General features: G+C 71.6%; 44 protein-coding genes, 1 tRNA gene and 1 pseudogene (1 of these 46 running past the window's edge). 31 read left to right on the top strand and 15 right to left on the bottom strand.

The annotated features are described in order from the left end of the window. Positions 1-1,138, bottom strand: the 5' portion of a protein-coding gene (locus U874_RS0112010) for a cell wall metabolism sensor histidine kinase WalK (protein WP_025134783.1). The gene continues 107 nt to the left of window position 1, outside the view; only the first 1,138 of its 1,245 coding nucleotides appear in the window; its start codon is at positions 1,136-1,138; the stop codon falls past the left edge of the window. A 137-nt stretch (positions 1,139-1,275) separates the two neighbouring features. Here U874_RS0112010 and phoU point away from each other — a divergent pair, with 137 nt between their 5' ends. From phoU to rlmB, 3 genes are all read left to right on the top strand, one after another. After that, positions 1,276-1,917, top strand: a complete 642-nt coding sequence (gene phoU, locus U874_RS0112005; protein WP_025134782.1) for a phosphate signaling complex protein PhoU — start codon at positions 1,276-1,278, stop codon at positions 1,915-1,917. Between the two features lie 64 nt (positions 1,918-1,981). Beyond that, on the top strand, positions 1,982-3,436 hold the full coding sequence (cysS, locus tag U874_RS0112000) for a cysteine--tRNA ligase (RefSeq protein ID WP_025134781.1): 1,455 nt from the start codon (positions 1,982-1,984) through the stop codon (positions 3,434-3,436). Further along, positions 3,433-4,446 carry a 23S rRNA (guanosine(2251)-2'-O)-methyltransferase RlmB gene (gene rlmB, locus U874_RS0111995; RefSeq protein ID WP_025134780.1) on the top strand — a complete coding sequence of 338 codons (1,014 nt, stop codon included), beginning with the start codon at positions 3,433-3,435 and terminating at the stop codon, positions 4,444-4,446. Before cysS ends, rlmB begins: the two co-directional genes overlap by 4 nt. A gap of 55 nt (positions 4,447-4,501) precedes the next feature. Here rlmB and U874_RS15565 read toward each other — a convergent pair whose 3' ends face one another. After that, positions 4,502-4,948: an Rv3235 family protein gene (locus U874_RS15565; protein ID WP_025134779.1), complete on the bottom strand. Its 447-nt coding sequence runs from the start codon at positions 4,946-4,948 to the stop codon at positions 4,502-4,504. Between the two features lie 300 nt (positions 4,949-5,248). Between U874_RS15565 and U874_RS0111985 the strand changes: the two genes are divergently transcribed. Beyond that, complete coding sequence (locus tag U874_RS0111985) at positions 5,249-6,760, top strand: sensor histidine kinase (RefSeq protein ID WP_025134778.1); 1,512 nt, start codon at positions 5,249-5,251, stop codon at positions 6,758-6,760. A gap of 133 nt (positions 6,761-6,893) precedes the next feature. Here U874_RS0111985 and U874_RS15695 read toward each other — a convergent pair whose 3' ends face one another. Then, a complete protein-coding gene (locus U874_RS15695) occupies positions 6,894-7,358 on the bottom strand; it encodes a hypothetical protein (protein WP_025134777.1) in 465 nt (154 codons plus the stop codon). Here U874_RS15695 and U874_RS15940 point away from each other — a divergent pair. Next, positions 7,242-7,694 (top strand): hypothetical protein, encoded by a 453-nt coding sequence (locus tag U874_RS15940; protein ID WP_369802355.1) that lies wholly within the window; start codon positions 7,242-7,244, stop codon positions 7,692-7,694. The two genes, U874_RS15695 and U874_RS15940, sit on opposite strands and share 117 nt — an antisense overlap. A 1,217-nt stretch (positions 7,695-8,911) precedes the next feature. Here U874_RS15940 and U874_RS15935 read toward each other — a convergent pair. Beyond that, positions 8,912-9,178: pseudogene (locus U874_RS15935) on the bottom strand (PspC domain-containing protein); the annotation flags it as partial. A 114-nt stretch (positions 9,179-9,292) separates the two neighbouring features. On the opposite strand from U874_RS15935, the gene U874_RS14875 reads away from it, so the two are divergent. Continuing rightward, positions 9,293-10,801, top strand: a complete 1,509-nt coding sequence (locus U874_RS14875; RefSeq protein ID WP_025134775.1) for an ATP-binding protein — start codon at positions 9,293-9,295, stop codon at positions 10,799-10,801. Further along, positions 10,798-11,472 carry a response regulator transcription factor gene (locus U874_RS0111965; RefSeq protein ID WP_025134774.1) on the top strand — a complete coding sequence of 225 codons (675 nt, stop codon included), beginning with the start codon at positions 10,798-10,800 and terminating at the stop codon, positions 11,470-11,472. Before U874_RS14875 ends, U874_RS0111965 begins: the two co-directional genes overlap by 4 nt. Positions 11,473-11,491: 19 nt before the next feature. Here U874_RS0111965 and U874_RS14455 read toward each other — a convergent pair whose 3' ends face one another. After that, positions 11,492-13,111, bottom strand: a complete 1,620-nt coding sequence (locus tag U874_RS14455; RefSeq protein WP_025134773.1) for a phospholipid carrier-dependent glycosyltransferase — start codon at positions 13,109-13,111, stop codon at positions 11,492-11,494. Between the two features lie 49 nt (positions 13,112-13,160). Here U874_RS14455 and U874_RS0111955 point away from each other — a divergent pair, with 49 nt between their 5' ends. The 4 genes from U874_RS0111955 to infB all read left to right on the top strand — a co-directional run bounded on the left by U874_RS0111955 (position 13,161) and on the right by infB (position 19,311). Beyond that, positions 13,161-14,927 carry a proline--tRNA ligase gene (locus tag U874_RS0111955; RefSeq protein WP_025134772.1) on the top strand — a complete coding sequence of 589 codons (1,767 nt, stop codon included), beginning with the start codon at positions 13,161-13,163 and terminating at the stop codon, positions 14,925-14,927. A gap of 190 nt (positions 14,928-15,117) precedes the next feature. Further along, positions 15,118-16,113 carry a transcription termination factor NusA gene (nusA, locus tag U874_RS0111950; RefSeq protein WP_025134771.1) on the top strand — a complete coding sequence of 332 codons (996 nt, stop codon included), beginning with the start codon at positions 15,118-15,120 and terminating at the stop codon, positions 16,111-16,113. Between the two features lie 121 nt (positions 16,114-16,234). Then, positions 16,235-16,492: a YlxR family protein gene (locus U874_RS15205; protein ID WP_081810011.1), complete on the top strand. Its 258-nt coding sequence runs from the start codon at positions 16,235-16,237 to the stop codon at positions 16,490-16,492. Between the two features lie 74 nt (positions 16,493-16,566). Beyond that, the gene (infB, locus tag U874_RS0111945) at positions 16,567-19,311 is read left to right on the top strand and encodes a translation initiation factor IF-2 (RefSeq protein ID WP_025134770.1); all 2,745 of its coding nucleotides are present in this window, start codon (positions 16,567-16,569) and stop codon (positions 19,309-19,311) included. Positions 19,312-19,428: 117 nt separating this feature from the next. Here infB and U874_RS0111940 read toward each other — a convergent pair whose 3' ends face one another. From U874_RS0111940 to U874_RS14870, 3 genes are read right to left on the bottom strand one after another with little or no spacing between them, the layout of a single operon-like run. After that, positions 19,429-19,836, bottom strand: coding sequence for a VOC family protein (locus U874_RS0111940; protein ID WP_025134769.1), 408 nt, complete (start codon positions 19,834-19,836; stop codon positions 19,429-19,431). 10 nt (positions 19,837-19,846) lie between these two features. Then, positions 19,847-20,290: a helix-turn-helix transcriptional regulator gene (locus U874_RS0111935; RefSeq protein ID WP_025134768.1), complete on the bottom strand. Its 444-nt coding sequence runs from the start codon at positions 20,288-20,290 to the stop codon at positions 19,847-19,849. Between the two features lie 11 nt (positions 20,291-20,301). Next, a complete protein-coding gene (locus tag U874_RS14870) occupies positions 20,302-20,976 on the bottom strand; it encodes a DUF805 domain-containing protein (protein ID WP_025134766.1) in 675 nt (224 codons plus the stop codon). 96 nt (positions 20,977-21,072) lie between these two features. On the opposite strand from U874_RS14870, the gene rbfA reads away from it, so the two are divergent. Beyond that, positions 21,073-21,510 carry a 30S ribosome-binding factor RbfA gene (gene rbfA / locus U874_RS0111920; protein ID WP_025134765.1) on the top strand — a complete coding sequence of 146 codons (438 nt, stop codon included), beginning with the start codon at positions 21,073-21,075 and terminating at the stop codon, positions 21,508-21,510. Positions 21,511-21,526: 16 nt separating this feature from the next. Here rbfA and U874_RS0111915 read toward each other — a convergent pair whose 3' ends face one another. Then, positions 21,527-22,405 carry an A/G-specific adenine glycosylase gene (locus U874_RS0111915; protein ID WP_025134764.1) on the bottom strand — a complete coding sequence of 293 codons (879 nt, stop codon included), beginning with the start codon at positions 22,403-22,405 and terminating at the stop codon, positions 21,527-21,529. Between the two features lie 52 nt (positions 22,406-22,457). Further along, positions 22,458-22,913 (bottom strand): DUF2871 domain-containing protein, encoded by a 456-nt coding sequence (locus U874_RS0111910; protein ID WP_025134763.1) that lies wholly within the window; start codon positions 22,911-22,913, stop codon positions 22,458-22,460. 75 nt (positions 22,914-22,988) lie between these two features. Between U874_RS0111910 and truB the strand changes: the two genes are divergently transcribed. From truB to U874_RS0111850, 12 genes are all read left to right on the top strand, one after another. Continuing rightward, a complete protein-coding gene (gene truB / locus U874_RS0111905) occupies positions 22,989-23,954 on the top strand; it encodes a tRNA pseudouridine(55) synthase TruB (protein ID WP_025134762.1) in 966 nt (321 codons plus the stop codon). Then, a complete protein-coding gene (locus U874_RS0111900) occupies positions 23,951-24,307 on the top strand; it encodes a hypothetical protein (RefSeq protein WP_025134761.1) in 357 nt (118 codons plus the stop codon). Before truB ends, U874_RS0111900 begins: the two co-directional genes overlap by 4 nt. Before the next feature lie 206 nt (positions 24,308-24,513). Further along, entirely contained in the window at positions 24,514-24,822 is a 309-nt protein-coding gene (locus U874_RS0111895) for a WhiB family transcriptional regulator (protein ID WP_025134760.1), read from the top strand. A 70-nt stretch (positions 24,823-24,892) separates the two neighbouring features. Continuing rightward, entirely contained in the window at positions 24,893-28,030 is a 3,138-nt protein-coding gene (locus U874_RS0111890) for a glycosyltransferase family 2 protein (RefSeq protein WP_025134759.1), read from the top strand. Continuing rightward, complete coding sequence (locus U874_RS0111885) at positions 28,027-29,424, top strand: DUF5719 family protein (protein WP_025134758.1); 1,398 nt, start codon at positions 28,027-28,029, stop codon at positions 29,422-29,424. The genes U874_RS0111890 and U874_RS0111885 overlap by 4 nt, the downstream gene beginning before the upstream one ends. A gap of 26 nt (positions 29,425-29,450) precedes the next feature. Continuing rightward, positions 29,451-29,882, top strand: a complete 432-nt coding sequence (locus tag U874_RS0111880) for a metallopeptidase family protein (RefSeq protein WP_029988356.1) — start codon at positions 29,451-29,453, stop codon at positions 29,880-29,882. A 99-nt stretch (positions 29,883-29,981) separates the two neighbouring features. Beyond that, complete coding sequence (mtrA, locus tag U874_RS0111875) at positions 29,982-30,665, top strand: MtrAB system response regulator MtrA (protein ID WP_025134756.1); 684 nt, start codon at positions 29,982-29,984, stop codon at positions 30,663-30,665. Positions 30,666-30,669: 4 nt separating this feature from the next. Further along, positions 30,670-32,367: an MtrAB system histidine kinase MtrB gene (mtrB, locus tag U874_RS0111870; protein ID WP_025134755.1), complete on the top strand. Its 1,698-nt coding sequence runs from the start codon at positions 30,670-30,672 to the stop codon at positions 32,365-32,367. Further along, on the top strand, positions 32,364-34,067 hold the full coding sequence (locus tag U874_RS0111865) for an LpqB family beta-propeller domain-containing protein (protein ID WP_025134754.1): 1,704 nt from the start codon (positions 32,364-32,366) through the stop codon (positions 34,065-34,067). The genes mtrB and U874_RS0111865 overlap by 4 nt, the downstream gene beginning before the upstream one ends. 196 nt (positions 34,068-34,263) lie before the next feature. Then, positions 34,264-35,085 carry a ComF family protein gene (locus tag U874_RS14450; protein ID WP_025134753.1) on the top strand — a complete coding sequence of 274 codons (822 nt, stop codon included), beginning with the start codon at positions 34,264-34,266 and terminating at the stop codon, positions 35,083-35,085. A 65-nt stretch (positions 35,086-35,150) separates the two neighbouring features. Then, positions 35,151-35,783 (top strand): ribosome hibernation-promoting factor, HPF/YfiA family, encoded by a 633-nt coding sequence (gene hpf, locus U874_RS0111855; RefSeq protein ID WP_025134752.1) that lies wholly within the window; start codon positions 35,151-35,153, stop codon positions 35,781-35,783. Between the two features lie 206 nt (positions 35,784-35,989). After that, the gene (locus U874_RS0111850) at positions 35,990-43,411 is read left to right on the top strand and encodes a DUF5979 domain-containing protein (RefSeq protein ID WP_025134751.1); all 7,422 of its coding nucleotides are present in this window, start codon (positions 35,990-35,992) and stop codon (positions 43,409-43,411) included. 132 nt (positions 43,412-43,543) lie between these two features. Here U874_RS0111850 and U874_RS0111845 read toward each other — a convergent pair whose 3' ends face one another. The 3 genes from U874_RS0111845 to U874_RS0111835 form a co-directional block, all read right to left on the bottom strand. Further along, complete coding sequence (locus tag U874_RS0111845) at positions 43,544-44,326, bottom strand: polyprenol monophosphomannose synthase (RefSeq protein WP_051582907.1); 783 nt, start codon at positions 44,324-44,326, stop codon at positions 43,544-43,546. Positions 44,327-44,400: 74 nt separating this feature from the next. Beyond that, a complete protein-coding gene (locus tag U874_RS0111840) occupies positions 44,401-45,861 on the bottom strand; it encodes a catalase (protein WP_025134749.1) in 1,461 nt (486 codons plus the stop codon). Positions 45,862-45,906: 45 nt separating this feature from the next. Continuing rightward, positions 45,907-46,347 (bottom strand): Fur family transcriptional regulator, encoded by a 441-nt coding sequence (locus U874_RS0111835; protein WP_025134748.1) that lies wholly within the window; start codon positions 46,345-46,347, stop codon positions 45,907-45,909. Between the two features lie 157 nt (positions 46,348-46,504). Between U874_RS0111835 and secA the strand changes: the two genes are divergently transcribed. The 4 genes from secA (at position 46,505) to U874_RS0111815 (ending at position 51,419) form a co-directional block, all read left to right on the top strand. Continuing rightward, the gene (gene secA, locus U874_RS0111830; protein WP_025134747.1) at positions 46,505-49,249 is read left to right on the top strand and encodes a preprotein translocase subunit SecA; all 2,745 of its coding nucleotides are present in this window, start codon (positions 46,505-46,507) and stop codon (positions 49,247-49,249) included. A 59-nt stretch (positions 49,250-49,308) separates the two neighbouring features. Further along, complete coding sequence (locus tag U874_RS0111825; protein WP_025134746.1) at positions 49,309-50,262, top strand: thioredoxin domain-containing protein; 954 nt, start codon at positions 49,309-49,311, stop codon at positions 50,260-50,262. Positions 50,263-50,298: 36 nt separating this feature from the next. Beyond that, positions 50,299-50,371: transfer RNA gene (locus U874_RS0111820), tRNA-Thr, on the top strand. A 91-nt stretch (positions 50,372-50,462) separates the two neighbouring features. Further along, positions 50,463-51,419: a DMT family transporter gene (locus U874_RS0111815; RefSeq protein WP_025134745.1), complete on the top strand. Its 957-nt coding sequence runs from the start codon at positions 50,463-50,465 to the stop codon at positions 51,417-51,419. Here the strand turns inward: U874_RS0111815 and U874_RS0111810 are convergent. After that, entirely contained in the window at positions 51,373-51,975 is a 603-nt protein-coding gene (locus U874_RS0111810; protein WP_025134744.1) for a nitroreductase family protein, read from the bottom strand. The two genes, U874_RS0111815 and U874_RS0111810, sit on opposite strands and share 47 nt — an antisense overlap. Beyond that, complete coding sequence (gene msrB, locus U874_RS0111805; RefSeq protein WP_025134743.1) at positions 51,972-52,427, bottom strand: peptide-methionine (R)-S-oxide reductase MsrB; 456 nt, start codon at positions 52,425-52,427, stop codon at positions 51,972-51,974. The genes U874_RS0111810 and msrB overlap by 4 nt, the downstream gene beginning before the upstream one ends. 262 nt (positions 52,428-52,689) lie before the next feature. Between msrB and U874_RS14865 the strand changes: the two genes are divergently transcribed. From U874_RS14865 to U874_RS0111790, 3 genes are all read left to right on the top strand, one after another. Further along, positions 52,690-54,207 (top strand): S-layer homology domain-containing protein, encoded by a 1,518-nt coding sequence (locus U874_RS14865; RefSeq protein WP_025134742.1) that lies wholly within the window; start codon positions 52,690-52,692, stop codon positions 54,205-54,207. An 86-nt stretch (positions 54,208-54,293) separates the two neighbouring features. Beyond that, on the top strand, positions 54,294-56,690 hold the full coding sequence (locus U874_RS0111795; RefSeq protein ID WP_025134741.1) for an HtaA domain-containing protein: 2,397 nt from the start codon (positions 54,294-54,296) through the stop codon (positions 56,688-56,690). A gap of 65 nt (positions 56,691-56,755) precedes the next feature. After that, positions 56,756-57,643: an HtaA domain-containing protein gene (locus tag U874_RS0111790; protein WP_025134740.1), complete on the top strand. Its 888-nt coding sequence runs from the start codon at positions 56,756-56,758 to the stop codon at positions 57,641-57,643. The last annotated feature ends 28 nt before the right edge of the window (positions 57,644-57,671 follow it).

The following is a 57,671-nucleotide window of genomic DNA, read 5'->3' as shown; positions in this document are numbered from 1 at the left end:
TCGCGCCCTTCTCAGGATTGGCGGAGTCGTGCACGGGGAACGTGAGCGTGAAACTCGATCCCACGCCCGGCTGCGACCATACGTCGACGTCGCCGCCGTGCGCGCGCATCGAGTGCCTGGCGATGCTCAGGCCGAGGCCGGTGCCGCCGTCGCCGCGGGTGCGCGCGCCGTCGACCCGGTAGAAGCGCTCGAAGATGCGGGGGAGGTGCTCGGGGGCGATCCCCTCGCCCTGGTCGGTGACCGTCACGGTGAATCCGCTCTTGTCGGAGCGCATGCCGATCCCCACGCGGCCGCCATCGGGCGAGTGCCGGATCGCGTTCGACAGCAGGTTCGCGACGGCCGAGGCGAGCGAGGTGGGGCGCCCCATGATCGTCGCGTCGTCGGCCGAGGACTCGTCGGTGACGACGAGCTCGACGCCGTGCTGGCCGGCGAAGTCGCGGTGGGAGTCGACCTCGCCCCGCACGAGGTCGCGGAGCGACACCGGCTCGCGGTCCTCGGGCCGCAGCGCCGACTGCGCCTCCGACAGCTGGATGATGTCGCGCGAGAGCTCCCCGAGACGCCGGGACTCCTTTACGAGGCTCTTCGAGAAGTCGCGCACGAGCTCGGGGGAGTCCGCGGCCTGCTGCGTCGCCTCCGCGAGGAGCCCGATCGCGGCGATCGGGGTCTTCAGCTCGTGGCTCACGTTCGCGATGAAGTCGCGGCGCATGGCGTTCACCCGCTGTTCCTCGCCCTGGTCCTCCGCGAGGATCAGCACGAAGCGGCGCTGGAAGCGAACGATGTGGATCCGCACGGTGTCCGCGGGGTTGCTGGGATCCGGCTCGTGGGTGTCCGGGATCCCTGTCGACATGACCTGTCGCACGCGCCCGAGGAAGTCCGGATCGGCGAGCTCCGCGTCGCCGATGTGCCGCTCCTCGCGCGCCGTCGGATTCGCGTACACGGGGGCGAGTGATGAGTCGAGAATCACCGCAAACGTGTCGATCTCGTCGAGAATGGAGGTCGCCACCTCGGGGAGTTCGGGCCGCATTTCCGCGGCTCGTCGCACCCCCGCTCGGCGCGCCCCCACGATTGCTACCGTGGTACCAGCGCCGACCAGCACACCGAGTGCGGTCGAGGCGAGCACGAGCAAAGCCGGGTCCATGTCTCTCATCGTAGGGGTGGGGGTTCACCGAACCGGCAGAGTTCAACTGTTGTTCACCTCCCCGTGCGGCCCGGTTCACCGGAGCCTTTCACACTGGGAAGGGTGCCCGGAGGCGCGAAACCAAGAGAGGAAACCGCATGCGTGAGGTGTTTCAGCAAGAGCTGCGCGAGGTGCAGGACCGACTAGTCAAGATCGCCGAGCTGGTCGAGGACGCGATCGAGAACGCGACGAGCGCGTTCGGGAACTCCGACGTCGCGGTCGCCGAGCAGGTCATCGACGGCGTGGACGAGATCGAGGCGCTCGCCGCAGAGCTGGATCAGCTCGCGATCGACATCCTCGCGCGCCAGCAGCCGGTGGCCTCCGATCTCCGGCTCGTCGTCGGCGCGCTCCGCATGAGCGCCTCGCTCGAGCGGATGGCGGATCTCGCCCAGCACATCGCCCAGCTCGCACGCTACCGCTACCCGGAGAGTGCCGTTCCGAAGGGGCTCACGAAGACGTTCGTGCGCATGGCCGCGCTCGACGTGGAGATGGCGTCGAAGATCGTCGAGCTGCTGCGCACGCAGGATCCGAGCGTGATCGACGAGGTCCGCGACCTCGATGACGATCTCGACGAGTTGCACGCCAAGGTCTTCGAGAAGGTGCTGAGCGACAAGCTCGCGAACAACCCGACCGGTGTGGTCGATGCGACCCTCGCGAGCCGCTACCACGAGCGCTTCGGCGACCACGCGGTGAGCGTCGCGAAGCAGATGCAGTTCTTCCTGAGCGGCTCGCTCGACTGAGCCCGTTCCGTCCGCTGCCCGCGTCCCCGAAGGGGGCGCGGGCAGCGGACGTTAGGATTGAGGGGTGAAGCAACGCATCTATGACTCCCGCGCGCAGGCGGTCGTCGACTTCGAACCCCGCGAACCGGGACGGGTCGGCCTCTACGTCTGCGGTCCGACGGTGCAGTCCTCGCCCCACATCGGGCACCTGCGGAGCGCGCTCGTGTACGACCAGATCCGACGCTGGTTCGCGGCGACGGGGTACGACGTCACCCTGATCCGCAACGTCACCGACATCGACGACAAGGTGCTCGACAACGCCCGCATCGGCCAGGAGGCCGGCGGCAGCGAGAGCTGGTTCGCCCTCGCCTACCGGATCGAGCGCGAGTTCACGGCGGCGTACGATGCGCTCGGCGTGCAGGCTCCCACGTACGAGCCGCGCGCCACGGCCAACATCGCCGAGATGGTCGCGCTCATCGAGCGTCTCATCGAGCGCGGGCACGCGTACCCGGCCGCCGACGGCTCGGCGAGCGTCTACTTCGACACCGCGAGCTGGCCCGAGTACGGCGCGCTCACGCGGCAGCGCCGTGAGCAGATGGAGGACGCCGCCGACTCGGAACCCGTGGGCAAGCGGGATCCCCGTGACTTCGCGCTGTGGAAGGCGACGAAGGCCTCCGAGCCCGAGACGGCGTCCTGGCCGTCCCCCTGGGGCCGCGGTCGCCCGGGCTGGCACATCGAGTGCTCGGCGATGGCGCAGCGCTACCTCGGCGAGGAGTTCGACATCCACGGAGGCGGTCTCGACCTCCGCTTCCCGCACCACGAGAACGAGCTCGCGCAGTCGACGGCCGCCGGCCACGGTTTCGCCCGCTACTGGGTGCACAACGGGCTCGTGAACACGGGCGGACAGAAGATGTCGAAGTCGCTCGGCAACTCGCTCTTCGCGGCCGATCTGCTGGCCGCCGCTCGACCGATCGTGCTGCGCTACTACCTGGGCGCCGCGCACTACCGCTCGGTGCTCGACTACTCGGAGAGCTCGCTCGCCGAGGCCGAGGCCGCGTTCTCGCGGATCGAGGGCTTCCTCGAGCGCGCCGAGGCCGCGGGGATCGAGGCGGCTCCGGCCGCGGAAACCTCGAGCCTCGCCGATCGCGTCACCGTGTTGCCCGCCGAGTTCGTCGCCGCCCTGCTCGACGACTTCGCCGTGCCGCAGGCGCTCGCCGTGCTGCACGGCAGCGTCCGCGCCGGGAACACGGCGCTCGACGCCGCCGACCCGGCAGCGGCCGAGCGCCTCACCGAAACGCTCGCTATGCTCGACGTGCTCGGCCTGAATCCGCGCGATCCGCTCTGGGCGGGATCCGGATCCGGGACCGATGCGCGCGGCGATCGCGCGCTCGACACCCTCGTCGCCGCGTTCATCGCGCAGCGCGCCGACGCCCGTGCCGCCCGCGACTTCGCGGCGAGCGACGCCATCCGCGACACCCTGCAGAACGCGGGCATCGCCCTTGAAGACACCCCAACTGGAACCCGCTGGAGCCTGACATGAGTAACAAGAAGAGCCGCACCGGCGCCGTCCGCAAGAAGGGCCTCGGCAAGGCCGTCGGTTCCGGTGGGCAGGGTCGCCAGGCCCTCGAGGGGCGCGGCCCCACCCCCAAGGCGGAGGACCGCGAGTACCACGCCGCTTTCAAGGCGAAGAAGTCGCGCGAGCGCTACGCCGCTGCGAAGGAGCGCCACGCCGCGCGCACCGGGCAGACGCTCGATCGCGGCCGCAGCGCGGGCGGACCCCGCAAGAAGGACGAGTCCGAGCTCGTCACCGGCCGCAACGCGGTGCTCGAGGCGCTGCGCGCGAAGATCCCCGCGTCGACGCTGTACATCGCGGCGCGCGTCGAGATGGACGACCGCATGCGCGAGATCCTCCGCCTCGCGACGAACCGCAACGTCCCCGTGCTCGAGGTCATGCGCCCCGAGATGGACCGCATGACCGAGCGCGATACCGTGCACCAGGGCGTCGTGCTCAAGGTGCCGCCCATGGCGTACGCGCACCCCATGGAGATGCTCGACGAGATCATCGACCGCGACGAGACGCCGCTGATCGTCGCGCTCGACGGTGTGACCGATCCCCGCAACCTCGGCGCGATCATCCGCTCCGTCGGCGCGTTCGGCGGCCAGGGCGTCATCGTGCCCCAGCGCCGTTCGGCCGGGCTGAACTCGGCCGCGTGGAAGACCTCGGCGGGCGCCGCGGCGCGGATCCCCGTCGCGATGGCCTCGAACCTCACGCAGACGCTCAAGGAGTACAAGAAGCAGGGCATCTTCGTCGTCGGTCTCGACGGCGACGGGGACGTCATGCTGCCTGGGCTCGAGCTCGCGGATCGCCCGATGGTGATCGTCATCGGCTCCGAGGGCAAGGGGCTCTCGCGCCTCGTCACCGAGACGTGCGACGCGATCGTCTCGATCCCGATCCACGCGGTCACCGAGTCGCTGAACGCCGGAATCGCGGCGAGCGTGGCGCTGTACGAGGTCTCCCGCCTGCGCGGCAGCGCGACGCCCGAGGCCTGATCCCGGTCCGTTCGGCACGGCCCCCGGCGCACGCCGGGGGCACGGGTGACGCGGCTCACAGCACGGTGAGGTGCGTCACCCGCCAAGCGCCCCGGCGCACTTCGAAGCGGAGTGCGACGGCGTGCGTGCGCCCGGGGGCGTGGAGCACCACCGCGGCCTCCACCACTCCGGGGCGCGGCGCGCTCGCGTGCGGCGGCCCGGGCACGGGCACCACGCGTCGCTCGTCCCGGTAGAGCGTGCGCCGCTCCGTGCGCAGTGCGCGCCGCGCGGCGAGCTCCTGCGCAACCTCTTCCGTGATCGCCCCGGCGAGCTGGCCGATCGCGCGGCTGCCGTCGAGCACCTCGGCCGCGCACAGTGCGAGGCGCTGGATCGCGGCCGCGGGGAGCGGCGGGTCCTCGCGGACCGCGTCGCGGAGCGGGCGCGGTGGCGCCAGGGGCTCCGGTCGCGGTTGCGACTCCGGCCGCTGCGCCGTCGGCTGCGGCGGCTCCGTTCGCGGCCCCATTCGCGGCCCAGCTGGCTGCGGCGGGGGAACCAGCCGGAGGCGGGGCGGGAGCGGTGCGCGGGCAGCACCGAGGGATGGCGTCATGCGGGGTCCTTTCGAGGGTCCCGGATCTGCTGCGCTGCGCGATTTCCCCCGGTGTCGCCCGTGCGGCCGGGAGAGCGGTGCGCGGGCCTCGATGCCCGCGCAGCCCACCTTAGGAAGCGGGTCCTACCGGGCGTCAACGGCGTTTGCGCACTGTGCGTTCGGGGCGCCCATCCGCGTCGTCGCCTCCCCGCGGTGCCCGTGCTCTACGCTGGTGACGTGGCCACTCTCCGGAACCTTGCAACGAAGTACTCCTCCATCAGCGAAGAGGAGATCGAGTGGCTTGAGCTGCTCACCCTCGACCTGCAACTGCTCGCCGATCTCGCGCTGAGCGACGTGGTGCTCTGGGTGCCGACGGAGAACGGCGACTACCTCGCGGCGGCGCACAGCCGCCCAGCCGGCTCGGTGACGCTGTTCTACCGCGACGTGATCGGCGACTTCCTCCGCCCCGACTGGCGCGGGATCGTCGACCAGGCGATCGAGACGGGGGAGCGCGCGGCCTCGACCTCGCCGGCCTGGTACGAGGAGAACCCGATGCGCCTCACGGCGTACTCGGTGAGCCGCCGCGACGCCCAGGGCGCCGTGCACGGGCCCTTCGCCGTGATCACGGTGCACACGAGCGTCGCGGATACGCAGCCCGCCTCCCGCATCGGCGCAGCGTTCCGCGAGGTCGCGGGCGACCTGCTCGACATGATCCAGGAGGGGCTCTTCCCGGCGCCAGGCAACACCCGCGGCGGGGAGCAGGGATCCCCCCGCGCCTCCGACGGCCTCGTGCGGATCAACCTCGACGGCGAGGCCACGTTCGCGAGCCCGAACACGCAGACCACCTTCACCACGCTCGGCTACCGCGATGAGATCGAGGGCGAGAACTTCGCCGAGGTGATCGCCGAGGTCGTGAAGGGGCAGTTCGACACGAACGAGTCCCTGCCGCTCATCGCGCAGGGAAAGATCGCGAAGCGCGTCGAGATCGATGCGCGCGGCCGCACGGTGACGCTCCGCTCGATCCCCGTGATCCGCGACGGGAAGCGCGTCGGCGGTGTCGTGCTCACGCGCGACGTCACGGAGCTCCGCCAGCAGGCGCAGGAGCTCATCACGAAGGACGCGACGATCCGCGAGATCCACCACCGCGTGAAGAACAACTTGCAGACCGTGGCCTCGCTGCTGCGCGTGCAGGCCCGCCGCGCGCGCAGCGAGGAGGCGAAGCAGGTGCTCGGCCAGGCCATGCGCCGCGTCGCGGCGATCGCGGTCGTGCACGACACGCTCTCGACGGGGCTCTCGCAGATCGTCGACTTCGACGAGGTGTTCGATCGGGTCGTGGGGCTCGCCGCCGAGGTGGCAAGCCTGCACGGCACGACGGTGCACCCGCACAAGGAGGGCGCCTTCGGCGAGCTCCCCTCGGAGTACGCGACGCCGCTCGCGCTCGCGCTCACGGAGATCGTCACGAACGCGGTGGAGCACGGGCTCGCGGGCCGCGAGGGATCGGTGTTCGTGCGCGCCGACCGCACGGAGGAGCGCCTCGCCGTCGAGGTCGTCGACACGGGCACGGGGCTTCCCGGCGGCACCGTCGGCGACGGGCTCGGCACGCAGATCGTGCGCACCCTCGTCGAGGGCGAGCTCGGCGGCAGCATCGTCTGGGCACCCGATGAGGGGGGCGGCACGAAGGTCTCGATCGAGGTTCCGCTCCACTGGATCTCGACGCAGACCCGCGAGATCCCGCGCATCCGGTCCTAGCTGGCCCGCCCCGCGCTGCGCCCCGCGCCGCAGCAAATCGCTTCGACTTTGCTCCGGTATCGGGGGCGAATACCGGAGCAAAGTCGAAGCGATTTGGGTGGGCTGTCGGGTGCCCGTGCGGGGGCGGGTGCCGCTAGCGGCGCCGGTTCCTGATCAGCACGGCCGCGCCGACACCGAGCAGTAGCACGCCGAGCCCGATCGTGGTCGCTGCGATCCAGGTCGCCGCATCGAAGCCGTCCGTGCCGAGCATGCGCTGCGCGATGTAGCCGCAGAAGGCGAGCACGAGCGCGCCCCACACGATCGGGCCGGTGCGCGGCGCCGGCTTGCGGCGCGGTGCGGGAGCTGGTGCCGGAGCTGCCGCGGCAGGGTGGGCCTGCTGGGCCTGCTGGGCCTGCTGGGCCTGCTGGGCCGGCTGCTCCGGCTGCTCCGGCTGCTCCGGCTGCGGGAACTCCGGCGCGGGATCCTGCTGCGCGGGATCCGGCTGCGCGGCGCCCGGCTGCGCGGCGCCCGGCTGCGTGGCGCCCGGCTGCGCGGGATCCTGCGCCGCGCCCTCGCCCGGCAGGGGAGCCGCTCCGGCGGCGTTCTCGTGGGCGTTCATCGTGCCACCTCCGTGGTCAGACCGTCCAGCGCGTCGATCAGCGCCTCGCGGGAGGATTCCAGTTCACGTGCCGCGCGATCGCTCAGACCCGGCTCGCTCAGCTTCCAATCGATGCGATCGATCTCCGATTCGATGCGGGTGCGCTCCCGGTCCTCGGCCTCCAGTCGCGACCGCTCATCGGCGTTCGCCTGGTCGCGCTCCGACCCGGCCGAACCCGACTGCTCGTTCGCACGGGGCGCGCGCTCGGCGCTGGCCTCCCGGACGCCGTCGACCTCGACCCGGCCCGCAAGCATTGTGACCGTGACGACCGTGGCTTCGGCGGCCGCCGCGTCGTAGGCGTCGCTCCCGCGCGGCGGGAGGTTGGCCGAGATGTTCCGGAGCAGGAACGGTCCGCCCGAGCTGCGGGGCTCGTCGCCGAGCTCGGTGACCGCGCCCGCGAGCAGGCGCACCTGCACGACGACGGGAGCGTGATCGGGGAGCTCGATCTCGGCGTTGCCCGCGAGCTGCCACACCTCGAGCGTCTCCGCGCGGGGCTCGCGGTCGTCGAGCGACGTGAGATCGATCTGGCTCGTGCCCGCGATGAGCACGGTGCCCGGCGCCTCGGTTCCGGCCACGTGCATCGTGCCGAACGGCTGGAAGCGCGTGCCCCACGGAAGCACGACCGTGATGAGGAGGGCGGCGACGCCGCACGTCGCGAGGAAACCGATCCAGCCCGTGTGCCGTCCGCGGATCCCGGCGATGATGATCGACACCGCGAGCACGGCGACCGCGACCGTGAGCCCGCCGATCATGGCTGTGGTGGGCGACACCGACAGCACGGTGAGGGCCCAGGCGGCGCTCACGCCGCCGGCGAGGAGCGCGAGCGCGAGCGTGATCACCGACTGCGCGACGCCCATGCGGTGCGCGTCGTGGTGCTCGGCGTACCGTGCGCTCCACTCGTCGGCCTGGCGGCCCACCTCTTCGCTCCAGCGGGTGGCCTGCGCGGATGCGCGCTGGCCCCACTCGGACGCGCTCTCGGAGGCGCGCTGCGCGGCCTGCTCGGTGCGATCGGCGAAGGCTCGTGCCTGCGCCGTGAAGTCGGCGGCCGCCGCACTGCCTGCGGCACCCGCGGAGTTCGCCGCCCCGCGCGCCGCATCGCCAGCAGCGGAGGCTGCCCCCGCCGCGGCATCCGCCGCAGCCTGCGCGGCTCCGGCTGCCTCGGCGGCCGCCGCACCCGCTGCGGAACCTGCCGCGGCACCCGCAGCGGCCTCGCGCTCAGCGGCGGATCGCCCGCGCCGAAGCAGCACGGCGCGCAGCCAGAAGGCGCCACCGACAATGATCGCGATCCAGCACAGCCACGCGAGGGTGCCGCGCAGCCACTCGGGAATGCCGATCGCGCCCCACACGCCCCAGCCCCACACGCTGAAGGGCGACGCCCCGGGGGAGAAGATCGAGAAGAACGCCGGGATCAGGACGAGCGTGGCGAAGACGATCGCCGCCGTCACGACCCCGGCGTGCGCTCGCCCCCGGAAGATGTCTTCCACGTGGATGCGGCCGGTGAAGTCAGGGAGGAGGAGCCAGCCGAGCAGGTAGAGCAGGATCCCGGGCCCGCCGAGCACGGCGAGGACGATGAAGATGCCGCGCACGATGAGCGGGTCGATCCCGGCCCGCGCGGCGATGCCACCGGCGACGCCCGCGAACCAGCGGTCGTTGCCGCGGACGATGCCGAGGCCGCGGATCCAGGCGAAGAAGCCGCTCCCGAAGGGGGCGCCGCCGGGCGTCCCTGCGGGCTGGCCCGAGGGCTGGCCACCGGGCTGATCGGAGGAGGGGATATCATTCATGGCTCCAGTCTGGGCGACCGCGGGACCCCGGGGCTATGGGGGTTCCCCCTGACCCGACCCTGAAATGCGGGGCCGGAAGTCCCCGATCCCGGCTCGTGCTGCTTGGATGGGAGCATGACCAGGACCCCGCTCGTGCGCGCGACCGACGATCGCCTGCTCGCCGGCGTGTGCGGCGGACTCGCGGCGCACCTCGGCGTGCCCACGGCGGTGGTGCGCGCCGTGATGGTGGGCCTTGCGCTCATGGGCGGCGCGGGCGTGCTCTTCTACGGGTGGCTCTGGGCGACGGTGCCCCGCGCGGGCGAGACGACGGGGGTGCTGCCGCTGCGCAGCGCGCTCACGCGACCGGCCGGGGAAGCGGGAGCGGCTGACCCGGTGCGGACCGCGGTGGCGCCCGCAGCCCCGACCGCTGCTCCCGAGGCACGCGCCGCTCTCCCCGTGGTCCCCGCTCCCGCTGTGGCAGCCGTGGCGCCCGTGGCGCCCGTGGCCCCCGTGGCCCCTGTGACACCCGCGGTACCGACGGCACCCGCGGCGCCCGGAGCGTCTCCGCCCCGTTCGAAGTCCGCGGATTCGAAGTCCGCGGACTCGAGTTCGGCAATCGTGCATCCCGCGGCCCCGGGCCCGAGCGAGGGGACCGCGCGGGATCGGGGTGCGCGCTGGCCGATCGCCGAGCTGCTCCTCGGCGCCTGCCTCCTCGTGACCGGCATCGGCTTCGTACTCGTGCGGCTCGGCGTACGCATCAACCTCGAGTTGCTGCTCCCCGCCATGGCGGTCCTCGTCGGCGTCGGCCTCACCTGGTGGCAGATCGCCGACCGCAACCGACCGGACCGCAACCAGGTGCCCCGCGTGCTTGGCGCCCTCGCGCTCGTCGCGGCCGGCGTGCTCATGTTCTTCATCACCGCCCGCGAACCCAACGCGTGGACGGTCATCACGGCGGCGTTCGCGGTGCTCGCGGGGGTCGCGCTCGCCATCTCGCCCTGGCTGCTGCGCCTCAACCGCGAACTCATGGCCGAGCGCGCGGCGCGCGCCCGAGAGGCTGAGCGCTCCGATATCGCGGCGCACCTCCACGACTCCGTGCTCCAGACGCTCGCGCTGATCCAGCAGCGCTCGGCCCCCGGCAGCGAGGTGGCCCGGATCGCCCGCGGGCAGGAGCGCGAGCTGCGGGAATGGCTGTTCCGCACCGCCGACGGGGCTCCGCCGCGCGAGCGCGAGGCCGCGGCCGAGGAGCTGCGCACGCACGCGGCCGCACTGGAGGCGCACCACCCGGTCCGCTTCGAGGTGGTCGAGGTGGGCGCCGCCGGGATCGCCCCCGAAGCGATCGTCGCCGCCGCGCGCGAGGCGATGCTGAACGCCGCGCGGCACGCGGGCGGCGACGTGACCGTCTACCTCGAGTCGAACGGCGAGCGGGTCTCGATCGACGTCACCGATCGCGGCCCGGGCCTCGACCCGAGTGCGCTCCCCGCCGACCGCATGGGCGTGCGCGAGTCGATCCTCGGCCGGATGGAGCGCGCCGGCGGCACGGCGCGGATCGTGCCCGGCCCGGGCGGCGGGACCTCGGTGCGCTTGTCGATGCTCCGCGCCGCGCCGGAGGAGAATGGACCCGTGACCCAGGAGGACGAACGATGAGTGCTGCGACGCCCGAAGCGATCCGCGTCGTGATCGTCGACGACCACCAGATCTTCCGCACCGGTCTCCGCGCGGAGCTCGGGCCGGAGCTGCACGTGGTCGGAGAGGCGGCCACCGTCGACGAGGCGGTCGCCGTGATCGCCGAGACGTTGCCCGAGGTCGTGCTCCTCGACGTGCACCTCCCCGGCGGCGACGGAGGCGGCGGCGCTGAGGTGCTGCGCCGGATCGCGGAGCTCCCGGGGAGCGCGGAGACGCGCGTGCTCGCGCTCAGCGTGTCCGATGCGGCCGACGACGTGGTGAGCGTGATCCGTGCGGGCGCGCGGGGCTACCTCACGAAGACCGCCTCTGGCGCAGAGGTGACCTCGGCGGTCGCGCGGGTGAACGGCGGCGACGCGGTGTTCTCGCCGCGACTCGCGGGCTTCGTGCTCGACGCGTTCGGCGCGGGCGGGGGAGAGACCGCGGCGGCCGATGACGAGCTCGACCGGCTCACCGCCCGCGAGCAGGAGGTCATGCGGATGATCGCGCGCGGCTACGCCTACAAGGAGGTCGCCGCGGAGCTGTTCCTCTCGGTGAAGACGGTCGAGACGCACGTCTCGAAGGTGCTGCGGAAGCTCCAGCTCTCGAATCGGCACGAGCTCACCGCCTGGGCGCTCGCGCGCCGACTGCTCTGAGGCGGCCAGCTCCGGCCGCTCAGTCCCAGCCGGGGAGCCAGAGGTGCGCTCGCCAGAACCCCTCCGGCACGGGCATCCCGGACCACAGGGGGAAGAAGAACACCCCGAGCGCCACGGCAAGCGCGAGGAAGACCGCGGCGGCGCCGCGGCGGCCCAGGAGCTCGGCCGCATCGAGGGGCCGGAGACCGAGTCCCTGCGCGCCAGGGCCGCCCGGCAGCTCGGCCGCGCGCCCGAGCGCCCCGACGCGGCACAGCACCCCGAGCACGAGCGCGAGGGCGAGCGCGGAGAACGGCGTGAGGACGACGGCGTAGAACTGGAACACCGCGGAGCGGCTGACGGTGGCCACCCAGGGGAGCCAGCCCGAGAGATACCCCGTGACGACGAACGCGGCGGCCGTGGCGAACGGCAGGGGGAGCGCGGTAGCGATCCCGCCCCCGAAACCCGGGGCCGCGCCGGCTCCGGACCCGCCTCCCGGGACCGCGTGCCGCGCGGCCGGGCCGCTCGCGCCGCGCAGCGCGCGCACGATCAGCCAGACGAGCACGCCGAGAGCGATCACCCCGCCCCAGGTCACAAGCGGGTTCGGGAGCGGGGAGACGGCCGCGACGCAATCCGCGGCAGCGCACTCGATGCCCGAGCGCTGCTCGTACATCGCGGTGGGGCGCAGCGCGAGCGGCCAGCTGAGCGGGTGCGACTGGTACGGGTGCGGTGCGCTCAGTGTGCTGTGCCACCCGAGCATCTCGCGGTGGTAGGCGAGGAGCGAGACCGGCCACGGCACGCCGGCCTCCCGGGCCCACCCGCCCGGCGCGATGATCCAGCCCGCCCAGCTCGCCAGATAGACGAGCGCCGCCGTGGGGAGCGCGAGGGCCGCGCTCGCCGCAGCCTGCCCGACCGCGCGCAGCACGGCGCGGGGGTCCCGCCGCCGGAGCCGCGCGAGCAGATCCCGCACCGTGACGAGGATGAGGAAGCACGCGAGGGGGTAGAGCCCGGACCACTTGATGGCCGCGGCAGCGCCGAACGCCGCCGCGGCGGCAAGGAGCCAGGGGCGCCCCCACCACACGGGAAGCGGCCGATCCGGTGCGCAGCGCTCCGCGCGCGCGGCGAGCGCGAGCTGATCCCGCCAGACGAACAGGGCGCCGAGCGCGATCGCGGTGGCGAGGAACCCGTCGAGCAGGCCGACGCGACTGAGCACGACGTGCACCCCGTCGACCGCGAGGAGCAGCCCCGCGGTGCACGCCACGACCATGCTGCGCGACATGAGCCACCCGAGTCGCATGACGATCCCCACCGTCGCGACGCCCGAGAGCGCGGCGGCGCTGCGCCAGCCCCAGCCGCTCTCGGGGCCGAACACCAGGATCCCGAGACCGATGAGCCACTTCCCGAGCGGCGGGTGCACCGCGTTCGACGCCTCGGCGCCGAAGGCGGTCGCGCGTGCGCCCGCCATGGAGGGGTCGTCGTCCGGCCAGACCGTGGGGAAGCCGTGGGCGAGCTGGCTGATCGCGTCGCGCACGTAGTAGATCTCGTCGAAGACGAGCGTGCCCGGTCGGCCGAGCGCCCAGAAGCGCAGGAGCGCCGCGAGGGCGAGCACGGCGAGCACGGCGAGCACGGCGAGCGGAGCCGCCCACCTCGTCCACGCACGCATGGCCCCAGCCTAGGCGGTCATCACCGCGGGAGAGGGCTACGATGGTGGGGTGATCACACGGCTCAGCAACTACTTCCTGAAGACTCTCCGCGAGGACCCCGCGGACGCCGAGGTCGCCAGCCACAAGCTGCTGGTGCGGGCGGGCTACATCCGGCGCCAGTCGCCGGGCGTCTTCGGGTGGCTGCCACTCGGCCTCCGCGTGAAGGGCAAGCTCGAGCAGATCATCCGCGAGGAGATGGCCGCGGCTGGCGCGCACGAGGTGCACTTCCCCGCGCTGCTGCCCCGCGAACCCTACGAGGCCACGGGCCGCTGGGACGAGTACGGCGAGACGATGTTCCGCCTGCAGGATCGGCACGGCGCCGACCACCTGCTCGCTCCCACGCACGAGGAGGCCTTCACGCTCATGGTGAAGGACATCGTGTCGTCCTACAAGGACCTGCCCCTGCAGCTCTTCCAGATCCAGGACAAGTACCGCGACGAGGCGCGGCCCCGCGCCGGCCTGCTCCGCGGCCGCGAGTTCACGATGAAGGACGCGTACTCCTTCGACGTGACGGACGAGGGCCTCGCCGAGAGCTACCAGAAGCAGCGCGACGCCTACGAGCGCATCTTCTCGCGGCTCGGGCTCGAGTACGTCATCGTGTCGGCCGACGCGGGGGCCATGGGCGGCTCGCGCAGTGAGGAGTTCCTGCTCCCCACGCCGATCGGTGAGGACACCTTCGTGCGCTCGGCCGGCGGTTACGCGGCCAACGTCGAGGCGTACGAGACGCCGATCCCCGAGGCGATCGACTTCACGGACGCGCCCGCGGCCGCCGTGTTTGACTCCCCGGACACCCCCACGATCGAGACGCTCGTGGCGCACGCGAACGCGGTGATCCCGCGCGCGGACGGCCGACCCTGGACGGCCGCGGACACGCTCAAGAACGTCGTCCTGGCCATCACCCCCGTCGGGGGCGAGCGCGAGCTCGTGGTGGTCGGCATGCCCGGCGATCGCGACGCCGACATGAAGCGCGCCGAGGTCGTCTTCGGTGGCGCCGACGTCGAGCCCGCGACGGCGGCCGACTTCGAGAAGCACCCGGGCCTCGTGCGCGGCTACATCGGACCCGTGCTCGACGGCCAGGCCGTGCTCGGCACCGAGGGCACGACCGGCGTGCGCTACCTCCTCGACCCCCGCGTCGTCTCCGGCACGGAGTGGATCACGGGGGCGAACGTCGCCGAGCAGCACGTCGCCCACCTCGTCATGGGGCGCGACTTCGGCGCCGACGGCGTCGCGGACATCGCTTCCGTGCGCGACGGGGATCCCGCACCCGACGGCTCCGGGCCGATCGAGACGGCGCGCGGCATGGAGATCGGCCACGTGTTCCAGCTCGGCCGCAAGTACGCCGAGGCACTCGGGCTGAAGGTGCTCGACGAGAACGGCAAGCTCGTCACCGTGACCATGGGCTCCTACGGCATCGGAGTGACCCGCATCATGGCGATCCTCGCCGAGCTGCACCACGACGATCGCGGCCTCATCTGGCCCGAGGCGATCGCGCCGTTCGACGTGCACCTCGTGGCCACCGGGCGCGACGCCGCGGTCTTCGAGATCGCGGAGACGCTCGCCGCCTCGCTCGAGACCGCCGGCGCCGACGTGCTCTTCGACGACCGCCCCAAGGTCTCGCCCGGAGTGAAGTTCGGCGACGCCGAGCTGCTCGGCGTGCCCCGCGTCGTCGTGGTGGGCCGCGACGCCGCCGAGGGCTTCGCCGAGGTGTGGAACCGCGCCGACGGCACGAAGGAGAAGGTCGCGATCGTCGACATCCCCGCCCTCTTCGCCGCCTAGACCCGCGAGCGCGGCTCCTGCCGGGGCCCCGCGAGCCGTTGCGGCCGCAGTCACGTGCCACCTGTTCCCGACGCTCCCGCGCCGGGAACAGGTGGCACTTGTCATGCCGCTGGAGTAATCTAGTCTCTTCCGCCTCCGGGTTCGCCCGGCGGCGACAGCTGAATAGACAGTTCAATACAAGGAGGCCACAGTGAAGATCGAGCTGGTAACGCTGCGACAGATCGAACGTGAGAAGGAGATTCCGTTCGACGAGCTCGTCGAGATCATCGAGCAGGCCATCCAGTCCGCGTACCTGCGTCACGCGGAGAACCAGAACATCCCGGTGCCGCGCGAGTCCGATGTGCGCGTGACGCTGGATCGCAAGACCGGCCAGATCTCGGTGCTCGTCCCCGAGCTCGACGACGCCGGCGAGAAGATCGGCGAGGCCTACATCACGACCGACGAGTTCGGTCGGGTCGCATCGAGTGCCGCCAAGCAGGTCATCAACCAGCGGCTGCGTGACCTGAGCGATGATGCCGTGCTCGGCACGTTCAAGGACCGCGAAGGCCAGGTCGTCTCGGGCGTCGTGCAGCAGGGGCCCAATCCGCGCATGGTCCACGTCGACCTCGGCGAGCTCGAGGCGATCCTGCCTCCCGAGGAGCAGGTGCCGGGTGAGAAGTACCCGCACGGTATGCGCATCCGCGTATACGTCACGAGCGTCTCCAAGGGCACGAAGGGCCCTCAGGTCGTCGTGTCGCGTACCCACCCCGGTCTCGTGCGCAAGCTCTTCGAGCGGGAGGTGCCTGAGCTCGCCGAGGGGCTCGTCGAGATCGTCTCGCTCGCCCGCGAGGCCGGCCACCGCTCGAAGGTCGCCGTGCGCGCCAAGCAGGCGGGCATCAACGCCAAGGGCACGTGCATCGGCGAGATGGGCGGCCGTGTGCGCGCCGTCATGAGCGAGCTCGGCGAGGAGAAGATCGACATCGTCGACTACTCGCCCGAGCTCCCGAAGTTCGTGGCCAACGCGCTCTCGCCGGCAAAGGTGACCGATGTGTTCATGCTGAACGAGTCGCTCAAGCAGGTGCGCGCCCTGGTGCCCGATTTCCAGCTCTCGCTCGCGATCGGCAAGGAGGGCCAGAACGCCCGCCTCGCCGCGAAGCTGACGGGCGCGAAGATCGACATCCAGCCCGACTCGATCATGAACGACTAGCTCGGTCGGTCCGGCCGGCCCGGTGCTCCGTGGCCGGCCGCTCCGGCGCCGTCGGCCTGCCGGCTCCGCCCACGGCGGACGGCACGCCGTCGGCGAGAGGAACAGACAGGAAGCTGGTAAGATGGATGCGGTTCGGACCTGTGTGGCGTGTCGGAAACGCGCTCCACGCGAGGAACTGCTGCGGGTCGTAGTGCGCGACGGTCGACTGTGTGTCGATGATCGTGCGGTGCTCCCGGGGCGAGGAGCGTGGGTGCATCCCACGGTCCAGTGTCTGGATCAAGCTGTGAAGCGCGGGGCCTTTCCCCGCGCGCTGCGAGTATCGGGCAAGCCCGATACCGGCCCCTTAGAGAACAGGCTGAAAACACTCATGGACATCTAATGAGCGGCTCACGATGAGACCCGTCCAGTAATTTTGGTTCTCGCCTGTCTGGCGTGAACCCAGACAGGAGAAAAGTGGCAAACCCACGCGTACACGAGATCGCTGCGGAGATCGGTGTCGATAGCAAGGTCGTTCTGGCCAAGCTGAAGGAGATGGGCGAGTTCGTCAAGGCGTCCTCGTCCAGCGTCGCGCCCCCCGTGGCGCGCAAGGTCAAGGCAGCGCTCGCGGCCGACGGTGTCGGCGGCACGCCCGCCGAGGCGCCCGCGACCCCTGCGGCCCCCAAGCGTCCGGCCGCGCAGAAGCCCGGCCCGAGGCCCGGCCCGAAGCCGGCTGCACCCCAGGCTGCCGAGCCCGAGCCCGCTCCGGCGGCGCCCGCGGCTCCCGCAGCTCCGGCCGCCGAGAAGCCCGCGACCGCTGAGAAGCCCGGCGCACCGAAGCCCGCTGCGGCGAAGCCCGGCGCGGCCAAGCCCGGCGCTGCGAAGCCCGGTGCCCCCGCCGCGAAGCCCGGCAGCAAGCCCGGCGCTCCGAAGCCCGGTGGCCCGCGTCCCGGCAACAACCCCTTCGCGTCGAGCCAGGGCATGGGCATTCCGCGCCCGCCGCGCCCCGGCAACAACCCCTTCGCGCCGAACCAGGGCATGAGCCGTCCCGGCGGCGGCGCCGGTCGGCCGAACCCCGGCAACATCCCCCGGCCCGCTCCGCGCCCCCAGGGCGCGGGTGCCGGCGCCGGTCGTCCCGGCGGCGCCGGCCGTCCGGGCGGCGGCGGTCGTCCCGGCGGCTTCACCCGCCCCGGTGGCGGCGGCGGCGCGGGTGCTCCCGGCACCGGCTTCGGCGGCCCCCGTCCCGGCGGCGGCTTCGCCGGCCGCGGTCGTGGCGGTCGTGGTGCCGGCACCGCTGGCGCGTTCGGTCGTGGCGGCTCCAAGAGCAAGGCACGCAAGTCGAAGCGGGCGAAGCGGGCAGAATTCGAGATGCGCGAGGCGCCGTCGCTCGGCGGCGTGAGCGTTCCTCGGGGCGACGGGTCGACTCCGATCCGTCTGCGCCGCGGCGCGTCGCTCTCGGACTTCGCTGACAAGATCAACACGAGCGCGTCGAACCTCGTGACCGTGCTGTTCCACCTCGGTGAGATGGCGACGGCGACGGAGTCGCTCGACGAGGCGACGTTCCAGATCCTCGGCGAGGAGCTGGGCTACAAGATCCAGGTCGTCTCGCCCGAGGACGAGGACCGCGAGCTCCTCGAGGGCTTCGACATCGACATCGAGTCGGAGCTCGAGGAAGAGGGCGACGACGTCCTGCAGCCGCGTCCCCCGGTGGTCACGGTCATGGGTCACGTCGACCACGGCAAGACCCGACTGCTCGACGCGATCCGCAAGGCGAACGTCGGTGGCGGCGAGGCCGGTGGCATCACGCAGCACATTGGTGCGTACCAGGTGCACACCGAGCACGACGGCATCGAGCGCGCGCTCACCTTCATCGATACCCCGGGTCACGAGGCGTTCACCGCCATGCGTGCCCGTGGTGCGCAGGTCACCGACATCGCGATCCTCGTGGTCGCGGCGGACGACGGCATCATGCCCCAGACGATCGAGGCGCTCAACCACGCCCAGTCGGCGAACGTGCCGATCGTGGTCGCGGTGAACAAGATCGATAAGGAAGACGCGAACCCGGAGAAGGTGCGCCAGCAGCTCACCGAGTTCGGCCTCGTCTCCGAGGAGTGGGGCGGCGACGTCATGTTCGTCGACGTCTCCGCGAAGAACAACATCGGTATCACCGAGCTGCTCGACGCGGTGCTCCTCACCGCCGACGCCGGTCTCGACCTGCGCGCGAACCCGGACAAGGACGCGCGCGGTGTGGCCATCGAGGCGAAGCTCGACAAGGGTCGCGGCTCGGTTGCCACCGTGCTCATCCAGTCGGGTACGCTCCGCGTCGGCGATGCGATCGTCGCGGGCACGGCCTATGGCCGCGTGCGCGCCATGAGCGACGAGAACGGCGAACCGGTCGCCGAGGCACTGCCCTCGCGTCCCGTGCAGGTGCAGGGTCTCTCGAGCGTCCCGCGCGCCGGTGACAACTTCATCGTCACGCCCGAGGACCGCACGGCCCGCCAGATCGCTGAGAAGCGTGAGGCCGCCGAGCGCAACGCGCAGCTGGCCAAGGCCCGCAAGCGCATCAGCCTCGAGGAGTTCACGAAGGCGCTGGAGGATGGCAAGGTCGAGTCGCTCAACCTCATCATCAAGGGCGACGTGTCGGGTGCCGTTGAGGCGCTCGAGGAATCGCTCATGAAGATCGAGGTGGACGATTCGGTCCAGCTCCGGATCCTGCACCGCGGCGTCGGCGCGATCACCGAGTCGGACGTGGATCTCGCCACGATCGACAACGCGATCGTCATCGGCTTCAACGTGCGCCCCGATGTCAAGGCTCGCGAGCGCGCTGCGCGCGAGGGCATCGACATCCGCTTCTACAACGTCATCTACAACGCACTCGACGACATTGAGGCATCGCTCAAGGGCATGCTCAAGCCCGAGTACGAGGAGAAGCAGTCGGGTGTCGCGGAGATCCGCGAGGTGTTCCGTTCCTCCAAGTTCGGCAACATCGCCGGTGTCATCGTGCGCTCCGGCACGATCACGCGAAACGCGAAGGCTCGTGTCATCCGCGAGGGCGTCGTCATCGCCGATGGCCTGGCCATCGAATCGCTGCGCCGCTTCAAGGACGACGTCACCGAGGTGAAGGTGGACTTCGAGGCCGGTATCGGCCTCGGCAAGTACAACGACATCCAGATCGGCGACGAGATCGAGACCACCGAGATGGTCGAGAAGCCCCGCGACTAGTCGCAGGACCTCACCGGGAAGGGCCCGGGCAGCGCACGCTGCCCGGGCCCTTCCCCGTTTCGCCGCCGCGGGGACGCGCGGCGAACCGCCCGACTGCGGCTGGTGCGACGGAGCGGCTCAGCGCTGCTGCACGCGGACGGTGTTGCCCGCGGGATCGCGGAACGCGAAGTCGCGGGTGCCCCAGTCCTGGTCCATGGGCTCCTGGAGGATCTCGGTGCCCGCGGCCTCCACCCGGGCGAAGAGTGCCTCCAACTCGTCCGTTGCGAAGACGATCGAGGCGTACGAGCCCTTCGCGATCAGCTCGGCGATGACCCGGCGCTCCTCGTCGGTGAGGCCCGGATCGACGGCGGGCGGGCCGAGCACGATCGAGGTGTCGGGCTGGCCGGCCGGCCCGACCGTGAGCCAGCGCATGTCGCCGTAGCCGACATCGTTGCGCAGCTCGAAGCCGAGCACATCCCGGTAGAAGGTGAGCGACGCCTCGGCGTCGGTGTGGGGCAGGAACGTGACGTGAATGGTGATGTTCATGCCGGTCACGTTACTCCGCGGTGGCGCCGGGGACTTCTCGATTCCTGACCGGTTTCGTGGCGCGCAGCGTGACGATTCCGGGCAGACCCGTGAGCGGGCCGCCCTCGCGCCGATACCGCCCTGGGGAGACCCCGACGAGCTCCGTGAAGCGGGTGGTGAAGGTGCCGAGCGAGCCGTAGCCGACGGCGAAGCACACCTCGGTGGCGCTGAGGTCCCCGCGCCGCAGCAGCGTCATCGCCCGCTCGATCCGGCGCGTCATGAGATAGCTGTACGGCGACTCGCCGTACGCCGCCGTGAACTCGCGGCTGAGGTGGCCCGCCGACATCCCCACTCCGCGGCCCAGCTCAGCGACGTTGAGGGGCTCCGCGTAGTCGCGATCGATGCGATCGCGCACCTGCCTCAGGAGGCGCAGCGCCCGCAGGTGCCGCTCGTCCGCCGCAGAGTGGGTGGGCATGCGCGCGTTGGTCAGCGGCCCGAGGCGGGGCCGGTCGGGCTGGCGAAGGATCCCTGCGAAGCCGCGTCAAAGCGCCGCCCCTCGGGGCGCGAGCGCATGAGCATCAGGACGAGCAGCACCAGGTCACCCGCGGGGGCGAACGTCAGGAACCAGAGCGGACCCGGGAAGTTCGCGTCGTGGAGGCGCCGCCACATGCTCGCAATGGAGGGGAGGGCGAGGCCCAGCGTCGCGAGGATCCCGAGCGCGATCCATGCGCCGGCAGCCGGCCGCCCCGCGGATTCGGGGAGACTCAGCACGATCGCGGTGCCGAGTACCCACCCGAGCATCAGCATCGCGAGGAAGAGCCGAGCGAACCAGTACTCGCTGAGCGACGCGCGCCCGTCGAAACGGACGTAGCCGCGGAAGAACCGGGCGATCGCCTGCCCGAGCGTCGCGCCGTAGAGCGGGCGGCTCAGGTCGTGCGGATCAGTTGCGCCGTCGAAGGGCTCGCCGGGGCCCGGCGCGGGCGCCCAGTTCGCTGCGACCTGGGGTGCTGCGTACTGGGGTGCTGCGACCTGCGGTGCTGCGTACTGCGGTGCTGCGACCTGCGGTGCCGCGTACTGGGGTGCCGCGTACTGGGGTGCCGCGACCTGCGGTGCCGCTGGCTGCTCCTCAGCCGGGTGGGGGTCTGGGGCGGTGTCGTTCACAGTGCAACTTCCGTTGGGGAGGGGCGGTGGCCTCCACGCTACCGCGCGGGCGCGAGCCTCAGGGCCTCCCGCGGCACCCACAGCTAGTATTGGGGTATGAGTAATCCACGTGCGGGGAAGGTAGCGGAGCGGATCCAGCAGATCATCGCTCGTCGCCTGGAGAAGGGGCTGCGCGATCCGCGGCTCGGTTTTGTGACCATCACGGACGTCCGCGTGACGGGCGATCTGCAGCAGGCGAGCGTGTTCTACACGGTCTACGGCGACGAGCAGGAGCAGGCCGACACGGCCGCCGCGCTGAAGGCGGCCACGGGCATGCTGCGCAGCGAGGTGGGCAAGCAGCTCGGCACGCGCCTCACGCCGACGCTCGAGTTCATCCACGACGAGCTGCCCGAGAGCGCGCAGCACCTGAGCGATCTGCTCGCCGAGGCGAAGCGCCGCGACGACGAGTCCGCCGCACTCGCGGCGAACGCGAGCTTCGCCGGCGAGGCCGATCCCTACTCGAAGCCCCGCGACGCCGAGGACGACGAGCAGTAGTCGAGCCCGCAGCGCGCTAGGGGAGCCGCAGCTCGCCGCCCGGCGCGTGCTCCTGCACGAGGCCATCGGCGAGGAGCGTGCGCACGGCCCGCTCGGCCTGCTCGGGGTCGGCGCTCGCGGTGTCCAACGCATCCGCGCGCGGAACCGGGGCGCTCGTCGCGCGCAGCAGCGCGAGCACCCGGCCGCGCGCCTGGCGGTCGCTGCCCTCGAAGCGCGCCTGCTTGGGCCGCTTCTCCGGGGCGTTGTCGGGGTAGCCGGCGCCGCGCCACTCGCACAGCGCGGCGATGGGGCAGGCGTCGCAGCGGGGAGCGCGGGCGGTGCAGACGATGGCGCCGAGCTCCATGGCGGCGGCGTTGAACGTCGCGGCAGCGGCCTGATCCTCGGGGAGGAGAGCGGCCATGTCGTCGAGGTCGCGCGCGGCCGGCATCCCTGCAGCGGCCCGTCCGTGCACCGCGCGGGCGATCACCCGCCGCGTGTTCGTATCGACGACGGGGTGGCGCTCGCCGAACGCGAAGACCGACACCGCGCGCGCCGTGTACGGGCCGATCCCGGTCAGCGCGAGGAGGGCATCGACGTCGGCGGGGACCGCGTCCCCGTGCAGTTCGGCGATCTCGACGGCGGCGCGGTGCAGCCACAGGGCGCGCCGCGGGTAGCCCAGCCGATCCCACGCGCGCACCGCCTCGCCCGGCTCCGCGGCCGCGAGCGCGGATGGCGTGGGCCAGCGTTCGAGCCAAGCGGTCCAGCGCGGCAGCACCCGATCCACCTGGGTCTGCTGCAGCATGAACTCGGAGACGAGGATCGCCCAGGGCGAGACGCCGGGCTCGCGCCACGGCAGCTCCCGCGCGGCCTGCGCGTACCAGGCGTTCACGGCCTGCGCGATCTCCCCGGTGCTCATCCGGACCAGTCTACGGTCGGATGCGCACCGGGGAGACCGTGCGGGGGAGCACTCAGGCCGCGGGAGCCTCGACGCGGCGCGCCTCCGCTCCGCGCACCGCGGCGCGCAGCGCGATGAAGAGCGCGATGATCCCGCCCGTGATCGCGATGTGGCCGAGCCCCGCGATCCCGGAGATCATCGCGGAGGACTCGATCCCGAGCACCGTCATCGAGCCGTGCACGATCAGCATGGCCGAGGTGAGGATGACCCCCGAGTGGTAGAGACCGAGGAACCAGCCGTACGCGCGCTTCGAGGCTGAGAACGTGAACACGCGCTCGAGGCCGAGCAGGATGAGGAACGGGAAGAATCCCAGGGAGAGCAGGTGGGTGTGCGCGAGGCCGAGCTGGGTGAAGGCGCCCTCGGGGAACTCGTTGAGTTTCGTGAACTCGCGGAAGAAGAGCCCGGAGGCGACGCCGAGCCCGGCGTAGACGAACGCGGAGACGAGGAGGTGCTGGAGCGGTTTCTTCATGTTTCCAGCCTCGCCCCTGCGCGTCGCGCGGGCATCAGCCGAAATGATGACTTCGCCTGGCAGTAGGCTGGAGGGGTGAGTGCTCCTTCCGTTTCGTTGCCCGCGCACGGCGGGATTCTCCTGCTCGACAAGTCCGAGGGGTGGACGAGCCACGACGCGGTCGCGAAGTCGCGGCGCGCGTTCGGCACGCGGAAGGTGGGGCACGCGGGCACGCTCGACCCGATGGCGACGGGCCTGCTCGTGCTCGGCGCCGGCCCGGCGACGCGGCTGCTCACCCACCTCGTCGGCCTCGACAAGACGTACACCACGACCATCCGGCTCGGGATCGCGACCGTCACCGATGACCGCGAGGGCGAGACGACGGCGGTCGCGGATGCGGCGGCCGTCGCCGAGGTGCTGCGCGATCCCGAGCGGATTGCGGCAGCCGTGCGCGAGCTGACGGGCGACATCATGCAGTCGCCGAGCGCGGTGAGCGCGATCAAGGTCGACGGGCAGCGCGCCTACGACCGGGTGCGCGCGGGCGAGGCGGTCGAGCTGAAGCAGCGCCCCGTGACGATCCACGCGTTCGAGGCGGGAGCGCCGCGCGCTGCGCAGAGCGATGACGGCGCCGCCGTGATCGACCTCGACGCGACGGTGCGCTGCTCCACGGGCACCTACATCCGCGCGCTCGCGCGCGACCTGGGGGCTGCGCTCGGCATCGGCGGGCACCTCACGGCGCTGCGGCGCACCTCGGTGGGGCCGTTCGAGGTGGCGGATGCCGGCACGATCGAGCAGCTCGTCTCGGGGGAGCGTGCAGAGCTCCTCGCGCCCGCCGACGTCGCCACGCGGCTCTTCCCCGAACTGCCGCTCGACGCGCAGCAGACGCTCGATCTCGGCCACGGCAAGCGCGTCGATGTCGGCGAGGCGCACGATGCCCCGCTCGCGGCAGCCATCGCGCCGGACGGGCGGCTCATCGGGCTCGTCTCGGTGAAGCGCGGGGTCACCCGCGTCGTCACGAACTTCCCCACGCCGGACGCCGACGCGGCGGGGGGTGCGGCATGATCCTCGGATACGCGATCGCGGTCATCGCCGTCGCGCTCGCCGGAGCAGTCCTCTGCCTTGTCGAAGCGCTGCGGAAACGCGGACCCAACGACTTCACCATGGGGGCGACCCTCGTCGTCGCCCTGCTGCTCCTCGTGCAGATCATCATCTCGATCGCGGCCCCGTTCTCGGGGAACACGGCGGCGGGCGATCCGCTCGAGTTCTGGATGTACCTGATCGTGGCGTTCCTGCTGCCGCTCGGCGCGGGCTTCTGGGCGCTCGTCGATCGCACGCGCTGGGCCAATCTCGTGCTCGCGGTGGTGCACCTCTCGGCCGCGGTGATGACGTACCGCATGCTGGTCATCTGGGGCTAGCGCCTCCCGCACCCGGAGCGCGGGAGGCGCCGGGAACACGCCCGGATCGGTCGCAAGTGTGACACGGCCGCGTGTTGGTGAACTTCAAGCTGGGCTTGAGGGTTTACACTTTTCGGCTTGACTTGGGCGAATCACAACGGTGTAATTAATGCATTGTCGCGACGTTCCCGTCGCGACACGCGGCACAGGCAGGAAAGGAGCGATAGGTGAACGAGACACCGCAGACTCCGGTTCCGGGCAATTGGTTCGTCGATCCCGTCTTCCTCGGCGTGCCCGGGGTGCGCGAGGAGGACGAGGCCCTCGCCTGGCAGAGCGACGCGCTCTGCGCGCAAACCGATCCCGAGGCCTTCTTCCCGGAAAAGGGCGGATCCACCCGCGAGGCGAAGCGCATCTGCGAGAGCTGCGAGGTGCGCTCCGAGTGCCTCGACTACGCGCTGCAGAACGATGAGCGCTTCGGCATCTGGGGCGGGCTCTCCGAGCGCGAGCGCCGTCGGCTTCGGCGCGAGGCGATCTAGCAGCCGGATGCCGGGGCACGCGGTGAGGTTCCCCTCATCGATCAGGCGTGCGGCCTAGACTGGGCGCGATATGCGCACCAGAGTAACGGCCATCCTCGTCGCCCAGCAGGGCGGCGAGTGGCTCGACCAGACCATTGCCGGCATCGCGGCTCAATCGGTCGCGCCCGCGGCCATCATCGCCGTGAACAACGGCGGCTCCGACGCGGTGGGCGCACAGCTCATGGCGAGCGGCGCCGAGCGCGTGATCGGGCTCGGCTCCCGCGTGGCGTTCGGCCAAGCCGTCGCGCACGGCGCGCAGGCCGCCGAGGCGGTCGACGACGACGAGGTGAGCGAGTGGTTCTGGCTGCTCAGCGAGGACTCGTGCCCCGAGCCCGAGGCGCTCGACCACATCCTCAGCGCCGTGCAGCGCGCGCCCTCGGTCGCGGTCGCCGGGCCGAAGCTCGTCGACTGGGACCGCCCCGAGCGCATCATCGAGCTCGGGCAGAGCCTCACCCGCTTCGGCGCCCGCTGGACCCTGCGCCGCCAGGAGCTCGACCAGCAGCAGTACGACCACCTGCAGGACGTGCTCGGCGTCGGCCCCGTCGGCATGCTCGTGCGCCGCGACGTCTGGGAGCAGCTCGGCGGCTTCGATCCCGCACTGCCCGTCTACGATGACGGCCTCGACTTCTGCGTGCGCGCCCGGCTCGCGGGCCACCGCGTCGAGGTCGCCCCGGAATCGCGCGTCCGCTTCGCACAGAGCGGCGTCGCCGGCCCGCGGATCGACCGCCGCCGCTCCGTGCTCCGCCAGGCGCACCGCCAGGCCCGCACGGCGCACCTGCACCGCAGGATCGCCTATGCGCGTGCGCCGTTCGCGTTCTTCGCCTGGCTCGGCCTGCCGATCCTCGCCGTGCTCCGGGTGCTCTGGTCGCTCATCCGCGAGCAACCGGGCAACATGCTCGGGGAGTTCGTCTCCGCGCTCAGCGTGTTCTTCCGGCCTCACGCGATCATCGCATCGCGCCGCAGGATCCGCGCGCACAACACTGCGGGCTGGGCGGCGATCCGGCCGCTGCGCATCGACCCGAAGAGCGTGCGCACCGCCCGCATGATCGACCGCGAGGCGATCCTCGCGAGCTCGGGGCTGCAGCGCCGGGAACTGCACTTCATCTCCTCGGGCGGCCTCGCCGTGCTCGCGGCGGCGATCGTCGCGACCGTCGCGCTCACCTGGTGGGCCTTCCCGCACACGAGTCTCGCCGGGGGCGGGCTCGCCCCGCTGAGCTCCCTCGATCAGCTGTGGTGGAACACACGCGCGCTCGACGGCGTCCCCGCGGACCCCTTCGCGTGGGTGCTCGCGCTGCTCGGCACGCTCACGTTCTGGAACCCCTCGCACGCGATCGTGCTGCTCATCATCGCCGCGATCCCGCTCACGGCGCTCGGCGCCTGGATCTGGGCGGCGCAGCTCACCGAGTCGAAGGCGGGCCGCGCGCTCACGGCGCTCGGCTTCGCGCTCAGCCCGGTGCTGCTCGGCTCGCTCGACTCCGGCCGGCTCCCCACCCTCGTCCTCACGGTCACACTGCCCTGGCTGCTGCTCGCGGCGACGCGCTGCCGCGAGTCGTGGAGCTGGGCGGGCACGGCATCGCTCCTCGCGGGCGTCGCGCTCGCCGCGGCCCCCGTGCTCATCCCCGCCGCGCTCGTGCTGCTCGTGGTCGGCCTGTTCACCACGCTCCGCGGCGCAGCCCGGGTGCTCACGACGGCGCTCGTGCCGCTCGTGCTGTTCGCGCCGAAGATCGTCACGAGCATCGCCGACGGTCGGCCGCTCGACCTCCTGCTCGACCCCGGCATCGTGTCCCCGTTCACGCCCGGCTCGACGTGGCACCTGCTCCTCGGATTCCCCGAGTTCGGCCTGGCGGGCTGGGGCGGGATCCTCGAGACGATCGGCCTCGGCGGCCCGCCCGCCACGCTGCTCGTCGGCGTGCTCATGCTCCCGATCGCGCTCCTCGCGCTGCTCGGACTGTTTACGGGACGCGTCGCGGTCACGCTGTTCAGCTCGCTGCTCGGCGGGCTCGGCATGCTCACCGCGATCGCCGCGGCGCAGCTCGAGCTCTCGGTCGTGGGCGACACGAGCGTGGCGATCTGGACTGGATCCGGGCTCGCGGTCTACTGGCTCGCGGTGCTGAGCCTCGCAGCGGTCGGCGCCTCGACTCTCCGCAAGGGCGCCGTGCCCGTGGTGGCCGTCGCGCTCGTCGCGGCCATCGTCGCGGTCGTGCCGGTGAGCGCCCAGCTGTTCCTCGGCCGAGTGCCCTTCGGCCCCGCCGTGACGCAGATGCCCGCACTCGTGCAGGCCGCGGGCGAGAGCCAGCCCGGGGTGCGCACCCTCGTGGTCACCGCGGAGGCCTCGCACGCCGTGCGCGCGCAGATGGTCACCGGGGCCGGTGTCCGCCTTGACCGGGTGCGCAGCGCGGATCAGACCCCGGAGCTCACCGATGCCGACCGTGAGACGGCCGAGCTCGTCGGCGGGCTCGCGAGCGTGGGCGGCCAGGACCTCACCGAGCCGCTGCGGGACGCGGGCGTCGGCTTCGTGCTGCTGCCCGGCTCCGGAAGCGACGTCGAGCGCGCCGAACTGCAGCGCCTCTTCGACCAGCACCCGGCGCTCGTGAGCGCCGGGCAGACGGCGCAGGGCCTGCTCTGGCGCGTCGCGGAGCCCGAGGCGACCGAGGCCGAGGCCCCGGGCGACGCCGCCCAGCACCTGGGCGGCACCTCGCTCACCGGGCGGACGATCTGGGCCGTGCAGCTCGTCGTCCTCCTCGGCGTGCTGCTCCTCGCCCTGCCCACGGGCGAGGTGACGTACCGGCCCGAGCGGCGGAAGCGCCCGAAGCGGAGCAAGCGCGGCGCGGCGCAGGTGGTTCCGGCCGCACCCGCGGCGACGGCGACGGCCGAGGTGGAGGCGGCGGAGTCCGCTCCCGCGGCCCCGGACACTCGCACCGCGGATGCACCCGCGGATGCGGCTGCGGCTGAGCCCGCGGATGTGGCTGCGGCTGAGCCCGCGGCTGAGGCTGCACCCGAGCCCGCGCCGGAGCCCGCGCCGGAGCCTGAGCTGGAGCTGGAGCCGGAGCTCGACCCGGAGCCTGAGCTCGAATCTGCGGCCGAGCCCGAGCCCGAGCCCGAAGCGGAGGGCAGCCCCGAGCCCGAGGCCGACCCCGATACCGAACAGCAGGACGGAACCGCACGATGAACGATCGCTCACGCATGCTGCGCGGCGGGGCCCGTGCGGTGACCGGCCTCCTCGTGGTGGCCGCCGCAGCCTCGGCCGTCGTGCTCCTCGGCGGCACCGCCCTTCCCGAGGTGTCGCGCGCGCCCCAGCCCATCGTGGTCGATACCACGCAGAACACTACCCGCTCGCTCGTCTGTGCCGGCTCCTTCTCGGTGCTCGGTGCGGATCAGGCCCGGCCCGGCGCGGCCATTCCCACCGGCGTCGCCGCGGTGACGGTGTCGGGTGCGGCGACCGGGACCACGAACCTGCAGCGTAGCGAGGGCGGCGAGGGCCTCCCCGGCGTCATCGCGGCACCGGTGGAGACGCCGCTCGCCGCGGCGCAGATCCAGGCGGTCACTGGCGAGCAGCTGCGCGGCGCCACGGCGAGCGCGTGCGCGGAACCCCTGAACGAGCAGTGGCTCGTCGGCGGCGCGAGCAACCTCGGCGTCTCGACCACGCTCAGTCTGGGGAACCCCGGCGGCGTGCCCGCGACTGCCGAGATCACGGTGTACGACGAGAACGGGGTCGTCGACGCCGTGCAGACCGCCGGTGTGCTCGTCGCCCCCGGCACCGAGCAGACCATCTCGCTGAACGGCTACGCGCCCGATCGCGAGCGCTTCGCGGTGCGCGTCACGAGTACCGGCGCCCCCGTGACGGCGAGCCTCGGCGTGGCCCACCGCTACGGCCTCGAGGCCTTCGCGGTGTCGTCCGTGGGGCGTCAGGTCGAGGCGGCGACGCACCTCGTGGTGCCCGGCGTCGCCAACGCGAGCGACCACGAGCGCGGCCCGAACGACTCCGGCGAGGGCGACGACTACCCGGTCCTCGTGCGCGCTCTGGCTCCGGGCGGGGTCGCGACGACGGTGCGCGTGCGGGCGATCGACGCGAAGGGCGGCAGCACCGAGCTCGGCGAGATCGCCCTTGAGCCGAATGCCGTCGGCGAGCTCAGCGTGCCCGTGTGGCCGCAGGGCGCGAACGCGGTCGTGCTCAACTCGGACGCTCCGGTCGTCGCCGGTGTGCTCGGCTCGGCGACGAGCGGCAAGGAGCACGACTACGAGTGGTTCGAGCCGGCCCCCGAGGCCGCAGCGGACACGCCGATCGCGGCGCCGATCGTGTCGGGCGGATCGCTCGTCCTCGTCAACACGGGGGAGGAGCCGGCGACGGTGCAGATCACCTCGGCGAGCGGCGCGAGCAAGGCACGCACGGCGACGGTCCCCGCGGGGGCCGCGGTCGTCTCCGCGGCGCCGGCCGACGCGGTGCTCGAGACCTCGGCGCCGATCCACGCCGGCGTGCGCTACCTGCAGGGCGGCGACATCGCCGGGTACCCGGTGCTCGCGCCGGACCCGCGCGAGGGCGAGCTCACGGTCTACACCCGCTGAGCCCGGCGGGGCCTAGACTGGGAGCCATGTCCGGTCGTCAGCGTTCCCCGCGGAGCAGGGTCTCCCGCAGGCACGGGCGACGGCCGATCCGCTCCGCGCTCGTCGGGCCGAACCTGCCCGATGCGTCGGGACGGATCCCCCGCTTCGAGGCCGACGCCCGCGGGGCCGTGCAGCTGCTCCAGGCGCACTTCCCGGAGGAGCTCGACGGCGTGCGCATCGGCTTCCAGACGGCGCCGACGGGCCGGGGCGAGAGCCGGAACCCGCTGCTCTACGCGATCGACCGCTCGGCGCGCACGATCATGCTCTTCCGGATGCCCATCCAGCGTGCTCGCGGGCTTCATGTGAACGACGACGAGCACCGCCGCTACTTCGTGGAGCACTGCGTCCACCTCGCCGTGTGCGAGTACCTGGGGCGCGAGCCGTGGGAAGTGCTGCCCGGTCGCTTCGACCACTTCTGAGCTGGCCCGGGCCGCGCGGCTGCGCGACTCCGGCCCGATTGCGGCGCTCCGTGACCGGTTCACGACGCATTCCACGGCGCGTGCGGTCATAATGGGACCATGAGTGCGCGCATCTTGGTGGTAGACGACGACCGGGCGCTTGCCGAAATGCTGGGCATGGTGCTGCAGGGCGAGGGCTTCGAGACGGAGTTCTCGGTCGACGGAGCCGAGGCAGTCGAGCAGTTCCGCGAGATGCGCCCCGATCTCGTGCTGCTCGACGTCATGCTCCCCGGCCTCGACGGCATCGAGGTCGCCGAGAAGATCCGTGCCGAATCGGGCACCCCGATCATCATGCTGACGGCGCGCACCGACACCCGCGACGTCGTGCGCGGCCTCGAAGCGGGCGCCGACGATTACGTGGTGAAGCCGTTCAACCCGGTCGAGCTCATCGCCCGCATCCGCGCCCGGCTCCGCGAGCCGCAGCAGGAAGCGACCGAGACGCTGAAGATCGGCGACCTCACGATCGACGTGGCGGCGCACGAGGTGCGGCGCGGCTCTCAGGCGATCCCGCTCACGCCCCTCGAGTTCGACCTCCTCGCGATCCTCGCGCGGAAGCCGCAGCAGGTGTTCACGCGCGAGGTGCTGCTCGAGAAGGTGTGGGGCTACCAGTACAAGGCAGACACGCGACTCGTGAACGTCCACGTGCAGCGCCTCCGCGCGAAGATCGAGCAGGATCCGGACCACCCCACGATCGTCACCACGGTGCGCGGCGTGGGCTACCGCGCCGGCTCCGCCGCGGAGTAGCGAGGTGGCTTCCCGCCGCTCGCGGCTCGGGATCGCGCTCCGCCGCCTGCACCTCCGCTGGGTGCGCGCCACGGAGCCCGTGCTCGGCGGCTTCCGCGCGAGGTGGCGGCGATCCCTCATGGTGCGCACCATGACGATCACGGGCCTGGTGACGGGGTTCATGGTGCTCATCGCCGGCGTCTTCATCCTCACGAGTATCAGCGGGGACCTGTACTCCTCGCGGAAGGACCAAGCGCTGCAGGACTCGGCGCGCGCGACGCTCGCGGCGCAGCGCCTCATCGACGCCTCCGACGCATCCGACCGCGGCGGCCTGTCCCTGCTCGCCGCGTCCGTGCGGCGCACGGTCCAGGATGCGTCGTCGAGCCAGCTCGTCTACCTGCGCCGGGAGCCGGGGCAGGCCCCCAACTCGGACGCGCCGCCCGCGACGACCTCGAAGAACCTGCTCCTCGACGCCGTGAGCCCCGAACTCTCCGAGGCGGTCGCCTCCGGCGCTGAACCCCAGTACTTCCAGGCGGTGACGTTCGCCGAGGAGGACGGATCGAGCGCCCCGGGCATTCTCGTCGCCTCGCGGCTGTCCTTCCCCGCGGGGGCGGGCACCTACGACCTCTTCATCGGCTACAACCTCGGGGACACGCAGAACACGCTGAGCTTCGTGCAGCGCACGCTCCTGATCACGGCGGCCGCGATGATGGCATTCATCGGCATCCTGGTCTGGATCATGTCCCGCATCGTCTTCCGGCCGCTCCGCGCCGCGGCGGACACGAGCCGCCGGCTCGCCGCGGGCGAGAGCGACGCCCGCATGCCGCTCCAGAACGATGAGCACTTCGACGTGCTCTCCGAGGGCTTCAACGACATGGCGGACACGCTCCAGGCCCGCATCCAGGAGCTCGACGAACTCTCCGAGATGCAGCAGCGCTTCGTCTCCGACGTCTCGCACGAGCTCCGCACCCCGCTCACCACGATCCGACTCGCGAGCCAGGTGATCCAGGGAAGCTCCGACGGGCTGGAACCGGGGCAGCAGCGCGCCGTCGAGGTGCTCGGAACCCAGGTGGAGCGCTTCGAGCTGCTGCTGGGCGACCTGCTCGAGATCTCGCGCTACGACGCCGGTCGCGTGACGCTCGAGACCGAGCCGACGAACCTCGTCGCGCTCGTCGGCGAGGTGGTGGACGGGCTGCAGACGCTCGCGGCGCAGCACATCGAGGTGCGCGCGCTCGGCGGCTACGCGCCGATCGAGGTCGACCCGCGGCGCATCCGCCGGATCGTCTCGAACCTCGTCGGCAACGCGATCGAGCACGGCGAGGAGCACGCGATCCTCGTGACGATCGATTCGAACGCCTCGGCGATCGCGATCTCGGTGCGCGACTGGGGGATCGGCATGACCGCCGCGGACACCGAGCACGTCTTCGACCGCTTCTGGCGCGCGGACCCGTCGCGGAAGCGCACGCTCGGCGGCACCGGGCTCGGACTGGCGATCGCGCAGGAGGACGCCGCCGTGCACGGCGGGATCCTGGAGGCGTGGTCGAGCCCGGGAGCGGGATCGAACTTCCGGCTCACGCTGCCGCGCGGCGAGCACGTGACGAGCTTCGTCTCACCCCTGCCGCTCGTGCCCGAGGGGGCCACGACCGACGGCGGCGATGTGCGCTCGACGGGCGGCTGGCTGCGCCGGCCGGGCCGCAGGATCAGGAAGGAGAAGCGCCGATGAGTATCAGACCGAACGGCCGCGGCGCCCGTGCCGCGCGCTCGCGAACGCTCCGCGCGGTGCTCGTGACCGCGACGGCGGCGCTCCTCGCGGGCTGCGTGTCGATCCCGAACGCCGGCCCGGTCCAGGTGGGGCTCACGGACCTCAAGCAGGCGGACCAGGTCTACCAGTACAAGCCGCCCGGGCCGATCGCCGGGGCGAGCCAGGAGGACCTCGTGCGCGGCTTCGTGCTCGCGGCGACTTCCTCGGCCGACGAGTACGCGACGGCGCGGGAGTTCCTCACGACGGGCTACGCGAACCAGTGGGATCCCAACTCGGGGGTGCTGATCGACGAGGGCAGCCGGCCGTACCGCGCCGATGGTGATACGACGGGCGTGCTCTCCCTCGCGGTGTCCGCGAAGGTCGACGCCGCGGGCGAGATGCTGCCCGTCGCCCCGGGGCCGAGCATGGAGATGCGCTTCGAGTTCGAGCGGGTGGGCGCCGAGTGGCGCATCTCGTCCGCGCCGAACGGCATCATCCTCGACGCCACGATGTTCTCCACCATCTGGTCGCCGCACCAGCTCTACTTCATCGGGGCGGGGAACCTGCTCGTGCCCGAGACGCGCTGGTTCCTCACGCGCAGCTCACTCGCGACGGAGATCGTCGGCGCGCTGCTCGAGGGGCCGAGCGAGGGCATGCGCGAGGTGGTGCGCAGCGGCTTCCCCTCGGGCACGGCGCTCGCGAAGAGCTCCGTTCCGGTGGTGGAGGGGTCGGCGCGCATCGACCTCACGAGCCACCTGCTCGAGGCGCAGCCCGTCGCGCTCGCGGAGCTGCGCCAGCAGCTGAAGTCGAGCCTCCAGTCGGTGCCGGGCGTGACGGGCTTCGAACTGCTCGTCGACGGCACGCCGCTCCGCGCAAACGTCGGCGACGAGGCGAACGCCCCGCGCATGGTGAGCGTGCCGAGCACACCGGCCGTGATGATCGACGACGAGTTCGGTTCCCTCGTCGCGGGCGAGCTCCGCGCGGTGCCGCCGTTCGGATCGCTCATCCATGAGCTCGACCCCGACGCCGTGTCGCTCGCGCTCGACGAGCGCGCCGCGGCGGTGCGGCACCCGGGCGGCGTGAGTCGCGTGGACGAGAACGGCAGCGTCCTCATCGACGCGCGGCCGAAGCTCCTGGAGCCGAGCTTCGATCCGCTCGGCTACATCTGGACCGCCTCGGCCGAGCACCCGGAACAGCTGATCGCGACGGGTCCCGCGGGGGAGTCGATCGCCGTCGCGGCGCCGTGGCTCGCCGGTCGCACTCCGACCGCGGTGCGCGTCTCCCCGGACGGGAGCCGGGTCGCCGCGCTCGTGTCCGACGGGGACGAGAGCGCCGTGCTCATGTCCGGGATCGTGCGCGATGAGACGGGAGCCCCGCTGCGCACCGTGCCCGAGGCGGACACGAAACTGTGGGTTTCGGGGACGCCGCTCGACCTCGACTGGGTGGGCCAGCTGCGCTTCGCCGCGCTGACCCGGGTCGGCACAGCGGGCAAGGTGACGCTCGGCGGGCTCGGCTCCTTCGGCTCGGAGCAGACGTCGGTGCAGGGTGGGATTCGTCTGAGCGGCGGCGGTGGGAAGAACTACCTGCGCGTGCTGAGCTCGGGCGGTGAGCTGTTCGCCCCGCAGGGGAGTGGCTGGCAGGAGATCGACGAGGACGTGTCGATCCTCGCGAAACGGGGCTGAGGCCGGGCTGCAACCGGGGCTGAAACGGGGCCGTCGCGCCGAGCCCCGCTCACCGGGGCCGTATTCCCCGGCGGGCGGGGCATCGCTCCACAAAACGGGATCGGCCAGGCCAGCGGGCTCCGGGCCGGGGCAAACTGCGGGAATGAGCCCTCGCACCCGCCCTCGTACCCGCCCTCGCACCAGGAGCCCCGCCCCCATGACCCGGTGCGCGCCCGCGCCCGGCCGCGTGCCCAGACGTGCGCTCCTCCTCACGTGCTGGCGTGCGCTCCTCCGCTCGCTGCGCGGCCCGATCGTCGAACTCCTGCGCGATCTCCGCGCGCTACTCTGGCCGACGGCCTGCGTGCACTGCGGCGCGCCGGATCGCGACTGCTGCGCCCACTGCCTCGCGCGCATCCGGGCACCCGCCCCGCTCCTCCGCGCGGAGCTCGGGGTGCCTGTGTTCGCCCGCGCTCCCTACGACGGCGCGCTCCGCGCCCTCCTGCTCGCGTGCAAGCACGGCGGCCGCGCGAGCGCCGCGAGCGAGCTCGGCCGGGCGCTCCGGGCGCCGCTTCGCGCAGCGCTCGCCACCGCGGGCGAGCCGCGCCCGCTCATCGTCGCGGCGCCATCGAGCGCTGTGCAGCTGCGGCAGCGCGGCTTTCGACCGGTCGAGCTGTTCGTCGCGCACGCGCAGCGCGGAGCCGCGCGCCGGGGCGAGCCGTGCGGGGAGCCCCTCCGTGCGCTCCGCGCTGCGTGGGGGAGACGCGGGCAGATCGGGCTCGCGCCCCGCGCACGCGCGGCGAACGCGCGGCTCCTCCGGGTGCGGCCCGGGGCGCGGCATCGCTTGCGGGGTCGCGAGGTCGTGCTCGTCGACGACGTCCTCACGACCGGGGCGACGCTCCGCGCGGCGCGGGACGCCGTCGAGTCGGCGGGTGCCCGGGTGGTCGCGGCGGCCGTGCTCTGCCTCGTCGAAACCCGGGCTGAACCCGCGCTGGGAAGCCGGGCGGCGGAGGGGTGGAAACCGCCGTCGCGAGTGGAGTAGAGTTCGACAAAGGCGTAGCGGTGCGCCGCACTGGCCCACCCGCCTGAGTCACCTGGGAGGTCACCATGGACGTGAACATCCGCGGCAAGAATGTTGGGATCACCGACCGATTCGAGCAGTATGTCGAGTCGAAGGCTGAGAAGGTGGCCGGGCTGCTGCCCAAGGCGCAGTCGTTCGAGGTGCGGGTTGCCCGCCAGAGCGATCGGAGCCCCCAGCACGGTGACCAGGTCGAGATCACGCTGATCGGTCCGGGACCGGTGATCCGTGCCGAGTCGGCCGGCGCCGACAAGTACACGGCATTCGATATGGCCTACGGGCGCGTGCTCGAGCGCATTCGGCGGATGAAGGATCGGCGCCACGACCGCCGAGGAAAGGGCCGCACCTCGCTGGGGGATGCCGCCGCGAACGACTTCGGCATGATCGACGTCACCCCGGCGCCCCTCGAGGTGCTCGAGTCGGTGGCGATGGGCGAGGCGCCCGCCACGGCCGAGGCCGGCGAGGAGCAGTACTCGCCCGTGGTGATCCGCAGCAAGGAGTTCCCGGCTGAGCGGCTCTCGGTCGAGGACGCCGTCGATCAGATGGAGCTCGTCGGACACGATTTCTTCCTGTTCGTCGAGCACGGCTCGGGCCGCCCCAGCGTCGTGTACCGGCGCAAGGGCTGGAACTACGGTGTGATCAGTTTGGCTGAGGCCTCGTAGCGCGAACAGTGCCGCCCGCGGGCGGGAACTACGGCCCCGGAAATGTATTCCATTTCCGGGGCCGTGGTGTTTTCCACTGTTCTGCTTGTGTATAAAACTGGTGACTTCTGTGAATTCTTGATACTTTGCTGTGAGTTCAACCTGCTGCGTGGGGGCGTGTCTCCGTGGGCGGTGCAGCGGGCCGACCCCATTCCGGGAGGTCAGAAGTGCGCAAGGAATTCACACGTCGGGGTGCTCGTCGCGGCAGAGGGGCGCTTTCGGCGCTGCTCGTCGGCGCACTCATCGCAGGCCTCGGCGCACTCGGCGTCCCGGCCGCGGTCGCCGCCCCTCCCGTCACCTTCGCGCTCTCGACCGTCGACCTCGCGACGGGTGCGCCCGTGACGCACGTCGAATCCGGCAAGGACTTCACCTACGTCGCGAGCGTCGGCTGTCCGGACCCGAACGGGTGCGGGCCGGCGAGCCTGAGCCTCACCTTCCCGTCGCCCGTCGAGTTCGTCGCCGACGCCTTCAACCCGCCGACGGGCGCGCGCGTCGAGAGCGTCGAGCCCGGTGCCGACGACAGCACGGTCGTGACCCTCCGCTGGGACGCGCTTGACGGCACGGCCGTGGCCTTCCTCCCCGCGCGGATCGCCGCCATGGTGCCCGCGCACCTCGACGGCAGCCAGCTGACGTCCACCGGAACGCTCACCGCGGGCGCACCCGGTGACGAGACCGTCTCAGAGGGCGCCGTCACCGTGACCCTGAACGCCTACGAGCACCCCGGGCTCGAGCAGGAGGCGCAGGCGTGGAGCGCCTCGACCATCACCGAGGGGAGCACCGGCGCCACCGCCGAGGTGACGAGCACCGTGCGCGGCACGGCCGCGGCGAACGCGCCGAGCACGCTCGTCTTCCGCGTGCCGGGGGGTCAGGCCCTCCCGGGCAGCACGCTCGCGGCCGCGCAGGCCTTCGATCTCACGGGGCTGCGGATCGACCGCAACCCGAGCGGCGCGGAGGTCGTGTTCACCCTCGCCGACGGCGGCACGAGCAGCGCGACGATCGCCGCGGGCGCGCTCGAGATCGCGGTCCCGGCCGACGCGGTCGGGTACGAGCTCCGCGTGCTCGGCCTGCCCGGGCTCGAGAACCCCTCCGCAGCGGAGCGCACGGTCGTCGTCACCGCAGACGCGCGCCTGCGCGCGACCGACCGCGACGGCAACCGCATCGTGCTCGACGGCACGAACTCCCGCCAGGTGCGCATCACGGCCGACGTGAGCAACGAGGTCGCCCGGCCGACGCCCGGCACCGATCCCGCCGTATCGAAAGCCACCCGCGCCGACATCCGGGTCGACGCCGTACTCCCCACGATCAGCCACGACCTCACCTGGCTCACCGATTCCGGCGAGTCGACGAGCGTGTACGGTTCCGGCGAGGCCTCCACCGTGACGCTGCGCGCATCGAACTCGGGGATCCCGGGTCTGCGCGACCTCATGCTCACGATGCCGCACCTGAACAGCCGGTACTTCGACTACCAGGAGCTCTCGGCGCCGCCGCGGCTGCGGCTGCCCGCCGGCGCGACCGGCGCGACGATCCAGTACCTCTACGGCAACGCGCAGACCCCCGGCGCGGTGCAGCAGGTCACGCCGGGCGCAGCGGGCGCCTGGGTCAACGCGCCCGGGCCCGAGGCGGGCGCACCGGTGCCTGACGAGGACAGCCCCGCGCTCGGCCAGGTGAGCGGCATCGTCGTCGTCTTCACCGCGGCGGACGGCTCGGTCATCGCCGGCGAGTGCGCTGTCTCCGAGGACTGCGCCGGCGGCGTCGAACTGCGCGGCACGCTGCGCACGGCGCTGCGCAGCACGGGCGCCGAGATCATTCCGCCCGCGACGGGCAGCGGCGAGACGACGGTGGGCGCCATCGCCCAGGTCGTCGCGAAGGCGGCAACGGGCGCGACGCTCACGCAGACGACGGCGCAGGCCACGCTCCGGCTCGTGAAGCCGCAGATCACGGTGAAGCTCGGCAAGCGCTTCGGCCGCGAGGACGGCAGCGACCAGACGGTGTACCCGCTCACGGGCATCGCGCACGCCGGCGACCACTACGACCCTGAGAAGGATCCGCAGGACTTCGCGGACCATCCCCTCCGCTTCGTCGCCTCGACGGTCGCGAAGGAGGGCGCGAGCGAGGGCACGGGCGCGCGCGAGCTGCGGATCTCAGACCCGCAGCAGGCTCCGAAGCTCAACACGCTGAAGAACAGCCCGTTCAACACGATCCGGGTCACGGCGCTCTCCGCGGATCCCGCGGTCTGCACGACCGGCTCCGACGCCGACGAGCGACCCGTGCCGAGCACGACGGAGCAGTGGGTGTGGGTGGTCGACCGCGCGGACGAGCCGCAGACGATCACGAAGGTGCCGTTCGAGGCGTCGATCGACCCCGCGCTGATCGTTGGCATTGAGATCCTCATTGCGCCGCGCGACGCGGAGTTCTTCCCCACCGACGTCCGCTGCGCGAGCGCGCCCGGCTCGACTGTGAAGTTCCGCGACACGCAGATGGTCGGCGGTGCGAAGGTGTCGCCCGAGACGATCGGTGCTCCCGAGACGCCGGGACTGCTCTCGGTCGGCAACGTGGCCCGCGTGGGCACCGGCCCGAACGGTGACACGGCGGATGGCGCCGATTCCCTCTTCCTCGTTGACCTGCTCCGCGCCGCGATGTACAAGCACTACACCTCGGGCGCTGCGCGATCCGGCATCGCGGGGCAGGAACCCCGCACCTCCTTCGTGCTCTCCGGCGTGCCCGCGGCCTCCGACTCGGTGCGCTCCGTGCTGACCGACCGCGGCGGCGCGCACGAGTCGCTCGACGTGTTCGAGCTCACGGGCGTCCGCGGCGCTCGGGTCGGCCCGGACCAGAAACTCGTGGTCCGCTTCGTCGACGGCGCTGGCGCCCCCATCGGGCCCGAGGGCGTGGTCGAGGCGAGCACCGAGCTGAAGCTCGAGAACGGCTCGACACGCCAGCTCACGGACGAGGAGATCGCCGACTCGCAGAGCACGGGCTACCTCGACTTCCAGCGGATCGAGCGCGAGATCGACTGGGATCGCGACTGGACCGACGGCGAGATGGCCCGCGTGGGCGGCGTCGAGATCAGCGTCGTCCGAGCCGACGGGACCGAGGCGCTGCAGCGCTTCGGCGCCTTCTCCGCCGTGCTCGACATGAAGCTCCGCACGAACTTCCTGAACGATCCCGGCACGCGCGTGACGGGGTCGAACGCGGGAACGAAGTACCGCAACGTCGCCTCGATCGTCTCGGTCAACCTCGCGGGCGACCGCTCCGACGTGCTCACGAGCTCGGTGCCGTTCGGCGTCTTCGAGGCGAGCGAGCTGTTCATCGACACCGCCGTCACCTGGCGCGGTCTGAACCAGGCGGGCACGCCCGCCGACGGCTACCTCGTCGCGCAGTACCAGACGCCCTCGCGCATCACGCTCGACGCGCAGAACCGCACGGCGCTCGGCGCGGAGGGCGTGGACGCCTGGAAGCAGTGGGAGCAGCCGGGCACGATCGGCGTCGGGCTCGCGAAGCTCGGCACCGGGATCGGCGGTGCGGCCCCGAGCCCTGCGCCCGGCCTGGACGAGTGCGTCGCCGAGCGCGATCGCAACCCCTTCGCGATCAACGACTTTGCGGGGATCCACGGCATGACGTGGCCCATCGAGAACGCGGCGCAGACGAAGCCGGGCGAGGATCCGCCGCGCATCGCCGCGCGCATCACCTACACCTTCGCCTCCGGCGCGGACGAGGTCGTGGAGGCCCCGGTCGACGCCGACATCGCGGACCTCAACCCGAGCACCGCCCGCTGGGGCGACGTCGTCGGCGTCTCCGTGGAGTGGGCCGAGAACGGCAAGTTCGTCGGCGTCCACCGGAAGAGCGGCGGCACGGCCGGCCGCGTGAGCTTCGACCTCACGCTGCGCGACGCGCTGCGCACCGGCTTCAACTACCAGTACGTCGCGGGCGTCCCCCAGTGCCTCTCCGGCGCGACCCCGAGCAACGAGGTGCCGATCGACGGCGCGCTGCAGCTCGAGGGGCAGACGGTCGACCAGATGGCGCAGGCCGCCCCCGTCGTGAGCGGGAGCTTCGACGGCATGGTCGGGCGCATGGCGACCGCCGACGAACTCGGCGCGAACCCCGACTGGCGCTTCGCCGAGATCATGGTGGACGTGGAGAAGAGCTCCGTCGAGGTCGGCGTCGCCGCACCCGCCGGGGCGATCTACCGCGACATCGCGCAGTCGCCCACACCGTTGAAGCGCTGGACCGTGTCGATCACGAACACGGGCAACCTCGACGTGAGCGCGCTGCGGCTCGCGACGGATAGCGCGCTCCTCGGTGGGCAGTGGCCGGACGGCGATCCCGCCGACTTCGCGCCCGCCCGCGGTTCCATGTTCGACGCGTTCGACGCGACGGGCGCGAGCCTCCGGCTCCCGAGCGGGGCAACGGGCGCCGAGGTTTGGGTCCGTTCCGAGGACGGCAGCTGGGGCCAGGCGATGGTCACCGCGCAGAACCGGATCGAGCTGCCGACGAGCGGCGCCGGGCCGCGCGAGTGGGGTGAGGTGACGGGCTTCCGAGTCCAGTTCACGGGCGACGACGGCCAGCGCAAGCGGATCATCCGCGGTGCCCAGGGGTCGCTCCTCATCGACTCCGTGCTGCGCACCCACCTGCGGAGCGATCCGAGCGAGCTCGCGCCCGCGACGGATCTGCCGCAGGCCGCGCAGCGCTGGGAGTCGAGCCTCACGGCCGCCGGCGTCTCCTTCATCGGCGGTTTCGACGCACCCCGCTCGCAGGTGCACGACGCGAACGGCGCGGCGACGATCCTGCCCGGCGCGCCCGCGCCCCGGGTCAAGAAGTACACGAGCTACGATGCGGACCGGAACACCGGCACCACGGCCACCAACGCGAACCCGGGCAGCTGGGTCAACTTCACGGTCGTGCTCGAGAACCGATCGACCGCGACGAGCAACCTCTCCGGGATCTCGGCCGTCGACACGCTGCCCGCGGAGCTCGCCTACAACGCCGTCAACGACGGCGCGCGGTGGAGCGCTCTCGTCTACCGCCTCGGCGAGCAGCCCGTGGATGCGACGAGCGAGCTGCAGTTCGCGCTCGACACCTCGGGCGCCACGCAGGTGATGCGGTGGACGGCGCCGGCGGACTGGGAGCTGCGCCCGGGCGAGCGGATCGTGATCCGCGTGCCGCTGCAGCTCGGCGACGGTGTCGAGGCCGGCTCGACCGCGCGGAACACCGCGCGGATCGTGGGCTCCGGGATCCCCGGTGCGACGCCCGTCTCGATCTGCGCCGACGAGGCGTCGACCGCGGGCGACTGCTCGGCCGAGGCCTACGCCACGACACTCCGGAATGACTCCGTGCGCGCCGAGTCGTACATCGACGCGACCGCAGGAGGCTGGGACACGATCGACCGGATGGGCTGCGACGCCAGCTCCATCTCCGACTGGAGTGACGGCACCTGGGTGCGCAACCCCTGCATCGCGAAGACGACGGTGGGGAGCACGCTCACCTACCGGCTCAAGCTCATCAACTCGGGCAACATGGACCTGAGCGAGCTGCGCTTCGTCGACAAGCTCCCGGCCGCCGACGACCGGGGCGCGGTGCTCGACAGCACGCGCGGCTCCGCCTGGAACGCAGGCTACATCCCCGGCTCCGCGCGGCTGCTCACGGGCACCGAGGCCGAGGCGCTGGGCGCCCGGGGCGACGGCTCGCTGAACGGCGGGGGCTTCCGCTTCACCGCGGACGCCGCGAGTGCCGGCGATGCGGACAACGCGCCCTGCCGCCTGGTCCGCGACGCCTACTCCGGCGCCGACACCCTGGACTGCGCGCACCCGGGGGTGCAGTGGAGCGCGAGCGACTCCGCGAGCACCCGGGCGTTCGGCGGTGACATCGCGTTCGCCGCGGACAAGCTGCGCGGCGGCGACTTCGTGATCGTCGAGTTCCAGGCCCGGGCTCCTGAGGAGCGGCCCGCCGAGTCGAGCGGCACCCCGCTCATGGGGTGGAACTCCGTGGCGACCACCGCCCGGCCCACGCCCGTGAGCTACTGGCTCCCCGCGAGCGAGTCGCCCCGCTCGGGCGCCCGCTGGGAGGACACCGCGATGACGCTGTCCCTGAGCCTGGCCGAGGGGCCCGTGACGGACTGGCACTTCACGGCGCGCGAGTACGTCGCGACCGTGAGCTGCTCGGTGCCGGGGCGGGATCCCGCAACGCCGCTCGTGCGCGAGGTCACGTTCCCGGGAATCACGTCCGTCCCCGGCACGATTCCCGTGACCGTGGAGGATCTGCCCGTGGGCGGAATCTGCTCCGTGAGCGACGTGCGCTACGACCCCGTTCCCGCGACCGCCGCCGGCCAGTACGGCTCGGCCGCGGCGAGCCCCGCCCCCACGGGCTTCGCGTACGCCGCGGAGCCGGCCGACGGGATCGAGCTGGCGCTCGAGCCCGCGGGGAACGTGCTCGCCATCACGAACAGCTTCACGGAGGCCACCGTCGAAGTCGGTGTCGACGTGACCGGATCCGCCGCGAGCTACCTGCCCGCGGACGCGCGCTTCGACGTGGCGCTCAGCTGCTCCTTCGGTGGCGAAACTCGCGACCTCGGCAGCTTCGCGCTGGCGCCCGGCGAGCGTCAGCTCGTGGGCGGCCTCCCGGTGGGTGCGAACTGCACGGCGACGGAGACCGAGCACCGCGGCGCCGCCACGGTGACCGCGACCGTCGACGGCGCGCCCGCCGAGGTATCGGCCGCGCGCTCGGTCGGGCTCGCGACGATCGAGGCGGGGGCCCACACGGCGTACTTCCTCAACGAGTTCGCGGCGGGCGGTGCGCTCACGATCCTGAAGACCGTGGACGCGCCGGACGCGAGCACGGCGATTGGCGACGTCGGCTTCGGGATCTCCTGCACCCTCGGCGGGCACGAGATCGCGCTCGGCGAGCAGGCGAGCCTCGGCTTCAGCTTCGCCACGGGTCAGCGCGAAGCCTCGGGTAGCCTCACGGGCCTCCCGGCGGGCGCGGAGTGCACCGTGACGGAGCACGAGGCGGGTGGTGCGAACATCGCCGCTCCCGACCGCACCGTAACGGTGCTGCCGGACGCCGAGGTGATCGTCGAGATGCGCAACACGTTCTCGCCCGCCGCGCTGGAGCTCGAGAAGCGCGTCACGGGCGCGGGTGCCGGTGAATCCCGCGTTCCCGGGGCCTTCGACCTCCGGGCCAGCTGCACGCGCGAGCTGACGATCGCGGGCGAGACGCGCACCGTGACCGACCACGACGCGCTCGCACGGGTCGTGCCGGGCGAACCGACCTCGATCGCGAACCTCCCCGAGGGGAGCCGCTGCGCCGTGACCGAGCCCGATACCGCGGGCGCCGAGCGCACGACGGTCGAGCTCACCACGGCGGGGCTCACCGATGAGGACCCCGCGGACGACGCGGTGCTCGTCGCGCTGCGCGGCCCGGATGCGGCGGGCGCCGCCCAGGCCACCGCCGTGCGGGTCACGAACGAGTACGCGAAGACGGGCGGGCTGACGACCACGGGTGCGAGCGGCGGGCTGCTCGGTGGAGCGGCCGTGCTCCTCCTGCTCGGCACGGCGCTGCTCCTCGTGCGCCGGCGCCGGCAGACCCGGGCGTAGCGCGGGGAACGGCTGAGCGGCTGCGGTCGCCGGGAAACCGGCGGCCGCAGCCGCCTTGCGTTGCTGCCGTGCCGTCGCTCTACCGTGCTGCCGCGCTTCGGCGCTTCCGCCCTGCGGCTCAGGGCTCAGGGCTCAGGCGTTCGGGGTCTCCGTGCGGCGTGCCCGCCGGGCCCGCCGCTCCTCGGCGCGCAGTCGCCAGCCCCAGCGCAGCACGTTGCGGAGCGCCTCCCCGACGATCGCGGGGCTCATCTTGGAGGTGCCGGCGGTGCGCTCCACGAAGGTGATCGGCACCTCGCGGATGGGGCAGCCCAGCCGCTCGAGCGCCCAGGCGGTCTCCACCTGGAACGCGTAGCCCTGCGAGTCGAGCCGGTCGACGTCGAGCCGCTCGAGCCACGCGGTGTCGAGCACGCGGAACCCGCTCGTGAGGTCGTGCAGTCGGGAGCGCAGCGCGGTGCGGGCGACGGCCGTGCCGGTCCGGGAGATCGCGCGCCGCGCCCACGGCCAGTTCACGATCCGCCCGCCGCGGATCCAGCGCGTGCCGATCACGAGCCCGGCGCCCCCGCGCGCCGCCGCGAGGAGCTTCAGCAGCTCGGCAGGGAGGTGGGAGCCGTCGGAGTCCATCTCCGCGACGAAGCGGTACCCCCGCTCGCGCGCGATCCGGAACCCGAGCGCGTAGGCCGTGCCGAGACCCTGCTTGCCGTCGCGATGCCGCACGGTCACCCGCGGGTCGACCGCGAGCTCGGCCGCGAGCCGGCCGGTGCCGTCGGGGCTCCCGTCGTCGATGATCAGGATGTTCGCGGTGGGCAGGTGCGCGAGGATCCCGGCGACCGTCGCGGGGAGCGTCGCGCGCTCGTTGTAGGTCGGGAGGATGACGAGCAGCTCGCGGGCGGCGGGGGAGCGTTCCGGAGAGGTCATGCTGCTCATCCTGGCAGAAACGACCGTGGGAGGCCGCCCAGACGGGCGACCTCCCACGAATCAGTGAGCTGCGGTTACGCGGCGACGCGATCCCGCAGGATCTGGCCGAGCTCGGCGTCCACGTTCGTCCAGTACTGGAAGAAGCGCTCGCGGATCGCGGGCACGGTGATGGCCTGGCCCTGGCCCGTCAGCACGTCCTGGAAACGCGCCTTCGACTCGGCCGAGAACACGTCGCGGTAGAGCGTGCCTGCCTGGCCGAAGTCGTCGTCCTCGGAGCGGAGCGTGTACGCGCTGCGCACGAGCTCGCCGTCCGACTCCCAGCTGCCCTCGACGCCCGCGAGCGGATCGGCCTGGGGGCCGCCGGCCGCGCCGTACGAGTTCGGCGTGTAGGTGCGGTGCTGCGCGCTGTTGAAGTGGTAGCGCATGTTGCCCTCGTGCATGTAGTTGTTCACCTCGGCCGCGTGGGGCTGGTTCACGGGGAGCTCGTTGAAGTTCGTGCCGATCCGGTAGCGGTGCGCATCCGCGTAGGAGAAGACGCGCGCCATGAGCATCTTGTCGGGCGAGATCCCGGTGCCGGGCACCTGGTTGCCGGGCGAGAACGCGGCCTGCTCGATCTGCGCGAAGAAGTTCTCCGGGTTGCGGTTCAGCGTGAACGTACCGACCTTGATTCGCGGGTAGTCCGCCTTCGACCAGGTCTTGGTGAGGTCGAACGGGTTGAAGCGGTAGGTCTTCGCCTCCTCGTACGGCATGATCTGCACGTACACGTCCCACGACGGGAACTCCTCGCGCGCGATCGCGTCGAAGAGGTCGCGGCGGTAGTAGTCCGCGTCGCTGCCGGCGATGCGCTCGGCCTCCTCGGCGGACATGTGCTCGACGCCCTGCTGGGAGATGAAGTGGTACTTCACCCAGAAGCGCTCGCCCTCAGCGTTGACCCACTGGTAGGTGTGCGAGCCGTAGCCGTTGAGGTGGCGCCAGCTCTTCGAGAGGCCGCGGTCGCCCATGAGGTAGGTGACCTGGTGGGCCGACTCGGGCGAGAGGGTCCAGAAGTCCCACTGCATGTCCGCGTCGCGCAGGCCCGAGTCGCCGAGGCGCTTCTGCGAGTGGATGAAGTCGGGGAACTTGATCCCGTCGCGGATGAAGAAGGTGGGGGTGTTGTTGCCCACGATGTCGAGGTTGCCCTCGGTCGTGTAGAAGCGGAGCGAGAAGCCGCGCACATCGCGCCAGGTGTCGGGGGAGCCCTGCTCGCCGGCGACCGAGGAGAAGCGGATCAGGGTCTCGGACTTCGCGCCCGGCTGGAAGACCGCCGCGCGGGTGTACTTCGAGACGTCCTCCGTGACGACGAACTCGCCGAAGGCGCCGCCGCCCTTGGCGTGCGGGTTGCGCTCCGGCACGCGCTCGCGGTTGAACGAGGCGAGCTTCTCGACCAGGTAGCGGTCGTGCAGCACCGTGGGGCCGTCGGCCCCGACGGTCAGCGAGAACTCGTCGCTCGCGACCGGCGTGCCCGTCTGGGTGGTAGTGGGCTTGATGTCAGACATAGCGCCTCTTTCTTCGGATGGATGGTGGGGTGGAAAGCTGGGGGCTCAGGCGGAGCGCGCGGCGGAGCAGGCGGCGCACCGGCCGCGGAACACGACCTCCGCAACCTCGACCGTGAAACCGAGCGCATCGACCGGCGCGAGACAGGGAGCGGAGCCGACGACGCACGGGACGTCCTCGATCGCGCCGCACTCGCTGCAGATGAGGTGGTGGTGGTTGTCGCCGACGCGCGCCTCGTAGCGGGCCGGGCCGCCGTCGGGCGTGATCCGGCGCACGAGATCTGCCTCGGTCAGTGCGCTCAGGACGCCGTAGACGGCCTGGAGCGAGGTGCCGGGGAGGGTCTCGCGCAGCTGCTCGTACACGGCACTCGCCTCCATGTGGCCGCCAGCCGACAGCATGTCGAGCACGGAGCGGCGCGAGGCGGTGGAGCGCAGACCCGCCGCGCTCAGTCGCTCGGCGACGGAGGGGTGCGGGGAGACGGCGGCCATGACCCCAGCCTACACCTTCTTTTGAGTCATTCAAAAGAGCCCATTCCCAGCGCCTCGACTCCCCGCGTTGCTAAGCTGAGGCGTTGTCACAATTTGGCAACGACGGTGGCTCCGCACGGCGGGTCGGCAAGCCGTGCAAACTTACAGGAGAGACAACGTGGCGACAGTTCTCGAAAAGCTCCTTCGCGTCGGCGAGGGTCGCACTCTGAAGAAGCTCGAGCGGCAGGCCAAGCTGGTGGCCGAGCTGGAAGACTCCTTCGCAGAGCTCAGCGACGAGGAGCTGCGCGGCGAGACTGAGGAGTTCCGCGGACGCCTGGCCAAGGGCGAGACGCTCGACGACCTGCTGCCCGAGGCGTTCGCCGCGGTGCGCGAGGCGGCGAAGCGGACCATTGGCCTCCGCCCCTTCGACGTGCAGGTCATGGGCGGCGCGAACCTCCACCTCGGCAACATCTCCGAGATGAAGACCGGTGAGGGCAAGACCCTCGTTGCGACGATGCCCGCGTACCTGAACGCCCTCGCGGGCAAGGGCGTGCACGTCGTCACGGTCAACGACTACCTCGCGAGCTACCAGTCGGAGCTCATGGGCCGCGTCTTCCGCGCGCTCGGCATGACCACCGGCTGCATCGTCGCCGGGCAGGACCCCACGGTGCGCCGCGCTCAGTACAACGCGGACATCACCTACGGCACGAACAACGAGTTCGGCTTCGACTACCTGCGCGACAACATGGCCTCCTCCGCCGAGGAGCGCGTGCAGCGCGACCACTTCTTCGCGATCATCGACGAGGTCGACTCGATCCTCATCGACGAGGCGCGCACCCCGCTCATCATCTCGGGCCCCGCCTCGGGCGAGGCGAACCGTTGGTTCGCCGAGTTCGCGCGCATCGCCCGCAAGCTGAAGCCCGGCGTCGACTACGAGGTCGACGAGAAGAAGCGCACCATCGGCGTGCTCGAGCCCGGCATCGAGAAGGTCGAGGACCACCTCGGCATCACGAACCTCTACGAGTCGGTGAACACGCCGCTGATCTCGTTCCTCAACAACTCGATCAAGGCCAACGCGCTCTTCACCCGCGACAAGGACTACGTCGTGCTGAACGGCGAGGTGCTCATCGTCGACGAGCACACGGGCCGTATCCTCGCGGGCCGCCGCTACAACGAGGGCATGCACCAGGCGATCGAGGCCAAGGAAGGCGTGCAGGTCAAGGCCGAGAACCAGATGCTCGCGACCGTCACGCTGCAGAACTACTTCCGCCTCTACGAGAAGCTTTCGGGCATGACCGGTACGGCCGAGACCGAGGCCGGCGAGTTCATGTCGACCTACCAGCTCGGCGTCGTGCCCATTCCCACGAACAAGCCGATGCAGCGCAAGGACCAGCCCGACCTCGTCTACAAGAACGAGGAGGCGAAGTTCGCGCAGGTGGTCATCGACATCGCCGAGCGCTACGAGAAGGGCCAGCCCGTGCTCGTCGGCACCACGAGCGTGGAGAAGAGCGAATACCTCTCGCGGCTCCTCGCGAAGGCCGGCGTGCGACACGAGGTGCTCAACGCGAAGAACCACGCGCGCGAGGCCGCGATCATCGCGCAGGCGGGCCGCCTCGGCGCCGTGACCGTCGCGACGAACATGGCCGGCCGCGGCACCGACATCATGCTCGGCGGCAACGCCGAGTTCCTCGCCGTCCAGGAGATGGCGTCGCGCGGGCTCTCCACCGAGGAGGATCCGGACGCGTACGAGGCCGCGTGGGACGACGTGTTCGCCGCCGTGAAGGAGGCCGTCTCCGAGGAGGCCGCGAAGGTCCACGAGGTGGGCGGGCTCTACGTGCTCGGCACGGAGCGCCACGAGTCGCGCCGCATCGACAACCAGCTGCGCGGCCGCTCGGGCCGTCAGGGCGATCCCGGCGAGAGCCGCTTCTACCTCTCCCTCGCGGACGACCTCATGCGCCTGTTCAACTCGGGCGCGGCCGCTGCGCTCATGAACCGCGACAGCTTCCCCGACGATCTCGCGATCGAGTCGAAGGTCGTCTCGCGCGCCATCCAGAGCGCGCAGAGCCAGGTCGAGCAGCGCAACGCGGAGATCCGCAAGAACGTGCTGAAGTACGACGATGTGCTGGATCGCCAGCGCAAGGCCATTTACGGCGACCGCCAGCAGATCCTCGACGGCGAAGAGATCGAGGGCCGCATCGACGCGTTCCGCGAGCAGACGATCGATGCGATCCTCGCTTCGCACGGGACCGACGGCGAGTGGGACTTCGACGCGCTGTGGAGCGACCTGCGCCAGGTGTACCCCGTGGGCATCACGGTCGACGAACTCCTCGCCGAGACGGGCGGCGCGCGCGTCGACCAGGCGTTCCTGCGCCGAGAGATCCTCTCCGACGCCATCGTGGCGTACGAGAACCGCGAGGCGAGCCTCGGCAGCGAGGCGATGCGCGAGCTCGAGCGCCGCGTGGTGCTCGCCACGATCGACCGCCGCTGGCGCGACCACCTCTACGAGATGGAGTACCTCAAGGAAGGCATCGGCCTGCGCGCGATGGCGCAGCGCGACCCCCTCGTCGAGTACCAGCGTGAGGGCTACAACATGTTCGAGGGCATGATGGGGCAGATCAAGGAAGAGTCCATGGGGCTGCTCTACAACCTCGAGGTCAAGGTGCGCGACGAGGTCGACGCGCAGGGCCACGTCCATCTCGAGGGCGGCGGACTCGACCAGCAGACCGGTCCGGACCAGTCGAAGCTCTCGTACAGCGCCCCCGACGAGGACGGCGCTCCCGCGGTGAGCGGTGCAACCGAGCCCGGGCAGCCGGCCGGGGGAGCGGCGGGCGGCGCCACGCAGCGCGGCGCGTTCGGGCAGCAGGTGCCTGCGGATGGCGCGGCGTCGAACCGCGCCGCACGCCGCGCGAACAAGAAGAAGTAGGGCGTCCCGCCCCCAGCAAGCCGTGATCCGCGCCCGCGGACCGACCGGGAGAAATACTGATGTCTAGCGAGACCAACAATCGGCCAACGAAGAATGAGCGCCGCGCTCAGGCGCGCGAGCAGGCGCGCCTCGCGCGCGAGCAGGAGAAGAAGCGGGAGAAGCGCAACCGCCTGTTCCTGCAGGGCGGGATCGTGCTCGGCGTCCTCGCCATCCTCGGCATCGTCGCGCTCGTGCTCACGCAGACCATGAAGCCCGCGGGCCCCGGCCCGGAGAACATGGCCTCCGGCGCTGCGGTCTTCACGAAGGACCTGAAGGTACTCAAGACGCCGGCGCTCGAGTCCGGCGCGGAGCGCGAGGCCCGCGAGGTCAACCGCGACGAGCTGCCCCTCGACGTGACCGTTTACGCCGACTACATGTGCCCCGCGTGCGGCGCGTTCGAGCAGCAGTACGGCACCATGCTCGAGAACTACGCCGGTGCGGGCGACATCGAGCTCGGCATCTACCCGCTGAACTTCCTCGACAGCATGTCGAACGGGTCGAAGTACTCGACGCGCGCGGCGAACCTGTTCAGCTGCGTCGTCGAGGAGCAGCCCGACGTAGCCTTCCAGCTCCACACGCGCCTCCTGAGCGCCGAGGTGCAGCCGAAGGAGCAGACGACCGGCCTCACCGACGACCAGCTCCTCGAGCAGGCCGAGGCGGCCGGCGCCGAGCTCACGACCGAGCTGCGCCAGTGCGTGAAGGACGTGCGCTTCGGCAACTTCATCTCGAGCAACTACAAGGCCGCGAGCGAGACCGGGATCCTCGGCCTCGCGAAGGGCGCGCAGATGCTGAGCGCGGACGGCGTGACCCCGCAGCCCGCCGACGGCCCGCAGCGCCTCGTCTCGACCCCCACCGTGATCGTGAACGGTCAGCAGTGGAACCAGGCGCGCGACGGCGACCTCGAGTCCTACCTCCTGAAGGTCAAGGGCGAGTTCGAGCAGAAGCAGGACGCGGACGCGAAGAAGTCCGAGTAGACTGCACCGGGGCGGTCCAGCTGGACCGCCCCTCTTGCCGCCTTAGCTCATCTGGTAGAGCAGCGCCCTTGTAAAGCGCAGGTGATCGGTTCGAGTCCGATAGGCGGCTCTGTACGCGTGTACCGTGCCAACCGCGCCAACCGCGCCAACCGCGCCAACCGCGCCAACCGCGCCCCCACGGGCGGAGTAGGGTGGGGCGAGTGACTCGCACTCGCTCGTTCCCCGTCTGGGCCGCTCTCGTTGGATCCGGCCTCGCCGGCATGCTCGTCGCCCTGCAATCGCGCATCAACGGCGGCCTGAGCGTCCGCCTGGGCAACGGCTACGTCACGGCCGCGGTCTCCTTTGGGATCGGGCTGCTCATCATGTGCGTCGTGCTCGCGGTCTCCCGGCGCGGCCGCTCGGGCATCGGCCGCATCCGCGCAGAGGTGCGCGCGGCGCGGCTCCCCTCCTGGGTGCTGCTCGGCGGCACGGGCGGCGCGCTCTTCGTGCTGAGCCAGGGGCTCGTCACTCCGCTCATGGGGCTCACGCTCTTCACTGTCGGCATCGTCGCGGGTCAGGTGCTCGGCGGTCTCGCGATGGACCGGCTCGGACTCGGGCCGGGCGGGCGCATCGACCCGACGCCGCCGCGGGTGGCGGGCACCGTCCTCGCGGTCATCGCGGTGGTGCTCTCCGCGGGCCTCGGCGGCACGGGGGAGCACGGCCCGGTGTGGCTGATCCTCATCCCCGTCTTCGTCGGGGCGGGCATGGCTGCCCAGTCGATGCTCAACGGCCTCGTGCGCGCCGCGGCGCAGAGCGCGGTCACCGCGACGTTCGTGAACTTCGTCGTCGGCACCGTGCTGCTCGGCACCGCCGCCGCGATCTCCGTCGCCGTGTCGGGCTGGCCGAGCGATTGGCCGAGCGAGCCGTACTTCTACATCGGCGGCTTCGTCGGCACGATCTTCATCGCGGTCGCGGCGATGCTCGTGCGCACGGCGGGGGTGCTGCTGCTGAGCATGTCGAACGTGGCCGGCCAGCTCATCGCCGCCGTCGCCTTCGAGCTCGGCGCGCCGCTCGCCGGCGGCCTCACTCAGGGGATGATCGCCGGCACCGCGGTGGCGCTCCTCGCCGTGGTTATCGCGGCGCTTCCGTGGCGGGGCTCGGGGGCTCGAGCCCGCTGAGGTGCCGGGCGAGCTCGAGCGGCTTTCGTGGCTTCTGCGGTTTCGCTGGCCGGTCTGGACGGCTGCGATCGGGCACCCCGCCCACGTACAGCCAGCCGAGTAGGTACTCCTCGGCGGCGAGGCCGTGCGCCTCGTGGACGGGCGCCGAGCGCGTGTGCTCACCGCTGCGCCAGAACGTGCCCCAGCCCGCTTCCCAGAGGAGGAGGCCGAGCCCGTGGGCGACGCCGCTCGCCACCGCCTCCTGCTCCCAGAGCGGCACCTTCCCGCTCCGGCGCGGGGAGACGACGAGCGCGATCACGAGCGGAGCGCGCGTCGCCTTCGCCCGGTACTTCTCGCGCTTGCCGCCCGCGGCGTCGCCCAGCGCGTCGCCGAGCCGGAGCCGGGCGTCGCCGCGAAGTTCGATCACGCGCCACGGGCGGAGGCCCGAGTGATCCGCGACGCTCACGAGCGCGCCGAGGAGCTCGGCCAGCTCCGCCGAATCGGGGGCTGCGTCGGTCACGCGGGAGTGCGAGCGCCGCTGCGCGAACGCCGCCCGGACGGGCGCGGGCTCGGTCATGCCTCGGGCGCGGGCTCGGCGGTGGGCTCGCCGCCCGGCTCGAAGGTGAGCGCGAGCGAGTTCATGCAGTAGCGGTCGCCCGTCGGCGTGCCGAACCCGTCCGGGAAGACGTGGCCGAGATGCGAGCCGCACTCCGCGCACCGCACCTCGGTGCGGGTCATGCCGAGGCTGTGATCCTCGAGCAGCTCGACCGCGCCGGGGCGGACGCTCTCGTAGAAGCTTGGCCAGCCGCAGCCGGAATCGAACTTCGTCCCCGCGACGAAGAGCTCGTTCCCGCAGCCGCGGCATCGGTAGAGCCCGTCGCGCTCCTCGTCGAGGAGCTCCCCGGTCCCGGCGCGCTCGGTCGCCGCTCGGCGCAGAATCGCGTACTCCTCCGCGCCGAGCCGCTCGCGCCACTCGCTGTCGGAGAGCTGGATCGGGTACGCGGCGGAATCGATGGGCTTGCTGCTCATGAGGGGTCTCCGTTCCTCGGTTCGGGATCAGTGTACGACCGCCGCCCGATGCCGCGCTCAGCGAGGGCCGCATCCGATGCGCGGGCGCGCGCATCTCATCCGAACGGATGATGCGGGAGAGCGCGCTGCGCTCCGACTTGCATCATCGGATGATATTCGTCAGACTAATGGGTGGTGCTGAGGTGAGGTGAGCCTCAGTTCGATCAGATGTGGCCGCCACGGACCGTGCTGGCCGTCCGAAGAGAACAGGAGTGCGCTCGCAATGACTGCACAGAACGGCTGGCGAAAGCGGGTTTCCGCGGTGCTGGCGACCGGAACCGCCGCGCTTCTCGTGGCCAGCGGCGCGTTGATGGTGCCGGCAGCGGCGAACGCTGTCGAGGGCGACGCTCCGGCGCCCGTGGTCACTGTCTCGAAAGACACTGGCCTGAACCCGGACGGCGAGACCATCACCGTGAGCGGTTCGGGCTTCGTGCCCACGGATGAGACGAAGGGCACCCGCCCGCCGCTCCTGGGGAAGTTCACCGGCGTGTACGTCGCATTCGGCTACTACCCCGATGTGTGGCAGCCGAGCACGGGCGTGGCGAGCGGCGCACGGAAGAACTTCGATGTGAAGTGGGCGGTCCACGCCGATGACATGGCGACGGTTGGCGGCGCCGCGAACGGTGCCATCGAGATGAGCGCCGACGGCAGCTTCACCACCACTCTCGCCGTGAGCGAGCAGGACCTCACGGCGCTCGCAGAGGGCAACTACGGCATCTACACCTACCCTGGCGGCGGCGCGAAGTACGCTCCCTACGAGATCTTCACGCCGGTCACGTTCAGTGACGGCACCGAGGTCGTTCCCGCGCAGGTGACCGGGACGGTCGCTGCCGCGACGAAGACCGGCCTCACGGTGAACGTCGCCGCAAGCGATCTTCCCGCGGACATTTCGGACCTCTACGGAGCCCTGATCGTGAAGGACTCGGAGTCCACTCTGACGGGCATGGACAGCGCGTTCCCCGCGTTCGCTCTCCCCTTCCCGAAGGTCACCAACGGCTCGAGCAGCTTCGTGCTGAACGCGCCCGTTGCCGGTCTCGACCGCACGAAGCAGTACGAGGTCATCCTGTGGAAGAAGCACGCCGAGATCACGAGCGAGACGATCTACGCTCGCGCTGATGTCGCGGTCTCCTCGGCGCAGTGGGACGCGGTGTTCCCGAAGCCGGAGCCGAAGGTCCCCTTCACCGATGTCGCGCAGGGCGATAAGTTCTACAAGGAGATTGCGTGGATGTACACTACGGGTCTCTCGACCGGTGTGAAGCAGTCGGACGGATCGGTGAAGTACCTCCCGAAGTCGAATGTGACCCGCGAGGCGATGGCAGCGTTCCTCTTCCGCCAGCATGCGCCTGCGAACTACAAGGCGCCGGCTCGGTCGCCCTTCACGGATGTGAAGACGACCGACAAGTTCTACAAGGAAATCGCCTGGATGGCGGAGTCCAAGATCTCGACCGGCGTCAAGCAGCCGAACGGCACGGTCAAGTACCTGCCCAAGTCGAACATCACCCGCGAGGCGATGGCGGCGTTCATGTACCGGATCGATACGAACGCGAAGCCGGCGGCACCGAAGGTGTCCCCCTTCGCTGATGTGAAGCCCGGCGACAAGTTCTACAAGGAGATCGCTTGGATGCACTCGAGCGGTCTCTCCACCGGCATCGCGCAGCCGAGCGGCAAGCCGAAGTACGCACCGAAGTCGAACGTGACGCGTGAGGCGATGGCTGCGTTCATGTACCGAGCAGACCGCTAGGGTCTGGACTGATGGTGCCTCGGGCGCACGCGTTTCCTCCGGGATGCGCGTGCGCCCTTCGGGCCGTGTAGGGGAGTAACTCACAGATGACTCAGCGTCAGCACAGACGGGGCTTTGCCGGGATCGCGCTCGCGATCGCGATCACGATGAGCGGCGTGGGCGTCGCGCCCGCGTTCGCGAGCGATGCCGGAAGCGCGTCGGAGGGTGCAGCCGAGACTGCGATCGCCGCAGGGCAGCCTGGCACCGCGACGGTGCCCGAAGATGCACCGCCCGCTGACGCAGACGGCTCGGCACCGGATCAGTCCCAGCAGGACGCTGCAGTACTCGTGCCCGAGCAGCCCGAAGCCTCGTCGGAGGTCATCCCGGCCCAGGACGCTCAGGCGGAGCACGCTGAGCAGGCGGACGAGGCATCTCAGCCATCGGCCCCGGCGAGCCCGGCGTCTCCGGCTGATGCACCGGTGCCGCCCCCCATGGATCAGGCCAAGGTGACGGTTACTCCGGTGGTGAGTCCGGACCGCAAGCTTCGCATGACCGGGAACGTGGACAAGCTGGACTCAGCGGTCTCCGCGATTTCGGCGGCACTCATCCGACAGGGCGACGAACTCTCACTCGGCACGGGTGCCGCGACCGGACTGCCCCGGACGACCGCGCCGCTCGCGGTGACGAACGGCGCGGCGACGGTCGAGCTGACCGCGGCGCCGGGTGCGCTCGTGAAGAACGGGAAGTACGAACTTGTGGTCTGGAACGGTGGGGATGCGCCCACCGCGGAGACCGCGTTCGCGCGAGCGCCTCTGGAACTCACCTCGGCCCAGTGGGCAGCGCTCTCCGGCGAGACCGTGCAGCCGGAGCCCGCCGAGGTGGGGAGCTTGCACTGGGGCGTGCTCGACCGCTTCCGCGCCTACGTCGAGGGCCCGATCGCGAAGGGCAAGATCTCGGCGCAGAAGCCGGCGAAGTACGACGGCTCCGAGTTCGACTTCCCTCAGATCACGGGCGGGAAATGGGAGAGCGGGCGGAACACGGGGACGGTACAGTTCGCCGGCTCCATGCGCTTCCTCGGGCATGCGGGACAACTGGATCTGAACATGTCCAACCCCATGATTCGGGTCATCGACTCGCGCCGTGCCGAGCTCTCAGTCCGGACGGTCTCGGTCGATATGCAGACCCAGGAGCTGCGTGAAACCGTCGATGTGATCGCGACCATCGACCTCACGAAGGCACAGCGCAGCGAGCGATCCGGCGGAGCGATCCGCTGGTCGAATGCTCCCGCAACGCTGACCACTGCGGGGGTCCCGGTGTTCCAGGACTTCTACGAGGCGGGGCAGGAGCTGGCTCCCATCACGTTCACGGTCGGTGCGGCCAGCGACGCGAAGCCCGTCACCCCGACGAAGCCGAAGCCGGTCACGCCCACGAAGCCGAAGCCCGTCGATCCCGTGCAGCCGGTGGCCCCCACCGACGGCGCGCAGCAGGCCGGCTCGCTCACCTGGGGCATCTCCTCCGGCTACGCGGCCTACACGACGGGCCGGATCGCGAAGGGCAACATCACGTCGAGCGGTGTCGGCGGCGGCGCGGGCGGCTACGTCTTCCCGCAGGCTTCGAGCTCGTGGGACGCCCAGTCGCAGACGGGTACCGTGCAGTACTCGGGCGTCGTGACTTTCACCGGGCACAAGGGCCTCATGTCCGAGTCCTTCGCGAACCCCGTGATCAGCATCACGGGCCCGGCGAGCGGCACGCTCACCGCAGGCGGTCGGAGCTTCGGCCTCGACCTCGGCGCGGGCAGTAAGTCGGTCGGCGCGAACGGCGAGGTCACCTGGAGCGGGGTTCCCCTCTCCGGGGCGATCGCCGGCGGTGGCGGGGGCGGCGGCGGCGCGTTCGGCGCCGACCCCGTGAGTTTCACGGTCGGTGCGGTCAGCGGTGCGAGCTTCGGATCGACCGCCGTCGGCCCGCAGAACACGAAGCGCACCGCGGCCGACGCGCCGCCCGCGACGACCGGGATCCGGATCCTCACCGACTCGAAGAAGCTCGTCCCCGGCGGCGAGATCGAGTTCGAGGCCAGCGGCTTCGAGGCCGGCGAGCGCGACGTGCTCGTGGTGCTCTACTCCGATCCGATCGTCCTCGACGACGCGGCGGGTGCCGATGCGAACGGCGTGGTGCGCTGGATCGGGACGCTCCCGAAGGATCTCACCCCCGGCGAGCACACGATCACGCTCCAGGGCAGCACGAACGCCGGCGCCGTCTTCACCGTCTCGGCGGCGAAGAAGGCGAAGGCGAAGTCTGCTGAGCAGCAGAGCGTCGAGGAGATCGTCGCCGAGGCGAACGCTCAGACCCCCGTCGCAGCGGGGATCGCTCCCGGGGAAGACACCCCGATCTGGCTCTGGTGGGCCGGCGCGATCGCCCTGCTGGCGGTCGCGGGCGCGATGGGCGGCCTCGTCGTCGCGCAGCGCCGGAAGGCCGCAGCAGCGGTCGGCATCTCGGGCGACGAGTAGCCCCAGTCCGTATCATGAGTGGGTGCCCGAGCGGGCACCCACTCAGCAGCGCAAGGAGAACGCACGTGCACACGCCCCAGCAGACCAGCAGCTCCGGATCCCGCCGCGCGATCGCGGCGCTCGGCGCCGGCCTCGTCGGGATCGGCCTCCTCTCGGCACCCGCCGCGGCGACGGCGGCACCGCTCCCCGCGACGGTTCCCGCGGCCGAGGCGTGCACGATCGACACCGCGACGCTCACCTGGGGCGTGAAGGAGCGCTTCCGCTCCTACGTGAGCGGCTCCATCGCGAACGGCGAGTGGACCGTCTCGGACGACATGCGCTACGAGACCCCGAGCTTCATCTGGGACGCGGCTTCCGGCAGCGTCAGCAGCGGACTCGACGCCGGAACGATCGCCTTCACCGGCGCCATCCACTTCACGGGCCACGACGGCATGATGCAGCTCGATCTCTCCGACCCCGCGATCGAGTTCGCCGACGACGACAGCGCGTACCTGCTGCTCTCGATCGGTTCGACGGACACCGCGGCGAGCGGCGGCGAGGCTGTCGCCGAACGCGTGCGCGCGGCGAAGATCGACCTGAGCGGCGCGGTCACCGCGGGCGACGGATCCCTCGAGATCTCGGGTGCGGTGCCGCGCTTCACGGTCGAGGGCGCCGCGGCGATGAACGGCGACTACGGCTCGTACGTCACGGGGGAGGATCTCGATCCGATCACCCTGACCGCCACGGTCAGCGGTTGCGAGCTGGGCGCGAGCGTCGCCGAGCCGCGCCCCGAGCCGACCGCGACCGCGGAGCCCGGTCAGCCCGCTCCCGTCGAGCCCGAGGCCGCGCCGCAGGTGCCCTGGGTGCCGATCGCGATCGCGGGGGTCGCGCTGCTCGTGATCGGCGTCACGGGCGGCATGCTGATCGCCGGCCGGAAGCCGAAGCAGCCGGAGACCCCTGCCGACGAGTCCTAGCCCGGAACACGGCGGAGGCCCCGGATCC

The organism is Leucobacter sp. PH1c, assembly GCF_000633415.1.
GTDB lineage: Bacteria > Actinomycetota > Actinomycetes > Actinomycetales > Microbacteriaceae > Leucobacter.
The sequence above is the reverse complement of the archived record's forward strand: the minus strand, read 5'-3'. Positions and strand labels throughout refer to the sequence as shown.

Excerpts from the sequence above, each read along its gene's own strand:
- phoU (WP_025134782.1), top strand. The coding sequence starts at position 1,276 with ATGCGTGAGGTGTTTCAGCAAGAGCTGCGCGAGGTGCAGGACCGACTA.
- rlmB (WP_025134780.1), top strand. The coding sequence starts at position 3,433 with ATGAGTAACAAGAAGAGCCGCACCGGCGCCGTCCGCAAGAAGGGCCTC.
- U874_RS15565 (WP_025134779.1), bottom strand. The coding sequence starts at position 4,948 with ATGGGGCCGCGAACGGAGCCGCCGCAGCCGACGGCGCAGCGGCCGGAG.
- U874_RS15695 (WP_025134777.1), bottom strand. The coding sequence starts at position 7,358 with ATGAACGCCCACGAGAACGCCGCCGGAGCGGCTCCCCTGCCGGGCGAG.
- U874_RS14875 (WP_025134775.1), top strand. The coding sequence starts at position 9,293 with ATGACCAGGACCCCGCTCGTGCGCGCGACCGACGATCGCCTGCTCGCC.
- U874_RS0111965 (WP_025134774.1), top strand. The coding sequence starts at position 10,798 with ATGAGTGCTGCGACGCCCGAAGCGATCCGCGTCGTGATCGTCGACGAC.
- U874_RS14455 (WP_025134773.1), bottom strand. The coding sequence starts at position 13,111 with ATGCGTGCGTGGACGAGGTGGGCGGCTCCGCTCGCCGTGCTCGCCGTG.
- U874_RS15205 (WP_081810011.1), top strand. The coding sequence starts at position 16,235 with ATGGATGCGGTTCGGACCTGTGTGGCGTGTCGGAAACGCGCTCCACGC.
- U874_RS0111940 (WP_025134769.1), bottom strand. The coding sequence starts at position 19,836 with ATGAACATCACCATTCACGTCACGTTCCTGCCCCACACCGACGCCGAG.
- U874_RS0111935 (WP_025134768.1), bottom strand. The coding sequence starts at position 20,290 with ATGCCCACCCACTCTGCGGCGGACGAGCGGCACCTGCGGGCGCTGCGC.
- rbfA (WP_025134765.1), top strand. The coding sequence starts at position 21,073 with ATGAGTAATCCACGTGCGGGGAAGGTAGCGGAGCGGATCCAGCAGATC.
- U874_RS0111915 (WP_025134764.1), bottom strand. The coding sequence starts at position 22,405 with ATGAGCACCGGGGAGATCGCGCAGGCCGTGAACGCCTGGTACGCGCAG.
- U874_RS0111910 (WP_025134763.1), bottom strand. The coding sequence starts at position 22,913 with ATGAAGAAACCGCTCCAGCACCTCCTCGTCTCCGCGTTCGTCTACGCC.
- U874_RS0111900 (WP_025134761.1), top strand. The coding sequence starts at position 23,951 with ATGATCCTCGGATACGCGATCGCGGTCATCGCCGTCGCGCTCGCCGGA.
- U874_RS0111890 (WP_025134759.1), top strand. The coding sequence starts at position 24,893 with ATGCGCACCAGAGTAACGGCCATCCTCGTCGCCCAGCAGGGCGGCGAG.
- U874_RS0111885 (WP_025134758.1), top strand. The coding sequence starts at position 28,027 with ATGAACGATCGCTCACGCATGCTGCGCGGCGGGGCCCGTGCGGTGACC.
- U874_RS0111880 (WP_029988356.1), top strand. The coding sequence starts at position 29,451 with ATGTCCGGTCGTCAGCGTTCCCCGCGGAGCAGGGTCTCCCGCAGGCAC.
- mtrA (WP_025134756.1), top strand. The coding sequence starts at position 29,982 with ATGAGTGCGCGCATCTTGGTGGTAGACGACGACCGGGCGCTTGCCGAA.
- U874_RS0111865 (WP_025134754.1), top strand. The coding sequence starts at position 32,364 with ATGAGTATCAGACCGAACGGCCGCGGCGCCCGTGCCGCGCGCTCGCGA.
- U874_RS14450 (WP_025134753.1), top strand. The coding sequence starts at position 34,264 with ATGACCCGGTGCGCGCCCGCGCCCGGCCGCGTGCCCAGACGTGCGCTC.
- hpf (WP_025134752.1), top strand. The coding sequence starts at position 35,151 with ATGGACGTGAACATCCGCGGCAAGAATGTTGGGATCACCGACCGATTC.
- U874_RS0111845 (WP_051582907.1), bottom strand. The coding sequence starts at position 44,326 with ATGACCTCTCCGGAACGCTCCCCCGCCGCCCGCGAGCTGCTCGTCATC.
- U874_RS0111840 (WP_025134749.1), bottom strand. The coding sequence starts at position 45,861 with ATGTCTGACATCAAGCCCACTACCACCCAGACGGGCACGCCGGTCGCG.
- U874_RS0111835 (WP_025134748.1), bottom strand. The coding sequence starts at position 46,347 with ATGGCCGCCGTCTCCCCGCACCCCTCCGTCGCCGAGCGACTGAGCGCG.
- U874_RS0111825 (WP_025134746.1), top strand. The coding sequence starts at position 49,309 with ATGTCTAGCGAGACCAACAATCGGCCAACGAAGAATGAGCGCCGCGCT.
- U874_RS0111810 (WP_025134744.1), bottom strand. The coding sequence starts at position 51,975 with ATGACCGAGCCCGCGCCCGTCCGGGCGGCGTTCGCGCAGCGGCGCTCG.
- msrB (WP_025134743.1), bottom strand. The coding sequence starts at position 52,427 with ATGAGCAGCAAGCCCATCGATTCCGCCGCGTACCCGATCCAGCTCTCC.
- U874_RS14865 (WP_025134742.1), top strand. The coding sequence starts at position 52,690 with ATGACTGCACAGAACGGCTGGCGAAAGCGGGTTTCCGCGGTGCTGGCG.
- U874_RS0111795 (WP_025134741.1), top strand. The coding sequence starts at position 54,294 with ATGACTCAGCGTCAGCACAGACGGGGCTTTGCCGGGATCGCGCTCGCG.